Origin of the sequence: Umezakia ovalisporum Ak1311 (assembly GCF_029891685.1) — a bacterium.
Lineage (GTDB): Bacteria > Cyanobacteriota > Cyanobacteriia > Cyanobacteriales > Nostocaceae > Umezakia > Umezakia ovalisporum.
The window spans coordinates 1-53198 of the sequence record NZ_JANQDJ010000074.1 but is presented as its reverse complement, the minus strand read 5'-3'; the positions used below and the strand labels follow the sequence as shown (position 1 = coordinate 53198).

The following is a 53198-nucleotide window of genomic DNA, read 5'->3' as shown; positions in this document are numbered from 1 at the left end:
GCTACCTTCAAGCTTGTATGTGTCAACAAATCAGTTATGTTCATTGGATGGAAGATATTATGAGATGTTGACATTTTCACCTTTGATAGGACTACTATATCTAACTATGTAAAGTTTTGTAACGACATTCAACATTTCTGGATAGAGATGAATATTTACAACGACAATGAAAATACGAACAACCCAAAAAAAATATTTTCATGAGCCTAAAGAAGTAAAATTAATTGATATTTTTCTAACCCAAGAACAATTTAAATAAATCGAAGTTAGTTAATAATAAAAAGCATAGGTGATTGCACACCTAACCAAAGTAATTGAGGTACAAATTTATGTCACTCCAAATCACTAAATCTGAGTTGTTTGAAGAGTTATCTGCAGAACAGCAAGAACTTTTAGCCGGCGGAGAGTTTTCTCAAACAGAGGGGTTTGATGGTCAAGTTGACCAATTTGATCAACAAGACCAATTTGACAGACGTAGGGATAGCCGCGACGGTGAGAAACGTCTTCGCCGTATTCCCATCCGTTTGACTGGTGTTCTTGAAGTCATTAAATAAAGACTCACTATTACCATGATTTCAGCTTTGTAGTTTTGTCGAATTGTCCAACAAATTTTCTCTGGTAAAACATAAAAGCTGAACAGTAATTTTGCACCCAACCAGAAATTTTTCTGGTGTGGGTGTTACCTAACATCTATGTACTAGATTGAGGCAACAAATGATGTCAGAAAAAAACACTCAAAACGATTTATTTGTAGACCTATCCGCCGAGTCACAAGAACTTCTATCTGGAGGTCAACTACTTGTAGGTGGACAAACTAGACCTGATATTACCGTCACTGGTATTCTCACAGATTCTAGCGGTCAACGTATTCCTGTGCGGATTTTAGGGTTCATTGTCAGACCTGGTGGTGGCGGTGGTGGCGGATCTTTTGGTGGACCTGGTGGTGGAATTTTTGGTGGCGGTGGTGGTGGACCTTTTGATGCTTTCTAATAGTATCGGGGAAGAAGACTTTTGGCGGATGTTTGGATGAATGTTACTAAACATCAAAGTCCTCGAAGACTAATACCATTGTGAATTTTAGATTTTGGTTCAGCAGCGCTGTCCTATGGGTTTCCCCATCAGCGACTGCTGAACCTGAAGAAATTGGAAATACCTTTGCATATTTGGCTTTTATAAGTCTATCTTTACCCATCATTTTTTGTATGGAAGAGAGATTTTGAGTCATATTGTGTGCATTCCCCATATTTGCAATCTATGGGAAATAGATATTTGTATCAATTTTAAACTTGAATAAAAATTCAATTTTACATTAACCAAAAGATATATTAGTAGCCTAGTATTTTATGACTTGGGGATAATTTAATTACTAGAAACATTGTTTAAAAATAAAAGCACACGTATTAAACTCCCTGATTGCTGTTTAGATACGTGTGTACTACTTATGCACTAATTTGAGGTGAAAATTATGTCAGTTCAAGACATCCCATCTGATTTGTTGATAGATTTATCCACAGAGGAAGGGCAGCTTGTATCCGGGGGTATGGGTTACTATGGTGGCTTGGGCTATGGTGGCTTGGGCTATGGTGGCTTGGGCTATGGTGGCTTGGGCTATGGTGGCTTGGGCTATGGTGGCTTAGGTTATGGTGGCTTAGGTTATGGTGGCTTTGGCTATGGTGGCTTGGGCTATGGTGGCTTAGGTTATGGTGGTTTGGGCTATGGTGGTTTGGGTTTTTAATAAATTGGCCAAGTCCGCAAACTGCATAATCCCATAGTTTCAACTTTGCAATTAACGAAGGTATGATAAGACTCATACAAGTCTCTTAACACTAATCAAATTTTGGCTGTTATATAAGAATAACTGTTGTAGGGCAGGTATCATACCCATGTGCAAAAGTTAAAGGATAGGCTTTTGTGGCCTATCCCGCAAATATACAAAGCCAAATTTTGAAAAAGTGGGGCAGTTTATCTTAAATATGCGCTCAGAGCATGAAAAAGCCTGCCTCCGGAGGTAGTAGTAAACGAAGGCCGGGGGGTCTTCGTTTTTGTCTACTTTGAGTTTAAACAAGCGATCGCTCTTTGATCCAATCTTGTAAAATAGGATTGACTAACTCCGGTGCTTCATCTTGGGGGCAATGTCCCACGCCTTCTAAAGGGATAAACTTGAGCACTTGTGGATATTTGGCTAATTCTCTACCTAAGTCTATTGGTTCCCAAGGGTCGGCTGTGCCCCATAAGATCATGGCAGGACAAGGTAGCAGAGGTAAAAGGTCTTCTGGTAGAGGACCTGTGGAATAAGCAGTAAAGGCTAAAAACACTGCTACAGCCCCAGGATCTTTTGCTGGTGCAGTGAGAATATCAACTAACTCGTCTGTGACTATCTCTGCATTGGCATAGGCTTGGAGTAAGATTTTGCGTACTGTCTTCGGTTGAGCAACTTGGTTGAAAAAAAATTGACCAACTGGTTTTATAGATAATATTCGTTGCAGAATGGGGGCTCCGAAGCGACGAAACCAGGGTAGTCTTACTCGTTTGCGGTCGTGCAACAATCTTAAGGAACAGTTGATTAAAGCCACTCCTAAAGCTGTATCCGGGTTGCTGACTGCTGCTTGTAATACGACAATACAGCCAATGGAATTTCCCACTAAAAAAGCAGGTTCACCCACCACTTCCCGGCAAAAGTCAGCTAACTGCTGTCCCCATGTTTCTAGTGTGTAGTTAATTTCTTGCCTTGGTTGGGGTTTAGCGGAAGCGCCAAAGCCAATCAAATCGATGGCATAAACACGAAAATTTTCTGCTAGTACCGGGATATTTTTCCGCCAGTGCCACCATGAAGCCCCAAAGCCATGGACAAGCACAATTGCAGGTCCTTTAGTTCCTTGGCTCTGATAGCAGATGGGGAAACCTTGCCAAATCCAAGTTTTTGTTGAGTTAAATGTGTTTGTGGAAGTTGTCATCAGCAATTTATGAATATATGAATATAATTATGGCCTTACTCAAAACTTAGGCACTAGTACTTTTTTTATGTTACATTTTTCGCAACCTAAAGTAATTCAATTAGATCCACCGTTTGAGAGGGGGTGAATGCCAATGTGTATCAAAGATTGTATAAAAACTCGTTTTTACGCACAAAATTAACCCCAAAATTTACATAGTCTTTTTTCTTCGTAATTACTTTTCGCTAGAGAAGATAAGTATGTTAAAAATAATTGATACATTTGTTGGTAGCTAAGCGCCGGATTTTGATCTGCCAGGAATTGACAATCAAGTACAGCATCTCAGCCGTTTATTTCTGGGAGAAGATTATTTCCGCAATGAGATGGCGTCTCTATTCAAAGGCCAAGCAATTAACCTACCACAAACTGAACCAGCAGGGACTTCATTGATTTGGCGGAACTAGACATATATAGTCGTTCTACTGCTATCTTAAATTGGAGGCAATTGCAACTTTTTTGATAAAGCGTAACTTCATGGGAACGAATTACCGACGGGTTTTACTTAAACTAAGCGGTGAAGCCTTAATGGGCAACATGGGCTATGGCATTGATCCCGAAGTGGTCAAAGAAATAGCTCAGGAAGTAGCAGAGGTAGTAGCCACTGGCGTTCAAATCGCCATCGTCGTGGGCGGCGGGAATATTTTTCGTGGCGTTAAGGCTGCGTCGGCGGGGATGGACAGGGCAACTGCTGACTACATAGGGATGATTGCCACGGTAATGAATGCCATGACGCTACAAGATTCGTTAGAGCGAATAGGGGTACAGACGCGTGTACAAACCGCGATCGCTATGCAAGAATTAGCGGAACCGTATATCCGTCGTCGCGCCATCCGTCACTTAGAAAAAGGGCGGGTAGTAATTTTTGGAGCTGGTTCAGGAAATCCCTTCTTCACCACTGACACTACTGCAGCCTTAAGAGCAGCAGAAATTGATGCAGAAGTGATTTTTAAAGCCACCAAGGTAGACGGAATTTATGATGCTGACCCCCAGCTTAATCCTAAGGCCAAGCGTTACATTAGTCTCACCTACGCCCACGTTTTAGCTAAGGATTTGCGAGTAATGGATAGTACAGCCATCGCCTTATGTAAAGACAATAATATCCCAATTCTGGTTTTTAATTTAACGGTGCGAGGTAATATCCGCCGAGCCGTATTGGGAGAATCAATCGGTACCCTTGTGGGAGGTTCTTGTGAAATTATCTGAAGCTGAGAGTACGATGCAAAAGACCGTTGAGGCGACTCAACGCGCTTTTAACACTATTCGCACTGGTCGCGCCAATGCGAGTTTACTAGATAAAGTCTTGGTGGACTACTACGGTTCACCTACACCCTTGAAATCACTGGCAAATATTAGCACCCCCGATGCTACAACCATCTTGATTCAGCCTTACGATAAAAACAGCTTAAACCTAATTGAGAAAGCAATTTCCTTGTCTGATGTTGGTTTAACACCCAGTAACGACGGTTCTGTCATTCGGCTGAACATTCCACCTTTGACAAGCGATCGCCGTAAAGAATTAGTCAAAATTGCTGCTAAGTATGCTGAAGATGGCCGCATCGCCATTCGCAATATCCGTCGTGATATCCAAGAGTCCATTCGCAAGGGGGAAAAAGCTTCAGAGATTTCTGAAGATGAATCAAAAGACCAACAAGATAAACTACAAAAGCTGACAAATAAGTACATTGCCAAAGTAGATGAGTTGTTGGTAGAAAAAGAAAAAGATATTACAACTCTCTAATGAATGTATAGGTGGGTAGCAGTTGCTACCTACCTATACTATTTTCAACTATCAAGGCTGAAGAATGTTGTATAAATTCTTCAGCCTTTTTGTATTACCGCGAAATTCAAAGTTTAAGCTGGTGTCACGATAATTGAAATTATAGATGAGAAAAAATATTCATATATGGTAATGGCAGTTAATTTTGGAAGCATACCATATTGTTGAGGTAGTGGTTGACAAATGCCGAAAAGTGAGCCAGGGAATTTACTCCCTGGACCATAGCTCAAGTCGGTTAAAATTGGTTATTAGACATCTGCGACTAACCCATAAACTAAGCGCCTACCGCTTCTTTGGCTGCATAAAGAACTTCGGCATTAATCTCTTTTAAACCTCGTTCACGAGCAAATTTCTCAGTATTGCGTTTTACTTTACCACGGACAAATCCGGGGATTTTGTTTAATTCTGCTTGACCGTCTTTAGTCCAGTTAAGGTCAGATTCGGCAGAAATTCCTTTAGTAATTACTTCTTTGGTATCGTGACCACCGAATATTTCTAAGAGGTGATCTTCCATTCCTAAGGTGAAGGAATTGTAAATCAAATCTGTGATCTGATTTGTACCTTCGTAACCTAAAAATGGCTTGTAACCAATGGGGAAATTCTGTACGTGAATGGGTGAAGCAATGACACCACAAGGAATATCTAAGCGCTTACCAACGTGGCGTTCCATTTGAGTACCGAAAATCGCTGAGGGTTCGACACGAGCGATCGCATCGCCAATTTCGGCGTGATCGTCGGTAATCAGGACTTCATCGCAATATTCCCCCACTTGTTCGCGGAACCAGTCAGCGTCATATTTACAGTAAGTTCCAGCCCAAACAACGTGAATTCCCATTTCCCTGGACAAAATCTTGGTGATACCCGCAGCGTGGGTATTGTCACCAAAAACTACAGCTTTTTTACCAGTCAAGTTTTGACAGTCAATAGAACGGGAGAACCAAGCCGCCTGGGACACATACAAGGTTTGTTCGTTGATGAAGTCTTCGTAGTTAACCTCAGCGCCTTGTGCATTAATCACTTCCTGAATCTTGCGGATACAGCGAGCTGTTTCTACTACACCCATCGGCGTAATATCCACATAAGGCGTACCAAATTGTTCTGACAAATAATTAGCAGTGGCTAAACCAAGTTCCCGGTAAGGAACCAAGTTAAACCAAGCTTGGGGTAGTTTTTTCAAGTCATGAACTGAAGCGCCTTCAGGAATTATTGTGTTGACTTCAATTCCCAAATCAGCCATTAGCCGCTTGAGTTCGGTACAGTCGTGGTTGTTATGAAAACCAAGAGTAGAATTACCAATAATGTTAACAGATGGTTTTGCGGTTTTGCCTTGTGGCAATTCGTCGCGCTTGCAGGCTTTTTTGATGTAGTATTGAACGATTTGATCCAGGGTGCGATCAGCTGCTTGGAGTTCATTGAAGCGGTAGTGGTTAACATCTGCTAACATTACATCTCCTTTGGCTTCTAGCTGCGCCCGTTCTACAAAGTTGTGTAAATCTTCTTGTAGGATACTAGAAGTGCAGGTGGGAGTTAAGACAATTAAATCTGGGTGTTCTTCAGCATCTTTGCGAATGATATTGTCTACCACTTTTTCTTGGGAACCCCTGGCTAAAACGTTGCGGTCAACGACACTGGTTGTCACCGGAGTGAAGTTTTTTTCTCGGGATAACATGGATCGCATAACGTTAAAGTAGTCATCGCCTAGTGGGGCGTGCATGATCGCATGAACGTTTTTAAATGAACTAGCGACCCGCAAAGTGCCAATGTGGGCTGGGCCTGCATACATCCAGTAAGCCAATTTCATAACTTTGTTCTCCCTTTGCAACTGAAATAACTATAAATGCATGATTATGAAATCGGTTCTGATTGTCTCAAAACTTGGGGTGAGGATGAAAGAGGACTTTTTGGTTATTTAGTGAATAATTATGGCTTAAAGCAAGTCCCTGACGGGGATTTAGCTTCTGGGTCTGACAATATTTCTGTTGGTTAATTAAATAACTCTTAATGATTTGAAAAAAATTTTTATCAAGTTTTGTTGTAGATGTTGATTCTTAAATTATTGCTAAGAATATTATTAACAGCCCACAGGCGGAGGAGGCTGAGAAAAGAATACCAGTATTTGTGGCGAAAGAGTGGAAAGTTTGGATTTTACAGTTACACTGCAGTCGGATTGCACACAACTTCCTGAATTAGTCGCCCGTCTTCCATGTGAATGATGCGGTCTGCTATGTCTAAGATGCGGTTGTCGTGAGTAACCATTAAAATGGCACAATTCTGTTCTCTAGCCAATTTTTGCATCAGGTTGACAACATCTCGTCCAGATTTACTATCTAAAGCTGCGGTAGGTTCATCCGCCAAGACTAATTTGGGATGACCAACTAAAGCACGGGCGATGGCTACTCGTTGCTTTTGTCCTCCTGAAAGATCAGATGGGTAGTAATTGATTCGATGTCCTAAGTTGACAGCACTAAGCATAGCTTCAGATTTGCGCCGAGCTTCCTTTGGGGAAATGTTTTTGTGTAACTCTAGCGTCATTTGTACGTTTTGTGTAGCTGTTAAAAAATCTAATAAGTTGTGAGCTTGAAAGATATAGCCAATCCGACGGCGTACTTTTACTAATTGCTCATTACTAGCTCCATAAAGTTCTTGTCCTAAAAATTGGAGACTTCCTTCTTGAACAGAACGTAAGCCACCAATTAAAGTGAGTAAAGTTGTTTTTCCTGAACCTGAAGGTCCGGTCATAATGACAATTTCGCCTGGGTAAATGACAAAATTAATGTTAAATAAAATTTGGATTTTTAAGTCTTTTTTACCCAAGTATTGGTTGAGATTATTTATTTGAACAATATAATTTTTCGTGGTTGGTTGAAGTAAAAATTTATCTGTGTTTATATTCATATGTTTTCTGAAAAAGCAAAAGTAAGCATAAATATTATTGAGATTATCAGTAAGTTAAAAAATATCTGCTGGATCTACATTTCGTAACTTATTTGTAGATAAAAATCCCGATAACAAGCACATAAAAATGGCAATTACTAACACAAAAATTGCCCTATCTAAATTCATGATCACAGGTAACTTAGTAGCATCTTTGGCTATACCATATAAACCCAGAGATATAGCAAAACCTGGAATATACCCTAAAGATGCTAAGATTAAAGCTTGTTGGAAAACCATACTCAAAAGGTATTTGTTTTTAAACCCCATAGCTTTCAGTGTGGCATATTCTGCTAAGTGATTAGAAATATTACTATAGAGAATTTGATAAACAACAATGACACCCACAATGAATCCCATCATCACCATAAAGTTAAATACAAACCCAATGGGTGTTCTGAGAGCCCAATAATCTTTTTCTAAATTAATAAAATCTTCACGGGTAATCACTCTCACATCTTCAGGTAACTTAGCTGTCAAAGTTCCCAAAACTTTTTCAGGGTTAGTACCAGGCTTGAGCTTAATTAAACCTATATCTATATTTTGTACTGAACGGTCTTGAAATATCCGCAGAAAAGTTGAAATACTAACTATTAAATTTCCATCCACTCCAAAGGATGATCCTAAACTAAATAATCCGGCAATTTTAACTTTGTAACCAACTAAGCCAGTATAACTAAATATTTCAACTTCTACGGTGTTTCCCTGTTGGAACTTTTGAGCAATTGGTCCAAATTCTGGTCGGGAAGCGCTGTCAAACAAAACCTGATCGGGAAGTTTTAGTAAATTGAGATTTTCCTCAAAACTTGGTAAGTTAAAAATTGCTTCTACCGGTTCAGTCCCAAGAACATATATAGGGTATTTTAAACCATTTTTTTGGTTTTTTAGTTTAGCAAATTGCACATATAGAGGGCGAAAAGATTCTACATCTTCAAAACCTAAAAGCTGGTACAAACGCTGACGGGGAAAGCTTTGATTAGATGTCAAAGATTGATATTGAACACTAATTAAAAATAGCTCTCCATCTAGATTCTTATGCAACTGTGTAGCACTGTCATAAAGAGCATCTTGGAAACCAATTTGCAAAAACATTAAAACAGATACAAAAGCAATTCCAGCCAAAGCAACAAGAAAACGAACTCTTTGTTTGGCTAGTTGTAGCCAAGCTAGAGGTATATTGAGAATCATTTATATAACCTCAAATTAGAAATTTATATATTAATAAGTACCTGCACTTGTAAATCTGTCAGAGTAGTAACTTGTTGATTATCGGGTGGATGATCAAGCCTGATTTTTACATCTACTACTTTGTTATCTGTATTCACTTGTGGATTGAGATCAAAAATATTTTGTCTATTAACTCGTAAACCAATATCTGTGACTTTTCCGCGTAATTCTCCTGCCAAAGCATTACTAGTGATTATAGCGGACTGACCTAAACGCACTTTTTGAATATCAGTTTCATAGACCTCTGCGACTACATACATTTGTTGTGTACTTCCTAACTCAACTATTCCAGAGTTATTAATAATTTCTCCTGGACGAGTATTAATTTTTAGCACTTGGCCATCGATAGGCGATCGCACTAAACTTAAATTCCAGTCTGCTTGAGCCTGTTTGACTGAAGCGATCGCACTGTCAACATCAGTTTGTGCAGCTTGGATATCTGTAGGACGTACTTCAGCAATACTCTCCAGTCTGGCTTCAGCTTCCTTTAATTGCTTTTGCAAAGTTTCTACAGTGCGGTTAAAAGCGGCTTTAGCTTCATTGATCTGTTGTCGGACAGTATCGACTCGTAACTGTTTAGTCTCGGAGCTAGAAGCTGAAATTGCACCTTCTTGAAATAACTTTTGATATCGTTGATTTTCACTTTCAGCATTACGCGACTCAGCTTCTAAACGAGCAATCCTCGCTTGTTGTGTCGAAACTTCTCCTTTCAACTCAGCCTCTAAACGAGCAATTGTGGCTTGTTGTGCAGAGATGTCTCCAGCTTTTGCTCCAGCTTTTACCTGATTGAGATTAGCTTGAGCGACTAGAACTTGTTTTTTGGCTTTTTCTAAGGCTGCAAGCCGAGTGTCGTAATTGTCAAGAATTGCTACAACATCCCCTTGAGACACCCAATCTCCTTGAGCTACCAAGAGTTTTGACACCCTAACCCCAGCTTGAGAATTGGCAGCAGATAAACGAATGACTTCGCCTTGAGGCTCTAAACGTCCTAAAGCAGCAACAGTAGTTATATTAGGGGCGCTGGTTGGTTTAATTGGAGGTTCTAATGTAGAAGTTGAAGGATTGGGTGCAAACCTAGAAACAGAAATAGCACCAGTAGTTACAGCTATAGAAATTGCCAAAATTATAGACCACTGACTTACGGGTTTTGTGAATAACTGCCTTTGTTTGGTTACCATAATTACTTTTTTCTCAGTTAGAGATATCTAGATACAAGTCACTCTTGCAGTCTTTAATATTTACTTGGGTTGCCAATTCCTATCAAACCCTTGTAGGGTTATCGTGACATTTTTTCATCAGGAGGATAAAACTAAAAGAAATGTTTATACTTCGACTCAAGGATTCATGAGTAAAATACCAGGGACGGGTGTAGAGTGTCATGTCAACAAACATTCAATTTTTGCTGTGAAATAAAATGTTTTTGCTCTTCATTTTCCACACACCACACCCCAAAATTAATCATATCATGGATTTCAGCTTATCTTAGTGCTATTGAGCACCGGTTCTTTTTGATTTTTGATAATTGCTAAGTATTCACTACGTGTTCCATCTATCCGGTAATGGTCGCAAATTTGGCAAAGTTTCAAAATATCCAATCGGCTGAAGAGTTTTTGATGCTCAATTTTATTATCAGTCCTCCATCGCCAAAAGGTTGTTCTATCAATGCGGCGGTTAGTCTCAGGCCATCTGCGTCGAGATAAGAAATCGATTATTTCTTGTTCATAAAACGAGTAGCCTTTTGGTAACTTTAGAAGTTCTTCTCTTAACTCAATTAGCGGTATGAGTGGATCTAACTCAGATAGTCTCATGCCAGCAATCCCTTATAGTTTCAGGTCAGTGCAATGATGTAGAATGCTTGATGCAGCACGGTTTATATGTAATTAGATTGTCATCCTGCGTGAATTTCCATCAATAGAGGCGTGAGATAATCAAGTAAGTTTATATCTCTCTATTACTCTCCTGGGAAATTTAACAGTATTTAATTACCTTTTCTATGACCTAGAATAAACACCTTGATCCTCAATTGCAACCCATACGCAACATATTTAATCATAAACAATCGGCAAAATGGCATAGAGAAAATCCGGAGATATTTTATGAAAAATAACGAAAGAATAAAAATTAATTTAGCACAGTGATTTGATACATAATTAACTAGCTATATTTTCTATGGGTCACGAATATGTATTAGTAAATTAATTTACATTTGGCAAGAAAAAATAATTTTAAAACAACTAAACTAAATTAAATATACAACATTTACAGTGATTTTGATGTAAATAAATGACCACTTTAGACATACTGCTATGTTCCTTACGACAGATGTAGTACCAATAAATGAAAACTGTTGTATAGGTCATACTATGGCCATGCTAATGTTTTTTAAGTTCAACGTTTGTAGTGATTGACTCACCAAATGCTAATGTGTATATAAGCCTTGTGAGTTTTTTGACAATAGTTTTAGGCTTAGAGATTATGCTTTCACATAGAATCAATCTTTAGACAGATGGAAAAACCTTATTATATAAATCAATTTATTATTACTACATTTTTTTATAAAACCCTGTTTTATAAAACAGTAAAAACTTAGAAATTAACTGAATAATATATAAATAAAAAACCACATAAAATCGAATTTATGCAATTTATATGCAATTTTTTAAATAAAGTTTTACTGTATGCCATAATAAAAAATCAGACTTTGATAATGATTAAATCAATAGTTACTGCCCTTCAAAGAGCATAGACAAAATGAGATTACAGCGATTCATGCTCTCGTTACCAAGTTTTGATAATCAGAGGCTAATTTTTCATGCAGCTCGCCAGACTCTCCGCAAAGCAGAGATGGCACGTTTAGTAGTGCATGAATGGCTCAATCAGCATGACTTTGAGCTAGAAGAGTGGAAAAATAAAACTGCTTCTGAGCTTGGTATTAGTATTAGTGAGCTAGAGCAGAAATTATTAGCTGCTAATCAGACACAAGTAATGAAGAGAAAGAAACACGACCATGCTGATTAAGAAAATAATTCTTGAGCAAGTGACTGATACCAATGTAGAATGATACAAGTAATAACAATTGATATGCCAAAATTATCTTGCTTTCTCATCATTAACTGTAGGTTGTAAATATGGAGTTGCATATAAGTTGTAATCGAGAATCAATCAGTCTAATATAACTACAATTAAGCAAATTAATAGGATGATATACATTAGGCTCAGGTTTCCGTATCAAACTATTCAACTTTAAGTTTTGAAATAATTTGTATGCAAGTTTCCATATATCTACAAATTATTTCCTAAGAGCAATTTTTTACCTAACAAATTGTTGGTAGTCCTCTGATACACAGAGAAAAAATCTCAACAGATATACATCTCACAAGCGCAATAGTGAAGTTGAAGTCATGGCTGCCTCTAAAATTGAAGCTGAATTAGAACAGTTGCAAGATGAGATCAGCAATTGTGAAAATTATTTGCTTAAACGAATAAAAAGGAAGAAAGTTATCGTGAGAAATGTACCGCAAAATCATAGTGAAATAAATAGACAGCTGCAAAAGACTCACATTGCTATTATCGGCATGGCTTCTATATTTCCCCAAGCCAAAAACTTACAGGAATATTGGGAAAACATTATTCACAAAGTTGATTGTATTACTGATGTTCCACCTTCGCGTTGGAATATTGATGATTATTATGATGCTGATCCCAAAGCACCTGACAAAACCTACTGTAAACGGGGTGGATTTATTCCAGATGTCGATTTCAATCCAATGGAATTTGGCTTACCGCCGAATATCTTAGAAGTCACAGATATTTCTCAGTTATTGGGTTTACTGGTTGCTAAATCCGCGATAGAAGATGCTGGATATGGTGAATCTCGGCAATTTAATCACGAGCGCACCGGTGTAGTTTTGGGTGTGGCTATTGGTAGGCAATTGGCCATGCCACTCAGTTCAAGATTGCAATATCCCGTTTGGGAAAAAGTTCTCAAAAGCAGTGGTTTATCTGATCAAGATACACAAAACATAGTTGAGAAAATTAAAAGTGCATATGTGCAGTGGAATGAGAACGCCTTCCCAGGCATGCTAGCTAATGTAATTGCCGGCAGAATTGCCAACCGCCTCAATTTGGGGGGAATGAATTGTGTAATTGATGCCGCCTGTGCCAGTTCCTTGGGAGCGGTGCAAATAGCCATTAGTGAGCTAGTTGAAAGACGTTCTGACATGATGCTAACTGGTGGAGTTGACACAGATAACTCTATTATGGCTTATATGTGTTTCAGCAAAACCCCGGCTGTTTCTCCCAGCGAGAATGTTAAACCATTCGATGCAGCTTCCGACGGTATGATGCTGGGTGAAGGTGTGGGGATGTTGGTATTAAAGCGCCTGGAAGATGCCGAGCGAGACAATGATCGCATCTATGCAGTGATTAGAGGCATTGGCAGTTCCAGCGATGGTCGTTATAAAAGCATCTATGCACCTCGTCCTGAAGGTCAAATTGCAGCCTTACATCGTGCTTATGAAGATGCAGAATGCTCCCCTGGGAGTATAGGTTTAATTGAAGCACACGGCACTGGCACTTTAGCTGGAGATCCCACGGAATTCACATCTATTAAGGCTGTTTTTGGCGAAAATAACCCCAAAAAACAATATATTGCCTTGGGAAGTGTCAAATCACAGATTGGACATACAAAAGCAGCAGCAGGTGCGGCTAGTCTAATTAAAACTGCCTTGGCTTTGCATCATAAAGTATTACCACCGACAATTAACATTACTCAACCTCACCCTAAACTGAATATTGAAAATTCTCCATTTTATTTAAATACGGAAACCAGACCCTGGATTACCACTAATGACGAAGCCAGACGTGCTGGAGTGAGTGCTTTTGGCTTTGGCGGCACTAACTATCATTTGGTTGTGGAAGAATACAAACACGAACACAATCAACCTTACCGCATACATAAAAGTCCGGAATCAGTCCTGATATCAGCTAAAACACCAGAAGAGTTATTATTGCGCTGCCAACAAATCCGAGATCAATTACAGTCCAATGCAGGACAACAGTATTATGGTGAATTAATTTCAGGAAGTAAAAATTTACAAATACCGATTACGGATGCCAGAGTCGGGTTTGTGGTTGATTCTTTGACTCAAGGTAGTGACTTGTTGCAAAAAACTATTGACTCGCTGCAAAACAAATCACAAGCAGAATTCTGGGAGCATCCCCAAGGAATTTATTACCGCAAAAGTGGCATCAGCAGAGAAAAGAAAGTTGTGGCTCTATTTTCTGGTCAAGGCTCACAATATTTAGAAATGGGTCGGGAACTGGTCATTAACTTTCCTTGCTTACGAGAGGCTTATGCTGAGATGGACAGGCTTTTATGCGAAGACGGTTTACAGCCTGTCTCACAAGTTGTCTTCCCTACTCCTGTATTCAATCCAGAGCAAAAGGCAGCGCAAATGTCAACTTTGCAACTGACAGAATACGCACAGCCAGCTATTGGTGCTTTTAGTACTGGTTTATATAAGATTTTACAAAAAACTGGATTTAAACCAGATATTGTTGCCGGACATAGCTTCGGAGAACTGACTGCTTTATGGGTTGCAGGGGTTTTGAACGAGTCAGATTATTACTACTTGGTCAAAGCCAGAGGTCAGGCTATGGCTACACCCAAAGATTCTCAGGGAGATACGGGAACCATGCTGGCAGTGAAGGGAGATGTTCGTCAGGTGAAACAACTGATTCAAAATTTCCCGTTAGTGAATATTGCTAACTTAAATTCCTATCAACAGATGGTGCTAGCAGGGACAAAAGCTGAAATTGCCAAAGTCCAAGAAATTCTGACCATTAAAGGTTTCCATACTGTACTGTTGAAAGTCTCAGCAGCTTTTCATACATCTCTAGTGGCTTATGCACTTAAACCCTTTGCTAACGCCATTGAAAGAGTTACTTTGCATCCGCCAAAAATCCCAGTTTACACGAATTTTACAGGGATGCCCTACCCCAATCAGGCAAAAGTGATTCAAAACATCCTCAAAGAACATCTAGGAAGTCAGGTGTTGTTTCAAGATGAGATTGAAAACATTTATGCTGAAGGTGGTTATTGTTTTGTGGAGTTTGGTCCACGAAATACTCTCACCAATTTAGTCAAAGAAGTTCTTGGCGATCGCCCTCATATAGCTGTAGCTTTAAATACCCATCCCCAAAAGGATAGTGATCGCTGCCTGCGAGAAGCTGTAATACAGCTGCGTGTCGCTGGTTTGCCTCTCCTTAACTTAGATCCCTACCAACAGCCACCACCAATTCCAGCATCTCCTCAAAATAAAGTCTTGAATGTCCGCTTAAACAGTACAAACTACATATCGGAAAATACAAAGAAATCCTTTGAAAAAGCTCTACAAAATGGCCATCAAGCAAAATTACCCGTTAGCAACAGTAGTAAATCACCCGCAGTTGTCAGTCATCATTCACCAAGATCAAGCATTCCTACAGAGAAAGTGGCAATTAATAATCAGACGAAATCTATGAAAAACGGGCAATCAGACAAGCTAGATATCCAGTCTACACCAAGCAATTTAGAAGCATCTGCGAATTACCAAAGAGCTATAGATAACTTAGAATATACCCTCATCGAGTTCAATCGCCATCAACATCATATTTTGCAGGTTCATGAACAGTCTGTGAGAAATCAAAGAGAATATACCAAAACCTTCTTTGGGTTGATGCAACAACAGCATACCTTGTGGGGAAATAGTAAATTCACTGAGCAACAATTGCAAACCCAGCAACTAGCTATCTCTGGTTCAGAGCGAAGTATGATGCGGTTTCATGATCATCAAGCTGACAGCCTCCGCATTCATGAGCAATATTTGAAATATCAGCAAGAATATACTAATAACTTTTTCCAGTTAGTCCAACAACATCAACTGTCAACTTCGGATCATACCTCTCAAAAAAGTCTCATACGGTCTTTCAGTTATTTAGATAGTCCCACCACTCCTGCATACGGGTCTGTTCCAGTCACAACCGCATCACCTGTGGTCAGTGAATCTGAGCCAATTTCAACTAACGGCAACGGCAACGGTAATGATAATGGTCACAGTAACGGCAATGGTAAGACTAACAACGCACATCATCAAGCAGTAGCAGTCCTAGATACAGCTGCACCTCCAGTAGATATTGATTCAGCTACTATCAGCGATACGCTACTCAGTATCGTTAGTGATAAAACAGGCTACCCCAGCGAAATGTTAGAAATGTCCATGGATATTGAAGCAGATTTGGGGATTGATTCCATTAAACGCGTGGAGATTTTGGGCACATTACTAGAGCTATACCCAGATTTACCCCAGCCTAATCCAGAGGAACTGGCTCCATTACGTACCCTGCAAGAAATAGTTGAATATATCAACACTTTAGTACCAACAAACTCAGTAGCGCCTGCAACCATCAATGAGGTATTAGAAGAGCCAAAAGCAGAGACAGTAACATTACCCTCCCCAATTCCAGAGAATCTTAGGAATACGCTACTCAATATCGTTAGTGATAAAACAGGCTACCCTAGCGAAATGTTAGAAATGTCCATGGATATTGAAGCAGATTTGGGGATTGATTCCATTAAACGTGTGGAGATTTTGGGCGCATTGCTAGAGCTATACCCAGATTTACCCCAGCCTAATCCAGAGGAACTGGCTCCATTACGTACCTTGCAAGAAATAGTGGACTACATAGAACAGAAGGTGAAAGGAGTAGAAAAAAAATCTATAGAGGCACAACAAAATCAGCAATCAGACATTGAGAGCAATCACCCCCAATCATTAATTCGCCGCAGTCCTGCTAAACTGAAATTTCTTCCTGAACCAGACATTTTAGAGTTTACATTACCTGCACAGCATATTGCTTTGGTCACTGATGATGGTTCTCTGACTACGACAAAATTAGTTGAAGCTTTAAGTAAGCGTGGTTGGAAAATTGTTGTTTTAAGTTTCCCTCAAAGTTTAATTGGTAAACAATCACCTTTACCTCAACAAATTAATCGCGTAGTCTTGGAAGATTGGAGCGAGGAGCATTTGCAACAACAATTAGCAGGAATCGCTGCTAAATATGGTAAAGTTGCCGCGTTTATTCATCTCAATCCCTCCAGTGTTCAAGATGCAAGTGCTCAGATCTGCTATTTGGAGACAGAAAAATATCTGGTGCGTCATGTGTTTCTCATTGCTAAACACCTGAAGGAGTCATTGAATCAAGCAGCTAATGAGGGGCGCAGTTGTTTCTTGACTGTTGCGCGTTTGGATGGCAATTTTGGACTAGGACAAACAACTCACTTTGGCGCAATTAGTGGTGGATTGTTTGGACTCACCAAAAGTGTCAATCAAGAATGGGAACCTGTATTTTGCCGAGCCTTAGATATCAGTCCTGATTTAGATGCTGATACATCAGTAGAGCATATTTTGGCTGAACTTTACGACTTTAATAGATTGGTTGTGGAGGTGGGATATAGTTCACAAGGACGGACAACCTTAGTTTGTCAACCAGAATTAGATTCTGGTTTTGAGCTTTCAATTCCTAATCCTCAATCTCAAGTATTTCTGGTTAGTGGTGGAGCAAAGGGGATAACGGCTCAATGTGTTATTGAACTTGCACGGCGTTATCAATGCAAATTTATTCTTCTGGGTCGTTCTGCTGCTGAACCAGAACCTGTATGGTCAGAAGGTTACCTTGGCGAAGGAGAATTGAAAAAGCAGATTATGGAGGATTTTCTAGCCCAAGGCGATAAACCTACACCTGCAATGGTGCATAAAAAGTTTCAAACTATTGTTTCTAGGCGAGAAATAGCCGCCACCTTAAAAGCCATTGAGGAAGTTGGTGGACAAGCTGAATATTTGAGTGTTGATGTCACTGATGCCATGGCCCTTTGTGAACGAGTTGCTGGTGCAATTGACCGTTTAGGTGCAGTGACAGGAATTATTCATGGAGCGGGTAATTTAGCTGATAAGGCCATTGAGAGAAAATCACTACAAGATTTTGAAACCGTTTATGCTGCTAAAGTTCAAGGTTTGGAACATTTGCTGCGGTGTGTCCCTCCTAGTCAACTACAATATTTAGTTTTATTTTCCTCAGTGGTTGGCTTTTATGGCAATGTGGGACAGTCAGATTATGCGATCGCTAATGAAATTCTCAATAAATCAGCCCATCTTTTCAAACTTAACCATCCCCATTGTCACGTGGTAGCAATTAACTGGGGACCTTGGGATAGTGGGATGGTATCTCCAGCATTAAAAAAAGCTTTTGCTGAACGCAATATTGAGACAATCTCCCTGGAAATTGGGACGCAGATGTTAGTAAGGGAATTGCAACCAAAAAATCAGGACAGTACACAAGTGGTGATTGGTAGTCCTCTTGTCTACATTCCAGAAGTATTAAACCCACAATTAAAAAGCTTTCGTATGCAGAGGCGATTAACATTAGCTGCAAACCCATTTTTATATGACCATGTGATTGCCGGTAAACCAGTTTTACCTGCTACTTGTGCCTTTTCATGGATTGCTCATACCTGTGAACAACTTTATCCAGGTTACAAATTCTTTAGTTGCCAAAATTTCAAAGTTTTGAAGGGAATTGTCTTTGATGACAATCGACCTCATGAGTACAGTTTAGATTTAGTAGAAGTTGCTAAATCTGATAACAATGAAATCGAATTTAAGGCTAAAGTCTGGAGTAACAATTCTGGTAAAATTCGTTATCATTTTAGTGCCAATATTAAATTGAAACGGCAAATTCCAGTAGCTCCTGCCTATGAGTTATTTAACCAAGAGCTAACGAAACCTGATATCACCACGTCATTTTATCAAAATGGAGCATCAAGTTTATTTCATGGTTCTACTTTCCAGGGTGTAAAAAGTGTTTTAAATATTAGCCCGGAACAGATAACTATAGATTGTATGTTGCCTCACTTAGACGAAATCAAACAAGGACAGTTTCCAGTCCACACATTCAACCCTTATGTTGTTGATGTTCAAATTCATGCACTGTGGATTTGGTCTCAACATTTTCATCAAGTAGGTTGTTTACCTTCAGAAATCAATAATTTTGAGCAGTTTGCTGAGATGCCATTTTGTCAAGACTTTTATATCTCTTGTGAAGTTAAATCAAAAACAGAATCGTCAGTGGTTGCTGATGTCACAGCACACGATGACCAAGGAAAAATATATTCCCGGATGATGGGTGCTAAAGGTATTGTTTTACCCCGGGAATTAGCAAAGGTTTAATAGCAATTTTATGGGAGTATGCGCCGAAATATATGAGAAAAATCAAAAAAAACACAGTAAGTAGAAATTTCGGCGCAGTTCTTTTTCTGGAAATAGAATCAATAAATTGAATACAGCAGTTTTACACAACGTTTTAGGAGTTCTGTGATGGAAGAATTAACACAAAATAAAATACCTAAAATAGCAATTGTAGGCATGGATTGTTATTTGGGTGGTAACTGCCAAGGGTTAGATATTTTTGAACAAAGTGTTTATGAGGGAATTCAACATTTTGTTCCCCTACCTGAACAGCGTTGGCAAGGATTAGAAAAGCAAGAACAACTACTTAAACAATATGGTTTTACCAGTGGTAAACCACCATTAGGAGCATATATTAAAGATTTTGAAATTGATGCGCTAAGATGGCAAACTGTACCGGAAAAAGTGGATAAATTTAATGCTCAAGAACTTTTGATGCTTCAGGTCGCGGATCATGCTTTACAAGATGCTGGTCTTCATCCAGGGTCAAGAATTGGCGTAGTTATTGTTAGTAGCACAGAACTGACTCTGAGTGAAAATACATCATTAGAATACCCACAGATAGAAAAAGAACTAGCTAATTACGTTTCTCAAATGTGGAATTTTGCTGGACCTGCATTAACATTAACTGCTGAACAAAATTCGGTTTTCAAAGCCTTGGAATTGGCACAAAAGCTACTGGCTATGAAAGAAGTGGATGCTGTTTTAGTCGGTGCGGTGGATCTGGCTGGAGATAGTGCAAGTGTTTTACTCCGCAATCAAATAGCCGCAATTAATACAGGGGTGAATACTCTCAGTTATGACGAACAAGCTAATGGCTGGATGGTAGGTGAAGGTGCAGCAGCCATCGTCTTGAAGCTCCACGAAACGGCAATACAACATAATATCCGCATATATGCAGTAATTGACGCTCTCAGTCTTGTAGAAAATGTCATATCTCAAATTCACTCAATTCCCACTGCTATAGATGCAAAAGCCATAACGCAAGTTTGTGAACGGGCTTTTCAGTTAGCAAACATCAAACCCACAGATGTTAATTATTTAGAAGTAATTGGCAGTGGTATTCCATCACAAGATGAGTCAGAAATTCAAGGTTTGCTCCAAGCTTATGGAACTTATAAAGCAAATCTAAATTGTGCGTTGGGTAGTGCTAAAGCTAATTTTGGTCATACCTATGCAGTTTCTGGGCTGGTGAGTTTAATTAAAACAGCACTGTGTCTATATCGCCGCTATATTCCTGTAGTTCCCCAATGGTCTAGTCCGAAAATGCCAGAGATTTGGCAAGATAGTCCTTTTTATGTGGCGGCGCAATCTAAACCCTGGATTTTAGAACAAGGAGTTACTAAACGAATAGCTGCTGTTAACGGTATGGAGGTAGATGGAAGTTATGCACATCTAATTTTGTCAGAGGAACTAGGCCAGGAAAAGCATAGTCACAGGTATTTAGAGGAAATTCCTTATTATTTGTTTGCGATCGCAGGTGATGATTATTCCAGTTTATTAGAGCAGATTGATATTTTACAAGAAACTATCGTTAATTGCTCTTCTCTTGCTGCTGCTGCTAGTCAAACTTTTAAAACTTTTCAAAAATATCAACAGGCAACTTACACATTGTCCATTCTCGCACGTAATCAAGATGAATTGATGCGGGAAATTCACCGCTCTATGGAGGGTGTTAAGATTGCCTTTGAAACAGGCAAAGATTGGCAAACTCCCCTAGGCAGCTATTTTACAGCTAAACCATTAGGTAAACAACATCAAGTCGCTTTCGTTTACCCCGGTTCTTTCAATTCTCATATTGGCATAGCGCGAAATCTTTTCCGCGTGTTTCCTCAAATTTACGATGACTTGGCAATTAGGAGTGTTTACAACCGTGTTGCCAAGATCGAGAAAATTCTCTATCCCAGAAGTTTAAAAAAATTATCCACAAAACAACTTGAAGCTTTAGAATACAAATTGATTAATGATCCATTAACAATGCTCGAAGCTGAAGTAGGCATTGCCGGATTCATGACTGCAATTCTGAGAGATTACTTTCAAGTAAAACCGAAGTGTGCTTTTGGGTATAGTCTGGGCGAAATTAGTATGATGTTTGCTCAGGGTGTTTGGACTGCTTTTAAACAAAGCAGTGAAGGCTTAAATTCATCGCCTCTATTTAAAACAAGATTGTCTGGCCCTAAAAACGCCGTGCGTGAGTATTGGGGATTGCCAACACAAGACCATGATGACAAAAACTTTTGGGGCAACTATGTTGTTATTTGTCCACTATCGCAAGTCAGAGAAGCTCTCAAACAAGAAAAGCGCGTTTACATAACTCTGATCAATACGCCAGAAGAAATTGTGATTGTTGGTGATACACAAGCTTGTCAGCGAGTGATTGAATCTCTCAATTGTCATGCTTACCATACCCCCATCAACCATGTAATTCATTGTGATCCAATGCGCTCTGAGTATGAAGAACTGGTGAAAATCAATACTTTACCTGTTCAAGACATCCGAGAAACTGTTTTTTATTCGGCAGCAGAATATAAACCTATTACCCTGGATAGTAGTTCTATTGGTCACAACATTGCTCAAGCTTTGTCTCAAGAACTGGATTTTCCTAAGCTGGTTAAGAATGTTTACAATGATGGCTTTAGAATATTTATTGAAGTAGGGGTTGGTGGTAACTGTTCGCGATGGATTGGTAAAATCCTTGAAGATAAAGAACACATTGCCATATCTCTTAATAGGAGAGGGGTAGATGACCATACTTCCATTATTAAAGCCTTAGCAAAGCTGTTAAGTCATCGAGTGGAAATTGATTTGTCGTTACTGTATTCTCCCTGTCCGCCAAATTTCATTCCAAATCAATTAGCAATAGAAACAATCACATTAGGTAGTCGTAAACCTAATCACATATCTCTGACAGAGAATCAACAGGAAATATTCACAAACAAATTTTCCACACAGCACCAATCTGAATTACTGGAAGCCAATGAATATGCCAAACCGATATATGCGGTTAACTTAAATTTAACTACAACTGGAAACAAAGGTATGATGAATAACTTAATTTCCAAAACAACTAATAAAACTTCTACATTTTTAGTAAGCGATCGCCCTACCTATATTACTGAAGGGCAATCACCAGACCAAGAAGATTGCCAAAGCATCTTAGATTCTGACTGCATAACTGACAGACATATTGGCAAAAACCAACTACCTAACCTACGTCATCCTCAATATCAAAAACTCAGTCATAACCTTGTAAGGATGACCGAAACTCACGCTAGTTTATTAGAATTGAGACAACAATCCCTACATCAAATCAGCGCCATAATACAGCAACAACTAGAATTGTACCAAAACTTACTTAAGGAAGTAAACCCTTAAAAACTCAGAGACCATTTGCATTTAAAACATTGAATTCAACCCTAAAAATAATGTTCAAAAATAATCTACTCAACCATAAGCCCAGCAATTCACTATTACAAGTATGCAAGTTCTTTGTTAACCAGAATCAAGATTGGCAAGGTCCTTTAAATAGCATATCTTTTGATGGAAATGGCATAAAAACTAGACTAATGAAATTAAATAAACCTTGTTACATTATTAGAATAGGAGATAAAATTGGTCTAACTAATGAAGGTACTATTCTTAATTCTCATAATAGCGGAATAGAAGAATCAGAACTGTTAATGTCTGTTCCATCTATACAACCGCAACAATTAGGCGATCCGAACTTTTTAGATTTCCACAATGTCAAATATGCCTATACAACCGGTGCAATGGCTCACGGTATTGCTTCTGAAGAATTGGTAATTGCTCTGGGTAAAGAGAAAATTCTAAGTTCATTTGGTGCTGGAGGTTTATCTCCTGCTCGTGTTGAAGCAGCTATCAAACTTATTCAGCAAGCCCTACCCCAAGGACCTTACGCTTTTAACTTACTCCACAGCCCCAGTGAACCTGCTGTAGAACGCAGTGTGATTGATTTGTATTTGAAATATCAAGTCAGAACCATAGAAGCATCAGCCTTTTTAGACTTGACTGAAAATATCGTCTACTATCGGGTTGCGGGGTTAGGTTTGAATGCAGCCAATCAAATCGAAATCAAAAATAAAGTCATTGCCAAAATTTCTCGCCGAGAAGTCGCCACCAAATTTTTACAACCTGCTCCTTTCAAAATTCTCAAGAAATTAGTAGAACAAGGTCTTATCAGTGAATTACAGGCAAATCTAGCGGCAAAAATTCCTATGGCTGATGATATCACTGTGGAAGCAGATTCTGGTGGACACACAGATAATCGTCCTTTAGTTTGTCTGTTACCATCTATTTTAGAATTAAGAGATCAAATTCAAGGGCAATATGGTTATGACAGACCTGTTAGAATTGGCGTAGCTGGAGGAATTGCTACTCCCCAATCAGCCTTAGCTGCTTTTATGATGGGGGCTGCTTATGTTGTTACTGGTTCTATTAACCAATCGTGTATTGAAGCTGGAACTTCTCAATATACTAAACAATTATTAGCTCAGGCAGAAATGTCTGATGTCATGATGGCTCCAGCAGCAGATATGTTTGAAATGGGGGTAAAACTGCAAGTACTCAAAAGAGGAACTCTCTTTCCTTTACGAGCGCAAAAATTGTTTGAGTTATACAAAAATTATGATTCAATTGAACATATTCCCCTGGAGGAAAGAGAAAAAATAGAAAAGCAAATTTTCAGAAATAGTTTAGATGCAATTTGGCAAGAAACAGTTAAATATTTATCTCAACGTAATCCCGAAAAATTGCAAAAAGCAATGAATAATCCTAAGCTGAAAATGGCTGTGATTTTTCGTTGGTATTTGGGATTATCTTCTCGTTGGTCTAACTCTGGTGAAAAAGGGCGAGAAATTGATTATCAAATCTGGTGCGGCCCAGCCATGGGCAGCTTTAATAATTGGATTCAAGGTTCTTACTTGGCAGACTTAAATAATCGCAAAGTTGCTGATGTTGCTGATCATATAATGACAGGAGCAGCATTTTTCTATCGATTACAAAGTTTAAAGATTCAAGGATTGCAAATTCCTGATGCTTATAGTCAATATCATCCAGTTGTTGTTGGCAATCTTTAAACATTTTGGCTATTGGTGATATGTAGATCAGGAATTGATAGCAAACATGATTGATAATAGAAAACTAGGATGCCTTGAGCAGACTATGGAAAAGTTAAATAGCTGTGCTAAAACCTGGAACATAGTGACTATCAGCCGCATCAAAGGGCCTCTCAGCCCAGAAGTTATCAGACAGGCTCTGGATATAATTCAATTCCGACACCCCCGACTAAATTCCCGAATTATTCGGTTGAGAAATAGTTTACGCTTTCAAACCGAAGGAACAATAAAGATTCCTTTGCGGGTTGTAAAAAAATTTGACCATGAGGAGTGGCAAGAAGTTGTTGACGAAGAGATGAACCAAGCAATAGATAGCAGCAAATGTCTGATGCGAGCTGTACTGGTTCATATTGAAAGTTACAACCATGAACATTATCTCATTACAACAGGACACCATGCCATTGCAGATGGGTTATCATCTATTCAACTGCATTCAGAAATCTTGACTTATTGTCAGCAAATTATCTCTGGAAACCTAATTAACCCAGTTGCTAGCTTACTACCGCTACCACCTGTAGAGGAATTACTACCGACATGGACAAAGAAGTTTATAGGTAAAATCAGCAGCACAATCTTTTTGTTAAAACTTGGGGGACAAAAAATTTGGTATCGACCCAAAACATTAGGTTTTGAAAAGTATGTACCTATTTCCCATCGTAAATGTCATATTATACAGAAGCAACTTGACAAAGAGGTAACCCAGCAGTTAGTGAATTGTTGTCGGCAAGCAGATATAACTGTCAATAGTGCTTTATGTGCGGCAATTATGCTGGTTATTGCCAGCAACATCACTAAAAACAATAGGAAAAGAATTAATGTAAATTGCTTATCTTATCTTGATTTGCGGCAACGTCTAGCATCAACAATTAGTCATGAGCATATGGCTGTATTAGCTTCATCTATTATGGGATTTTATACCATACATCACAATAAATCTTTCTGGGAATTAGCGCGGGAAGTCAGACAAAAGTTTGAAGCTAGCACAAAATGTAATGATGCCTTGAAGATGATTTTAGTTGCGAAGCATTTGATCAATTTTTCCTTAACCTTCCCTCAACAAGTGGCGGCGACGGTATCTGTATCTAATGCTGGTAGAATTAACGTCCCTAAAATTTATGGTGATTTTGAACTAGAAGAAATCAGTTTTGTTGGTTCTCATGGTTTATATGCAGGGATGTTTATTACTCATGCTGCAACTTTTAGAGGAAAAATGTTGTTGAATTTTGTCTTTTCTGAACCTTCAATTAGTCGTGGAAAAATGGAAGATATTGTCAATCAATTTATTTGCTACATTTATGATATTTGTAACATAAATTTTGAACAAAGTTTCACTAATGTTAAACCTATAATTAATTGATTAATGACGAGGGAGTAAACAGCTATTAAAAACAGATTAAATATACAGCTTATAGATAAAAAACATGATTGAAAATAGAAAGTTGGGACATCTTGAGCAGGCAATGGAAAAAGTAAATAGCTGTGCTAATACCTGGAACATAGTGACTATTAGCCGCATCAAAGGTCCCCTGACTGCATCTATTCTCAGACAGGCTCTAGATATGGTTCAGCGCCGCCATCCTCGACTTAATTCTCGGATTGTTTACTATAAAAACCGTCTGCACTTTCAAACAGAAGGAACAACAAAAATTCCTTTGAGTGTTGTGAATAAATTTGATTCTCAACAGTGGCAAGAAGTTGTTCGCGAAGAGATGAATCAGGCAATTGATAGCAGTAAATGTTTGCTAAGAGCGGTACTGATTCATCTCCAGAGCGACAGCTCTATAAATTACTTGATTATCACAGGACATCATGCAGTTGGCGATGGGCTATCATCTATAAAACTTCAGTCAGAAATCTTGACTTATTGTCAAAAAATTGTATCAGCTGAGTTCAATAATCCAATTGCTAACTTGTTTCCACTTCCACCTATAAAAGAAATACTACCCCCACAGACAAGAGGGTTAAAAGGTAAAATACTCAGTACACTGTTTGTTTTACGAGTACTGTTGCAAATAATTTGGCATCGTCCGAAAACATTAGCATTTGAAAAGTATGTACCGATTAGTAAGCGTCGTTCTTATCTTGTTCATAGACAGCTTGATCCAGAAATAACCCAAAATTTAGTTCATCGTTGTCGCCAGGAAAAAACAACAGTAAATAGTGCTTTATGCGTTGCAATGATGTTTGCAGTAGCTACCAAGATCAAGAAGGGTAATAGAAAACGCATCTGTATGACTTCTCTATCAGCTATTGATTTGAGAAAATATTTAGAACCTAAAATCAATGATCATCACATGAGTGTGTTAGTCTCATCTATCATTGGATTTCATACCATCGATACAAACAAATGTTTCTGGGAGTTAGCGCGGGAAGTAAAACAAACTCTTAATAGAAGTATTCAGCGCGGGGATATATTTAAAATGATATTGGTAGCCCAACACATGATCAATTTTTGTTTGGCTTACCCTTGGCAATTAGCTGGTACGGTGTTGCTATCTAATATTGGTAAAGTCAATATACGTGAAGATTACGGAAAATTTGAATTAGAAGAAATTAGTTTTGCTAGTTCACAGTCTTTGTTTGCAGGTGTGTTAACGAGTCATATTGCGACTTTTAGAGGGAAAATGCAGTTGAATTTTGTGTTTTCTGAACCTAGTATTAGCCGCCAAACCATGGAGGAACTCGTAAATAATTGTATGCTGCATATTTTTCGTATTTGTCAGTTAAAAATTGAGGAAGAATTAACGAATGTTTAAGTTATAATATTTATATTGCAGAGATAAATAATGGGTTGAGTTTAGCAAATAGTCTTGACATCTATTTTTTCTCATAAATGTGAGCAAATAAATACTAATTTATTACTCATATTAGTATTAAATTACTACTAATTTGGCGTTTAAAAAATGAATCAGTCTTTTCCTAATTCCAGTGGTAAAAAATCTTATTCCCCAGAAGAGATTGAAGCTTGGCTAGTCGCTGAAATTGCTCAACTATTGAATATTCAAGCGGATGAAATAGATGTGAAAGAACCTTTAGATAGCTACGGGTTACATTCAGTTCAGGCGATTATGCTGGCAAATAAAGCCGAGAAAATCCTGGGATTTAAGCTGTCTCCTATGCTGCTGTGGCATTACCCTACTATTTCATTACTCGCTAAACGTTTAGCGGAAGACTTAGAAAGTTCTGAATCAGAGATATTTCAGATTTAACTGATACAGCGCATTTTACCTCAGTGGCGGGCAATACTTATACTGAGGGTAGTTAAAGTATGCCGACACTACACAACTTTAATTATTTATATTTGTACTTCATTTGCCTACAATCTGCCGTATTTTGCAACCATTGGGGAATTGTGAAACTATGAAAGCATCAGAAATTGTAACCAACCTGATTCAAAAAGGTGTTTATCTTTGGATTGATAATGAACAACTTAAGATTCGCTCTCCCAAGGGTGTAATCACTCCAGAAATTCAGGAAAATCTCATGGCTTACAAAACAGAGATTTTGGATTTTATCCGTGAGAGAGATATCACTGTAAATATTGAACCGACGATGCAGGGGTTAAACTTGCAAACTATTGGACGTTTAATTGGGGGATTTGTTGGTAAAACTACTGTGGAATATAAGCCTCCCATTATCCAACCTAAAAAAATGGCTCAACAGTTAATGGTTACCTTTAAACCTTTGCCTAAGAACTATAAAAATACAGAAATTTTGCAATTCCGTCAAGAATTAGAAAATCAACTCAGAAAATATGGGGTCAAAGTTATTCCTTGGGAAGAAGCAATCACAGAGTTTAGTTATGATATAATGTTGCCTTTAATTCAACATAAAAGAAGATTTAAATTTAAGGGTGTCAAAGCCGAAATTAATGCAGTTATTGATGTAGACAATCCTCCTTCTGTGTTTAGGAAATTGGGAATTTTTGCTGCTGAAATTTGGTACAAATTCTATTGTAGCTTGATGTTGAAACAGCGAGAATTTTCCGTTGTGAATATTGCTAAGTTGAGTACTTGGGCAGAGGATCATGCTGCTAAATATGTGGAAGATCCTACTAATACTCAAATAATAATTTTAACAGAAATAGACCATGATTTTATTAACCCCGCCATACCATATCAACAAAAGATTAATATTGGTTTAAATACTCTGATTAGAACTTTTTCCGAAATTGTGATTGGAGTTGCTATTGATAAGATTTCTATTTTAAATATGAATCTTTGCGATTCATTTTTTGCTAAGGAAGAAATAGAAGAATTTGTTTTGAAATCACTGATTCCCAAAGTTTTTGTCCCTATTGCTCCACTTTTATTGAATCGATTTCAGTTGGGGCATTATCAACCAGAAAAATCTAGCTATGCTCAAAAATTGGTTAAATTGGGTCAAGAATTGGCATTAACAAGTTTATTTCCGCCTGGTTTTAAACTCAATCAAGTGATTAAAAGAAAGTCTCACAGAGATATTGTCAATGTGATTGTTAATGGGAGAACAGGTGTTTCTTATGGTTTTGTAGCTTACGCTGAACCTCCCCAATATTTTGGTGCTAAGGAAATCAATAACAATGAATGGGAAAGTTTATTTCCTGTAGAGGGATTTAGTAGTAATGAACTTCGTCAAAATCCAGAAGGTAGACGTTATCTCAAAACTAAAATACAAGGAAAAGATGTTTTTCAGCAAATACCGGATATTTGGTTAGTTAGCGCTCGTTCAGGGTCAAATAAAACTAACTTAAATATTGCTAGTGATGTGGTCAGAATTGGTTTGAAGCAAAAATTATATTTGCAATTACCTGAAGGTATTGATACCGAGCAAATAGATATCAAACCTTCTTATGATATTTATGTAATGTTTGCCATTAGTTTGGCTGCGGCTTTATATGTGCCAGATTTAATTAAAGATGGTGCGCCAATTGTCCATTTTCATGGCTATCCCGCATTTGATTGGTTTAAGCCGAATGAATATTGTGTGGGAGTAGACAATCCTTCTGTACCTTGTGGTACTTATGAATCGGGGGTGTTTAATTTTTTGGGGATTTCTAATTTGGCGAATCAACCCACAGCAAATATATCTTTAATTAGCTTAGTAGAGCCAGATCATGGGACAAATTTTATTGCCCATGATTGGGAGTATCTTGTGGAAAGATTAAAAACTGGATGTGCCGAAGAACAAATTGAGTTGGGTGGTAAGCATTTTGCTTCTCTGAAGGCTAAGGCCCTTAAAATGGGGTAGAGAGCCAGGGAATAAATTCCTTGTCTTATAGCTGAAGTCGGTTAAAAAACTGACTATGCGGTTTTTTGGTAAGGCTGTTGATACTCCCCATACCCAGAAGGTAGGGAATTCTTAAAGAGTCCACAAACGAACTTTCAATGGTGCTATTAAGGACACCCTACTGGCTGCACTAGGGTCTAAACCTAGTTTTATCCCTACTGTCATAATTGAGAATTATATCCCTAGCCGTAAATATCTTGTTGCTAGGATAAATAGGCGATTGAAGGATTTTGTCTAATAAGCGGAGTTGTAATCAATGAAAGCGTCAGTAGAACCAGGTTCCTCCATGGTGGGTAAAACTTCTTGAGGAGAAGGGGGCGCATCAGTTTGATACATTAGAAAACAGTTCTGTAGAAGTCCTGCCTCTATTATGAAACCTCTGTGTTCTCTGCGCCTCTGCGGGGCAATAAATTTTTTTGATACACTTGTTCTTCATTAGCCATCAGATCAGTTAAGCAGCGCCTATGGTACACGTCAAGCGCGTGGAACTTACTAACTTCAAATCTTTCGGTGGTACTACCTCAGTCCCTCTCCTACCCGGTTTTACCGTCATTTCTGGACCGAATGGTTCGGGTAAATCTAATATTCTTGACGCATTGCTGTTTTGCTTGGGACTTTCTAGTTCTAAGGGAATGCGGGCGGATAGGTTACCGGATTTGGTGAATAATAATCAAACTTGCAAGGGACGGGGTTCTATTGAAGCTAGTGTGACGGTAACTTTTGATTTGTCCGGGGAGGTTTCACCCAGAAGCCCAGAGGCCCAGAGTGAAGAAAATGAGGAAATTTCTCAATCCCTAACAGAGTGGAGTGTGACTCGGCGGTTGCGGGTGAATTATCAAGGCGGTTATACATCAAATTACTATGTCAATGGTGTGCCTTGTACTTTGGCAGAGTTACATGAGGAGTTGAATAATCTCCGCATTTATCCTGAAGGTTACAATGTCGTACTACAAGGAGATGTTACTAGTATTATCTCGATGAATGCTAGGGAACGTCGGGAAATTATTGATGAATTGGCTGGGGTGTCGGCCTATGATCGCAAGATTACCCAAGCTAAAAAAACTTTGGATGAAGTGAAGGATAAGGAGGATAGTTGTCGGATTATTGAAACTGAGTTAACTAGTCAGCGCGATCGCTTGTCTCAAGATCGGGGGAAGGCGGAAAAGTATCAACGACTACGCACTGAGTTTCTACATAAGCAATCTTGGGAGGCGGTTTTATTTTGGCGATCGCTTCAAGCACAGCAAGAAAAGTTAATTGGGGAAATTCAAAGGGGCGATGGTACTGCGGCTGAATTGACTATTCAACTTACGACTCTAAATTCGGCGATTTCTCAGCAAAGCGCTGAACTGAAGGAACTGAATGCTCGTGTGAAAGCCTTGGGTGAACAAGAACTTTTGGCTGTACAATCTGCTTTGGCGACTCAAGAGGCGGAACGGAAACAACTCCAACGACAACAAGCTGAGTTAACCTCGGCTAGGGAGGAAACTGTTAAACAACTAACTCAAACTGAGCAAGAAATTCAACGACATGAACATTTTTTAACGGAAATTGCCGCTAGTTTAGTTGTAGAACAGCAATCTATTGTTTGCTGTCAGCAACAACGAGATCAAGCCCAACAAGTTTTAGATGCTTCGCGCACAGCAGCAGCAGAAATTGCTTCAGCTTCGGAGGCTTGGGTACAGCAACAAACAGCTTTTAACCGTCAAATTGAATCTTTACTGCAAACTCTAGAGCCCCAGCGTACAGAACAAGCACAACTCAGGGAACGAAATCATCAATTACAGCAGCTAATTACAGAACAAACTCAGCTAGTTGCTTCTTGGGAACCGGAATTAGCGGCGAAAGAAACTGAATTTAATCGCCTAGAATGTCAGTTTAACGCCTCTAGTCAGCCTATCCAAGCTTTAGCCGAAAATCTCTCAGCTGCAGAACAAGAATTACAAATCCAACAGGAAACTCAAAAGCGACTTTTACAAGAACAACGGGAAAAACAACGTCAGTTGGATAAAATTGAGGCGCAAGCCCAAGCCCAACAGGAAGTACAGGGAACCCAGGCTAGTAAAGTTATTTTACAATCGGAATTGCCTGGGCTGTGCGGTTTAGTTGTGCAGTTGGGCAAGGTGGAACCCCGCTATCAGTTGGCCTTGGAAATTGCCGCTGGTGGACGATTGGGGCATATTGTTGTAGAAGATGACAGTGTAGCCGCCGCCGGGATTGAATTACTGAAACAAAAACGGGCTGGGAGGGCGACTTTTTTACCTTTAACAAAAATTCGTGCTAGTAAATTAATTCAAGATGTCACGTTACGTTATGTTAACGGCTTTGTGGATTATGCCGTTAATTTAATTGAGTGCGATGGCCGTTATCAAGATGTTTTTAATTATGTACTTGGCAACACAGTAGTATTTACCAATATCCAAGCAGCGCGGCAAAATATCGGATTGTACCGGATTGTCACCTTAGAAGGGGAATTGTTGGAAACGAGCGGGGCCATGACTGGCGGTAGTAGCAGTCAGCGTTCAGCCTTACGATTTGGTACAGGAGAATCGGCAGAATCTGAAGAAGTGATTGCTTTGAAAGGCCGCCTGGCCGATGTTGAGCGGATTATAGAACGCTGTACCGAAGCCATCGCTTCCTTATCGGCCAAAACCAAACAATACAGTCAAGCACTCACAGAAGCGAGACAAGCGCGCCGGGAACAGCAATTGCAATGGGAACAGGTGCAAAAAGATATTAAGGCTTTGACAGGGCAATTGCAAAACACGCGATCGCAACTAGCCCAAAACCAAGAAAAAATCACTACCTCCCAATCTCGCTTATCAATCTTAGCTCTAGAACTACCAGGACTAGAAAGGGAACTTCAACAATTACGACAAGGTTTAGCAGAGTTAGAAGACTCTCAAACCCCTAGTGAATGGCAACAAATTCAAGTAACCATCAAAGAGCAAGAGCAAGAATTACAACAACGAGAAACAGAATTAAGAAACGCCGAGGAAAGATTAAGAAATTTGGAAATTCAGCAACAGCGATCACAAGAGAAAATCCAAGAAGCTGAAGCCAAAATTCAGCAATATCATCATCAGCAAGAAAGCCAACAAAATCAACTAAATGCCCTCGGACACCAGCTATCAGCCCTCAAGAAGCAAATCAGCGCTACCCAGGGTAATTTGAGCCAAATAGAGCAGAATTTAGGGGCAGAAAAACAAAAACGCGACGCCATGGAACAGGAAGTGCGATCGCAACTCTTAGGTCAACAACAACTGCAATGGGAAATTCAAAAACTGCAAGAAACTCAACAAAAGCAACGAGAGGAATTGACAACATTGCAAAACCAACTGCAAGCAGCCAGCGCAGAATTGCCCAATCCTCTGCCAGAAGTGCCGAATCAAGTAGATTTAGACGAATTGCAAAAAGAACTGCGAAGCCTAGCCAAACGCTTACAGTCCATGGAACCAGTGAATATGTTAGCGTTGGAAGAGTATGAACGGACGCAAAACCGCCTCCAAGAACTAACGCAAAAATTGCAAACCCTAGAAGCAGAACGCACAGAATTACTTTTACGCATCGAAAATTTTACCACATTGCGGCAAATGGCTTTTACAGAAGCTTTTGATGCTGTCAACGAAAACTTTCAATCTATTTTTGCCATCCTTTCTGAAGGTGACGGCTATTTGCAACTGGAAGATCCCGAAGATTTCTTTAACAGTGGACTCAATTTAATTGCCCACCCCAAAGGTAAACCAGTACAGCGTCTTGCTTCCATGTCTGGGGGAGAAAAATCCCTCACAGCCTTGAGTTTTATTTTTGCCCTCCAACGTTATCGTCCCTCGCCATTTTATGCCTTTGACGAAGTAGATATGTTTTTAGATGGGGCAAATGTCGAGCGATTAGCTAAAATGATTAAACAACAAGCCCAACAAGCACAATTTATAGTTGTGAGTTTGCGTCGTCCGATGATAGAATCAGCCGAACGCACAATTGGCGTTACTCAAGCACGAGGAGCTTACACTCAAGTTTTGGGTATTAAATTACAATCATCCAATACATCTGCTTGAGTTTTTGTTAATAATAGTGTATAGATAAACCGGATTCGAGATCAGGACTCGGTATAGAATGACCTCTGAACAGATAATTAGGCGTTCCGACATATTAAACACCCAGGTGATTACTCGTGACAACGGCAAACGGCTCGGTGTCGTCAGTCAACTTTGGGTTGATATTGATCAAAGAGAGGTTGTGGCTCTTGGTTTGCGAGACAGCCTGATCTCTATTTCTGGTCTGCCACGCTATATGTACCTCAACACCATCAACCAAATTGGTGATGTAATTCTAGTTGACAACGAAGATGCCATTGAAGACATTGAAGTTGAAAGTTTAAGCAACCTGATTAACTGGGAAGTAATCACAGAAACAGGTGAAGTATTGGGCAGGGTAAGGGGTTTTAAGTTCAATGGCCAAACTGGAAAGATTCTGTCCATAGTGATTGCTTCTTTAGGACTACCTCAAATTCCTGACCAATTTCTTAGCACCTACGAACTATCAATAGATGAAATCGTCAGCACAGGCCCCAGCAGGTTGATTGTCTTTGAAGGAGCCGAAGAACGAGTTAATCAGTTGACAGTTGGTGTGCTAGAACGGTTAGGTATCGGTAAAGCACCATGGGAGCGAGAAGCGGAAGAAGAATATGGCTATACTCCGCGGACAGTTGCACCAGGAAATCAGCTACCAAGTGGCGTACCATTACAACCACCCAAAACCAGAGTTCGCCCTCCTGAACCCGTAGCAGAAGAACAATGGACTGAAGACTATGTAGAAGAAGAAATACCACAGCGTCAAGTGATGCGGGCACGACAGTACGAAACCATTCAATACGAAGAAGACGAGGAAGATAACTGGAGTGAAGCCACAGGCCGGGATATATATCAAGAACCACCCAAATATGAACCCCAGCCAGACAGCAAGCCTTACGCCGACGAATATGAAGATTATGACGACATAGAAAGCGACGCTTGGGAAGACGCACCAAAGCCGGTGAATATTCCCAAAAAAATCAAAGAACGACAGCCAGAATACGAAGAAGAAGGCGGATATTAGCGTAATTCGTAATTCGTAATTCGTAAACCCTCTTCCTCTCAAACACCGGGAAGGGGGTTTTTAAATGTTGGGCATTGCTGAATAAGAAAATTAAATGACACAATTAATTGCGGATATCAAAATTTCCATTATCATTCCTACCTTTAACGAATCCGAAAATATTCAAGCTGCCATCGCTTCTACTGAACCTAGTATAAATGTAGAATTAATTGTGGTAGATGGTGGATCAAAAGATAACACCGTCAGTATAGCTCAGTCATTAGGTGTAAAAGTAATTTCATCTCCCCCTGGTCGTGCTACTCAAATGAATGCAGGTGCTATAGCTGCAACTGGGGATATCCTCTTGTTTCTTCATGCAGATACACGCTTACCTTCTGGGTTTGATGACATGATTCGCACCGCTCTACAACAACCGAAGGGCATCGCTGGTGCCTTTTGTTTGCGGATTGATGCCCCTTGTTGGAGCTTACGATGGGTAGAAAAGGGAGTAACCTGGCGATCGCGTTTTTGTCAAATGCCCTATGGCGACCAAGCCATATTTTTAACAAAAGAAGTATTCTATAAAATTGGCATGTTTCCTAATTTGCCTATTATGGAAGACTTTCAACTCATCCGCCGTTTAAAACATACTGGCAAAATTATCATTATTCCTGTCCCAGTTGTAACTTCAGCCCGGAGATGGTTGAAAAAAGGAGTATTATATACTACCATGCTTAACCAAATAGTAATTATTGCTTTTTTTCTCGGTGTGTCACCCCGGCGAATCAGTTGCTGGTATCGTCAATAAAAATTGAGCAAGCTTTAACAATATTTGTCCATGGCGCAAAGGTAGAAGATTTTATTTTCAGTTTCATTTGTTGATGGTAGGTAGTAATGAAAAAATCAGGTAAATTTTATGGTCAAAAAATCGCGATTAAATGGCAAAATAAAATTATTAATATTGATTTTTTTGCTTGCTGCCGTAATTATTTCTGTCCAATACTTCAAGGTTCAAGAAGTTTTACATAATGGGATTATTTGGGTGCAAACTCTAGGTATTTTTGGACCAATTGCATATATTATCATTTATAACTTAGCAACAATATTATTTATCCCTGGTTCTATTTTAACCTTAAAAGGTGGTTGGTTGTTTGGACTGGTTTGGGGATCAATATATGTCTTAATTAGTGCAATTATTGGAGCAATTTTAGCTTTCATTGTTGGTCGCTATTTATCTCGTGATTGGGTTAATCGCAAGATTGATAAATATCCTAAATTTAAAGCAATTAATTTAGCAGTTGCCAGAGATGGATGGAAAATTGTCTTACTGACTCGTTTAAGTCCTATTTTTCCCTTCAACTTATTAAATTATGCTTTTGGAGTCACACAAGTTTCTCTGAAAGACTATATATTAGGTTCCTTTGGCATTATTCCGGGTACAATTATGTATGTTTATATCGGCTCTGTGGCTGGTGATTTGGCAACGCTGAATACACATGATAAACCAACTAATTTAGAAGCCCAAATCTGGCAATGGGTAATACAATTAATTGGGTTAATTGCCACAATTATTGTGACTGTATATATTACAAAAGTTGCTCAAAAATACCTCATGGCAAGTATGATAACAACAAAAATCAATCGTGACGAAACTAATAGTTAATCATCAATTACAGCCAATTGGCAAGTTGATTAACTTTTACTTTTGACTTCATTTACTTATCAAACTTATTGTAGTATTTGTTACTTGTAAATCTAATTAATACGATTATTAAGGTGTAATTCATAAACTACCTATCAACAAAAATCAAGTTTGCATTCAGATGTGGCTGTTTTCAGTTGGATGAGAACATACATTTATGATAAAACTCAGAAACAAAATGACTTTGGACTCTGTACCCTGCTCCCTTTTGCCTGTTATATTGCCTGAGTCGTAAAAGTATTAATGTTGGACGATAACAACAATTATCAGTTTAACTTTCTCAATCCCCTAAACTCAAACCAGCAAACTTATTGAAACTAGCTGAGGAAAATAGATTTTGACAGAGATGAATAATTTAAATTTTAGCACCCAAAATATTACACGCAGCGAATTGCAAGATTCAGTGCGAAATGAGTTACTAGTACTGCTAGAAGCAGGGAGCTTCCAGCAAGCAAAATCTATTCTCGCACCTGTGCAACCCGCGGATATTGCTGAGGCCATTGAAGGTCTACCAGAAGCAATGCACGCTTTGGTTTTTCGCTTACTACCCAAAGCTGAGGCCATCCAGGTTTATGAATATCTCGACTACAGTGTTCAAGAACATTTAATTGAAGAACTCAAAAGTCAAGATGTCCGTGACATTGTAGATAAAATGTCCCCAGATGATCGAGCCAGGTTATTTGACGAATTACCAGCAAAAGTTGTTAATCGGTTGCTAGAACAACTGAGTCCGCAGGAACGTCAAGCTACAGCTCAACTCCTGGGTTATCAGCCGGATACAGCTGGGCGCATCATGACACCAAAATTAATTTATCTTAAAGAAAATTTCACCATATCTCACGCCATAGAGGGAATTCGCAGCCTCGCTAATATAAGTGAAATGATTTACTACCTTTATGTTACCGATAGCGCTAGACGCTTGACCGGAATTGTTTCTTTACGAGAGTTGGTGGTATCTCAGCTAGCACAAACCATTGGCGAAATCATGACCCGTGAAGTGGTGTTTGTCTACACCGATACAGACCAAGAAGAAGTAGCTAAATTAATTCAAAGATATGATTTTCTAGCTGTACCCGTGGTGGACAGAGAACAGCGTTTAGTAGGTATCGTCACTGTTGATGATGTTATGGACATTTTGCAACAAGAGATCACTGAGGATATCTACACCTTAGGCGGTGGTGTGCAGTCCCACGGTGACAACTATTTTCAAATGAATTTACTGCAAGTTGCCCGCAAGCGGGTGGTGTGGTTGTTTGTCTTACTGATCACTAACACAGTGACAGGCACAATTATTAAGTCCCAAGAAAATATCCTACAACAAGTGGTGATACTCAGCGCATTTATTCCTTTATTGGCAGATACTGGTGGTAATGTGGGCGCTCAGTCTTCTACAGTGGTCATTCGCGGTATGAGTACTGATGAAATTAAAGGAATTAAGGGATGGCAAGTAATTGCCAGAGAAGCTATCACTGGCGCATTTTTGGGACTAATGTTAGGTAGCCTGGCCACAGTGTGGGCTTACTTTCTCCAAGGACGCACCGACGTAGCTATGACCGTAGGCAGCAGTTTACTGGTTATTTCTGTGATTGCTTCTGTCTCAGGTTCAGCTCTGCCATTTTTATTTCGCTCTTTCGGTTTAGACCCAGCGTTGATGTCACCACCGTTTATTACTACAGCCGTTGATGTCCTGGGTGTTTTGATTTACTTTTACTTGGCGCGATTAATTTTAGGGTTATGAGTGATGACACCTGGGAAGTCTTCTCATCTTTATTTTTATAATTCTGTAGAACTCTCTGGTGCAAAAATTTCTCCGTATCCTAACTCCAATATTATATCCTGATCAGTAATTAATTCATTGAGTTCTTTAACTTGTAAATTCATTTTTTCACAAGATTCTCTGAGTTGGCGGGCAAAACTATTGATATCATCGCCATAGCCACATTGGTAAGCAGCACTTTCTATTCCTTCCCTGGCATTTGCTCTAGCACAGTCTACTAATTCTGTGCCGACCAATGGTTTTGAGGGTGTCATAATTCGTAATTAGTAATTCGTAATGCTTCTTTCAGAGGAGTTTAGCTAATGTAATTGTTAAACAATTTACTAAATAACATCTTGCACCTTTGCCTCAATTGAAAATCTAGAATATTAACTTCAGCTTCATGCGGAAATGGTATTAGTAAATCGAAAATTATTTAGACCCGGATTAATCCGGGGTGCGGTGTTTGAGTTAGCCGTTGACTATTGTCCCACCATTGGGATGTAATACTTGACCAGACATATAAGAAGCATCATCAGAAGCTAAAAATACATAACTGGGTGCAATTTCTTCAGGTTGTCCTGCTCGTCCCATTGGTGCTTGTTTACCGAAATTTGCCACTTGATCTGGGGGAAAAGTTGAAGGAATTAAAGGTGTCCAAATCGGACCAGGTGCTACTGCATTTACCCGAATGCCTTTGGATACTAAATTTTGTGATAAAGAACGAGTAAAGGCAACAATTGCACCTTTTGTAGAGGAATAATCTAGTAATTGAGGATTACCTTTATAAGCTGTGACTGATGTACTATTAATGATGGAACTACCTTCTCTCAGGTGTTTTATAGCAGCTTTAGTCAGGTAAAACATAGAGAAAATATTAGTTTGGAAGGTACGCTCTAATTGCTCTTTACTAATGTCCTCAATACTGGCTTGAGGATGTTGTTCAGCAGCGTTGTTAATGAGAATATCTAATTTGCCAAATTGATTAACAGTTTCTTCCACAACTTGCTGACAAAACTTTTCATCGGTAATATCCCCGGCTATACCTATCAAACTTCGCCCAAGACTTTCTACCAAATGTTTTGTTTCTTGAGCATCATCATGTTCCTTCAAGTATACAATCGCCACATCTGCACCTTCTTTAGCAAAAGCGATTGCTACAGCACGACCAATACCACTATCTCCACCTGTGATTAATGCTACTTTATCATGTAATTTACCACTACCTCGATACTGCGGGTCATCAGCTTTGGGCTTAGGCTTCATTTCTGATTCTTTACCGGGCGGTTCTTGTTGCTGTGGTGGTTGTAAAATTTCTTCTGACATAGGATAATTTTCCTGTTAATTATTAATGCAGACAAAAACAATTGAACAATTCCCAAAAATAAACCTTGGATCAATAATTAAATCCAAGGTTTAATATATGCTTTAACTCCCAACTTACAATTTGCAAGTTCAGGCATTTTACCCCGGATGTAAGCCGAACGTACTAATTGAAGGCAATTATACGCGACCGACATTGTTATCCTCACACCTGACACACGCTCTTAATCTGACCACTGAAAACAAGTACACAACTCTCTTGGAATGTCAGGATTGCTCCTGTTCATCTGCTTTCAAGTTAACTATGAAATTGAGTAAATTTATCGTTCTTTAGATGGAAAGACAAATTAGCTTTTCTCACTCTTAAGGCGTAAAATAAATGAATTATAAGAAATAATTTGAACGTTAATTTCACTGAAATATGGCAAATCAAACACTGGGAATGGAACCTCAACTATATAACTACTTACTTTCCGTATCTTTACGTGAACCAGAAATCCTGTACCAACTCAGGCAAGAAACAGCCCAGCATCCCATGGCTAGAATGCAGATTGCTCCAGAACAAGGACAATTTATGGCATTGCTAGTGCAATTGATGGGAGCAAAAAAAACTTTAGAAGTGGGGGTATTTACAGGTTATAGTGCCTTAGTGGTGTCATTAGCACTACCACCACATGGTCGGGTAGTAGCTTGTGATCTGAATGCAGAGTTTACAGCGATCGCTCGTCGTTATTGGCAACAAGCCGGGGTAGCAGATAAAATAGATTTGCATATTGGCCTAGCAATGGAGACATTAGATCAGTTACTAGCTACAGGTGAGGCAGAGACATTTGATTTCGCCTTCATTGATGCAGACAAAAGCAATTATGATGGTTACTATGAGCGATCGCTGCAATTAGTCAGACCAGGGGGATTAATTGTGATTGATAATGTACTTTGGTCGGGTAGAGTTGCAGATTCCCAAGTTCAAGACAATCGCACTACCACAATTCGCGCCCTCAACGAAAAACTGCATCAAGACCAGCGAATTAATCTCAGTTTAGTTCCCATAGGCGATGGCTTAACTTTAGCCCAGAAAAAATAATTCTGGTTTCCTTTGATGTCAATTCTCTAAAAAACTCCTTAATCAGTAATTACAAATGAAGAGTTAATTGATATTGTTTCCACTTCTCTTGCTGACGTACCCTTTTTTCCTCAGTCACACTATCAAAACAATGAGGACAAGAAATACCTTCTTCATACTGAGGACAAGCCTTATCTTCCTCAGAAATGGGATGTCCACAACAAAAGCACAACTCATGACTACCTAACTCCAAGCCATGACGGACAGCTACCCGTTCATCAAACACAAAACATTCCCCTTCCCACAAACTTCTTTCGGCTGGTACTGATTCTAAATATTGAAGAATACCGCCTTTGAGGTGATAGACCTCTGCAAATCCTTGACCAAGCATAAAAGATGAAGCCTTTTCACAACGAATTCCGCCAGTGCAAAACAAAGCTACTTTTTTGTGTTGATTGGGGTCAAGGTTTTTATTCACATATTCCGGGAACTCCCGGAATGACTTGGTTTGGGGATTTTGTGCGTTTTTAAAAGTACCGATACTTACCTCATAATCGTTACGGGTGTCAATGACAATGACTTCGGGATCACAAATCAAATCATTCCATTCTTCGGGACTGACATAAGTACCCACCCGTTGATTCGGGTCAACTTCCGGTAAACCCATAGTAACGATTTCTGATTTTAGCCGTACTTTCATCCGTTCAAACGGCTGTGTTTCACTGTATGACTCTTTATATTCTAAGTCTGCCAAACGTGGGTCACAACGCAGAAACTCTAAAACAGAATCCACCCCTTGACGTGAACCCGCAATTGTGCCGTTAATACCTTCTGCTGCTAATAAAATTGTTCCCTTGATACCTTGTGATTGACAGTAAGACAGCAGAGGTTCTTGTTTTTCCTTAACATCCGGCAGGCTGACAAATTTATACAGGGCTGCCACTACTTGAATATTTTCTTGCATCTTTTTTAAAGCAATGATATAGTCTTTAACTAAAGGAGCAAATGCTTACTCTATTTTATGGGGGTTTAGCTCAGTTGGTAGAGCGCCTGCTTTGCAAGCAGGATGTCAGCAGTTCGAGTCTGCTAATCTCCACTATTGACAACGTTGAAACACTACAGAAAGATTATTAGCCGGCATCTGATAAATTTCCTTCAGGCTCAAATCCTGGGCGCTAGCAGCCTCTATGACATCCTGTAGATTACGCACACCCCAGGTCGAATTTTGCGCCCTCAAAGATTGATCAAAAGCTGCATTACTAGGTGCGGTATGCTCGCCGTTTTGTTTGAAAGGCCCGTACAAATAAAGTATTCCACCAGGAGGTAAAATTCGACTAGCACCAGCCATCAGTCCCAAACAAGTTGACCAAGGTGAAATATGAATCATATTAATATTAACTATGGCTACAATAGGTAAATCAGGTGCAGCATCTTTCTCTACTGTCCAAATCGGCATACTAGCATCAAGTTCTAAAGCCGGATCAAGATGACCTGATGGACATTTTTCAGCCCAGGCGTTAATACTAGCCAGTAATAACGGATTTTGTTCAGTAGGTAGCCATCGGCGAGGACTAAGACGAGGCGCAAAATATACAGCGTGTTCACCAGTACCACTAGCCACTTCCAACACAGTACCAGTTGCAGGTAACACTTGTAAAAGCACCCCTAAAATAGGTTCACGATTGCGCTGTGTCGCTGGCGCCTGTTTTCGCGCATCTTCCGGTGTGTTCATCTCCTATCCTTTGCGCTTTTGCGTGATACTAATTCTCTTCACCCCAACCAATCTTAAAACATAATCTGGAGAGTCACTTGCCTAAATCAATTCACTCCACCCAACCACCACTCAAATTTATTCCCCAACGCTTTAACCCACTCATACTACATATTTTTCGCTGGTTATTGCCTATTGTGCTACGTTTTCGCACCAGACCGTGGTTACCTGCTGGCATTGTGCAAGTTGAAGCTCAGAATGTAGAGATATTAGCCAAACTTTATCAACAATTCCAATCTGGTAATATTCGCTTTTTGATTGCATTTCGTCATCCAGAGGTAGAAGACCCCCTTTGCATGCTTTATTTACTTTCCCACATTTTGCCCAAAGTGGCACGTCAGCACAAGATTAAATTGCAACAACCCCTCCACAGTTACTTTCTTTATGACCGAGGTATGACTGTGTGGGCTGGAGATTGGCTGGGATGGTTATTCTCCAGAGTTGGCGGTGTCCCCATTCGTCGTGGTCGGCGATTAGATAGACAAGCCATTCAAAGAGCAAGAGAGTTGTTTAGTAATGGTGAAATGCCCATTGCTATAGCACCAGAAGGAGGTAACAATGGTCATAGTGAAATTGTTAGCCCCCTAGAACCTGGTGTAGCTCAATTGGGTTTTTGGTGTGTAGAAGATTTGCAAAAAGCCCACCGTTCTGAAGCTGTTGTCATTGTCCCGGTGGGTATTCAGTATAGTTACATTGAGCAGCCTTGGTCAAAGCTAAATTGGCTGTTAACTAAATTAGAAGCCGATAGCGGCTTGGAACCAGTTGATCAATCTGGGAGTAATAAACAGCGAGATTTATACTATCAACGTATTTGTCGCCTGGCTGAACATTTCATGACGGAAATGGAAGAGTTTTATCGCCGTTTCTATCATCAAGACATACCAAAAACTATATCTATTCATGCATCTGCTAGACCTAATGAGATCCTAATTGCTAGATTGCATCGTTTAATGGATAAAGCTTTACACGTCGCTGAACAATATTTTGCAGTGCAAGCCCAAGGAAATTTTATTGATCGTTGTCGTCGTTTAGAAGAAGCGGGTTGGAATTATATTTATCGAGATGACATAACAAATATTAACACTTTATCACCTTTCAACCGTGGGTTGGCAGACTGGGTTGCATCAGAAGCGGATTTGAATATGCAACATATGAGATTAGTGGAAAGTTTTGTCGCTGTGACTGCTAATTACATCCAGGAGAAACCCACTGCGGAAAGGTTTGCAGAAACAACGTTATTAATGTTTGATATGCTTTCTCGTATTCAGGAATCTACTCTTCCCGGTAGACCTCGTTTAGGTTTGAGGAAGGCAATGATTACTATCGGTGAACCAATTTCTGTAACCGAACGCTGGAAACAATCTCAGGGCGATCGCTCTGCAACTCGCCAAGCTATGAGTCAGTTAACAAAAGACACATACACCGCTTTGCAGTCGATGATTGATAATAATTAGTAAAGACAAAACTTTTATATGAATTGCCAGAATTTTTAAGTTATTCTGGGCAAGTTGAGCAGGAAGGTTTGAATAAACAAGGATAGTGAAGATGTTTGAACGTAAGGCAAATTTATTGGTTCCTGCTGTTAGTGCTACTGTTCTCGTCGCCGGAACTGTAGCCATGTATATGTACTTAAAATGGCCATCTGGAGATAGTTCCGGTGTAGTGGGGAGTGCTACATTAGTCCCTTCTACAGCACTTATGGCAACTTACATCACCACAGATCCACAAGCCTGGGCAAAGTTGCAAGAATTTGGCAATCCAGAAGCACAAAACCTCATAGCCAAAGGCTTAAAAGATTTTCAACAAGACTTTCCTAATCAAGGTAATTTTTCCTACGAAAAAGATTTAAAGCCTTGGCTTGATGGTGTGATGGTGGCTGTGCTACCACCCAGTGGTACTCGAGTAACACAATCAAATCAGCCCAACTCTAGCACACAGCCAGAGCCACAACCTCATATCTTGATTGTAGTAGGCATTAAAGATCAACTGAACGCCCTCAATTTCACTAATAAATTAAAATCACAACCAGGTGTCAAAGTTCAGGAATTTAATTACAAAGGTGAAAAAATCACAGAATTTAAAGAAAATGGCAGACTGACATATACTGCAATTTTAAATAACAATCATTTAGTATTAGCTCCAGAAAAACAACCTGTGGAAAAGGCTATTGAAACTTTTAAAGGCCAGCCTTCTTTCGCCAGCCAAAAAGTCGCCAATAACCTGCTAACAGCTAAGGCAAATGTGAAAAATATTCTCGCCCAAGTCTACATACCAGACTATGGGAAAATGATACAAAAATTCCTACCTACAAATCCCCAAACTGGGCAATTACCACCACAAACTCTCAAACAATTACAACAAATAAAATCTATGGTAGCGCTTGTTGGGGTTGATGATCAGGGCGTGCGAATGAAGGCCATCGCTAATTTAAATCCACAATCAAATACATTCCAGTATCAAACAACTCCAGCAAAAATAGTCAGTAAATTACCTTCAGATACCTTTGCTTTGATTACTGGTAATGCCATCAGTCGTAGTTGGTCAGCCATAGTAGCAGAGTCTCAGGATTACCCAGAACTTAATCAAATATTACAACAGCTGCAAACACAAGTAAACCTTGTCAATATTGACCTAGATAAAGACATTTTTGGCTGGATGGATAAAGAATTTGCCTTTGGTGCTATTCTGTCCTATCAAACTAGTTCAACAAATATAGGATTTGCAGCAGCACTACTATTAGAAACAAGTGATCGTCAAACTGCAACAGCCACATTTAGCAAACTGGATAACCTCGCCAAAATTCAAAAAATCAACGTCACCACCAGAAATATTGACGGTAAAAATATCACAGAATGGCAAATCCCCGGACAAGAAGCTTTATTAGCTCATGGTTGGCTAGATAAAAATACCGCATTTTTGGCAATTGGTGATTCTGTGGCTGAAGCGATCGCCACGAACAAAACCCCTAAACTAGATAGTAGCCACAGCTTCAAAGCTGTAACTGATTCACTACCAAAACCCAATGCAGGTTACTTCTATATAGATGCAAAACAAACTGCATCCTTAGTCAATCGCTTTGTGCAAGAACAAGCTCTCACATCCGAGGCTAACACGGTCCTAAGTGCTATTCATGGTTTTGGTGTCACCGCCTCCAGTCCCGACAAATCTACCGCTGAATTGGAGATGTTGTTGGCTTTGAAAGCCAAAACTGCCCAATAGGCAAAACTTTTTAACCACCTGACCTACTTTGGCTACAACGTAGAATTTAAATGCCCAATCAGAGACAAATCAAGAGCTAGACTAGTCTGAGATAATTATGTCATAAGTAAAAAGGCTGTTAAACGCAAACAAAATTTATGACTGGTGCTGCAACAACTACTCCTGGTCTAGCTTCCCGCTTGGTGAATGGTATTCTGGCTATCAAACCTTTAGCCAATCTGGCCAAGCATCAAGCTAGACAAATGATGATTAAACGCGCTGAAAAAATAGGTGTTCCTTGGACAGAAGAAGTAAAAATATTACAAGCCCGTGATTGGACACAAGAATTAGCTAAAGTTCACAATCCTCAGATTTCTTATCCAGACTATTACCTCAATTCATTCCATGCTTACGAAAATGGTAACCTGAGCTGGCAAGCCGCTTTTGAATTAAAACCTGCGGCTCATGCAGTTCACGCTAAAATTTGGCAAGATACTGATGCCCAAGGTGATACTAAACTACGTCAAAGTTACCACAATATTCTCAAAATCTCCCTCCCCCATATACCCCAAGATATCCTAGATGTGGGATGTGGTGTAGGATTGAGCACCTTTGCCCTTCAAGAAACTTATCCCCATTCTCAGATTACAGGTTTGGACTTATCTCCCTATTTTTTAGCTGTTGCCTATCACCGCGCCCAAGAGCGTCAAGGGAAAATCAATTGGCTTCATACTGCAGCAGAATCTAATGGATTACCAGATGCTAGCTTTGATCTAGTCTCGATTTTCTTAATGTGTCACGAATTGCCACAGTCAGCAACTAGAAATATTTTTGCCCAAATGCGACGGGTCCTGCGTTCAGATGGTCACTTAGCAATTATGGACATGAATCCCCAGTCCGAAATATATCACAAAATGCCCACCTACATTTTGACACTACTCAAAAGTACTGAACCTTATTTAGATCAATATTTCAGTTTGGATATTCACCAAGCCTTGCTTGAAGCTGGTTTTCAAGTTCCCACCATCACGAGCAACACCCCTCGTCACCGCACCATAATTGCTCAAGTAAGACCCTGACCCACCCGCCTTTAAACTTTCCTCAAAATTTTCCCTCTCCTACTCAAGAAGAGGGATGAGCGGAGAGGCTGATGGTTTTTTACACTAAAACTGCCTCACATTGTACTGTACTGACAGTATCAGCATCTGCTTCTGTGCAATAAATTTCACAAGAGTTATTGGGACTTTCGATTAATTTGATTTTGCAAAGCGTAGCACCCAATTCCTGAACAGGCGATCGCAGCAAATTACTAATGTAAAGTGCGATATTCTCAGCAGTGGGGACAACTTCAGCAAAGAAAGGAATGTCTTTGTTTAAAAAGCTGTGATCAAATGCTTCCACCACATCATCTTGAATGACCTGATTTAAAGCACCTAAATCTACAATCATCCCTGTGCGGGGATCAATTTCTCCTTTGACAGTCACTTCCAGATGGTAATTATGTCCGTGACCATGAGGACGGGCGCACTTACCATAAATTTGGGAATTTTCTTCGTTACTGAGTTGAGGATGAGCTAACCGATGGGCGGCGCTAAAGTGAGTACTGATGCTGAGGTAGGCTTCCATTTCCTTTCCTATATAATCTGCCCAAAGTTCAGGATGTTCAAATAACTGTACACGCACCAAAGGTAAATGCGGTGCTAAACGCTGCCAAATCACCCTTGCTATATTCTCCGTAGTAGGTAGAGTTGCTTGAAATTCTGCCCACACATCATTGAGGTAAGAAAAGTCTAGTTGGCTGGTAACTTCGCGCTTAATTACGTGTTTCACATCAGACAAGTTGAGTACCATGCCATATTTATCCAATTCTCCAGCCATGGAGATAAATAAAACATAGTTATGTCCATGTCCGGGAAATCTGGAACAAGCACCAAATTTTTCAATATTCTCGGCTTCACTCAGTTCTGGTAACCAATAGCGATGACCAGCCGAAAACTGAGCGCGGCGATTAACAATACATTGCATGAGTACACTGGGGACAAAATTTAAAATTTCTTAAACTTTCACTATTTCCAGCATAAACCAATTTTAGCCCAGGTCAATGACTGTTCAGTGCAGAGCAAGCTATCCATCACCCAAGTATTCGCTGATATTTTTGCTCACTGTTCCCTAATCTGTCACTTGTAAAATAATCAACTGTTTTAGTATCGCCGCACCACTCTCCCTAGAGAGGTCAACGCAAGTTTTGCACCTCATGGTGTAATCTGGCGGCTATGCGGAATAATTCTTGTCCTGTATGCAAATAACGCTCATCGTAGCTTAAAGGAAAATAACCTAACTCCTCCACTCCATCTGCTACTTGACTGAGACTGTGGTAGAGATAAGCAGCTGTTTTCGCTAAACTGGGGGGATTTGGCAGAGATTGAAAAGTCAGCTGGGCTTTTTTCAAGTCTTCTCCACAGGCGTTTAAATATTTTTCAAATTGTTCTATTAACTGATCATCAAAGGGGTCGGCGGCTAGTTGCTCTATTTGCTCTTCTAGAGAACTGAGAATATTATCAAGCAGCTCAATAACTGGTTGATAAACCAAGCGTAACCATTCCTCAAGGTATTCATCAGCCTCTCGTCCGGTTTGCCTGGTGGCCTGGTAATGTTTTTGAGCCGATGCAGCACGCTGTTGATAGCTGCTATTTAATTTTTGAGATTCTTCTTGCAGTTGTTGGTCATAATCAAGACGATTTTGAGTATCACCTAAAACCTCATAAGCTGCATTGATGCGAATAATCTCCTCTTTATCTGCTGTTTGCTGATTGCTGTCCGGGTGGAACAACTTGACCAAGCGGCGATAAGATTGCTTAATCTCGGCTTGAGTAGCATTAGCATTCACTTTGAGAGTTTCATAGTGATTAGAAACGTGTTTAGAATCGACCATTGATCTAATGTAACGTTTAGCTCATGCTAGCAGCTACTTTAGCTTCCAAGTCTTGGAACAAAGGTGTACTTAAATATCTTTCTCCAAAACTCGGCTGAATCATAACTACTAACCGTCCCTCATTTTCTGGGCGTCGAGCCACACGAATAGCCCCACATAAAGCCGCACCAGTGGAAATACCAGACAGTAGCCCTTCTTCTCTAGCTAAACGCCTACTGTAAGCAATCGCTTCGTCATCAGTGACGGTAATTACTTCATCAATCAGTTTTACTTTTAAGACTTGAGGCACAAACCCAGCACCAATACCTTGGATTTTGTGGGGGCCTGGTTGTCCTCCCGATAACACCGGGCTATTACTCGGTTCTACAGCGACAGCTTTAAAGCTTGGTTTCCGAGCTTTAATAACTTCCGCTACACCTGTAATTGTACCACCTGTACCTACACCTGCGACAATCATATCTACCTGTCCATCAGTATCTGACCAAATTTCTTCAGCTGTTGTTTCCCGATGTACTTGAGCATTAGCCGGATTACGAAACTGCTGCAACATATAACTATGTGGGGTAGTTTCCACTATTTCTTGGGCGCGGCGAATAGCCCCACTCATGCCTTCGATTCCCGGTGTGAGTTCCAATTCTGCCCCATAAGCCCGCAACATTGCCCGGCGTTCTCCACTCATGGTTTCCGGCATTGTCAAAATTAACCGATAACCTTTAGCAGCAGCGGTCATAGCTAGAGCAATACCTGTATTTCCCGATGTGGGTTCCACCAACACAGTTTTTCCGGGAGTAATCAATTTTTCTGCTTCTGCAGCATTGATCATACTCACTCCAATTCTGTCTTTCACTGATGCCGATGGATTCATACTTTCCAGTTTCAGGACTATTTGCGCCACACATCCTTCGGCTCGAGGGATGCGGTTCAACTGTACCAGGGGTGTACGACCAACAAGTTCTGTAATGTTACTGGCAATCTTCATAACTATTCCTGACTTAATTAACTAAAAATACTTGAGACTAAATGTAGTACATAATATCCAATTGCCGACGGGAATCTCTTTTGTCACAAAGATCCTGAAGTGTGTAATTTTGTAAAACTAAGTTTGCCGCCTGACATGCTTCTTGCCAAATTTCTTTAATCACACCAACGTCTATACTGTTCGGGTTGCTATCTTCTTCACATCTCCCCACATCTAAACCTTCCAGACATTCTAAAACATCGAATACTGTGATTTTCCAAGGTTCGCTGGTCAAAAAATAGCCACCTTTGGAACCGCGTTGACTCTTGACTATACCCCCGCGTCTCAATGTAGCCAGTAACTGTTCTAGATAGCGGTCGGGTATGTTTTGCTGTGCCGCCATTTGGCGAATTTGCATCGGTTCCCCGGTTTGATAATGACTTGCCATCTCAATTAGGGCGAGAATAGCGTATTCAGATTTACACGATAGTTCCACAAGCAGCAATATTAAGTAAGGGATTAACAAAAAGTCTTCACTCTTTCTAGTATACTCCGGTTCTCCACTGGGGTTTGTTCTTTACTCTGATTGACAATAAAAAGCCCCGCTAATGCAGGGCAAAATCAAGTTTAATTAGCAAATGTTTAGCAGATTTTCAACACTCTAGAAGGTGAAGGTTGTTCTGAGAGTACCGATAAACGCATCGTCGTTCTGGCTCGTCTGACCAGGGTTGGTTACCCAAATCACCCCAGGAGTAACTGAGACGTTATCAGAAAGGCGATATTTATAGAAACCTTCAACTTGGTATGGAACTTTGTTAAAGCCAGTTTGGACACTGCGTGCATAGGGTTGAGCACCTGCAAAAATACCCAATACGTTACCTCTCTTACCAAAGTCAGGTAAAGCTACCCCTACTCCATAACTCCAAACATTCTTGTCATCACCTATGCCAAAACCTGTGACATCAGTGTAAGACACAAAGCCGCTCACTGACAACTTGTTACTGGGTCTGAAGGCTGCTGAGAGACCATATGAGTTGGTTGCAGATGGGTTTTGCAGATTATTGGCTATGCCAGTACCCACTACGGGACTAGTGATGGAACCTGCATCAAATAATTGACTACCTGTTCCATGATAACCATGAACGTAAGTAGCAGCTAAGGCCAAGCGATCGCCCAGACTAAAGTTTAACTGCCCTAAAGCAGCATAGTTACCGTTGAATACACCTGATCCAGCACTTGGACTATTCGGTTCTGATCCCAAGTAACCTACAGTTAGCGAACTAGGTCTCAGGATACCCCCACCCTGACCAAAGGGTAAGGTAAAGGCAATACCTGCACCACCACCAATTCTATAGATGGGATTTTCGGAAGCGAAGGGAGACAAAGCACCATTACCACCATCGTAATCCTCAAAGTAAGGATTATTAGTGGCAGCGTAATCGCTATGAATACCTCCGGTAGCTGCAATGTAAACTTGTGCCGGTCCAACAGGAACGTAGTAAGATAGCCAGTCTATGATAACGTTGTTATTTCCGGTATTACCGAGGTTAAAAGTTTGGTTACCTTCACCAACTGCCTGAGAACCCAAATTCAGTCTTTCAGCGTTACCAGAAGCAAGACGCGTGTGTAAAACGTCTCTACCAGTGAAACTCGTTTGCAAGTCCAAACGGACTCTGTTTTGTAAGACGGTGTTATTATTGTCACCTGCTGTGTCGCCAAAGGCATCGGTAACAGCAAAAATTGCTTCACCAACCAACTTGGTGGTAGTGGAGAATTGATTGGCTTCCAATTCAGCCGCCCGGGCTTCTAGAGAATCTACACGACCGCGTAGAGTTGCCAATTCAGCCGAAAATTCCTCTTGTAAACGCTGTAAGGTAGCTAAATCTTGTCTAGTCACCATGTCAGCTGTTGCTGTGGCGATCAATTCATTAACTCTATCCAAACAAGCATTCAAACCAGCAGCAAATTCGTAACGGGTTAAAGCCCTGTTACCGCGATAAGTCCCATTTGGGTAGCCAGCAATACAACCATAGCGCTCAACTAAAGACTGCAAAGCTTGGAATGCCCAATCTGTCGGTTGTACGTCAGAAAACTGGGAAACCGATGTTACTTGAGACAAAGTATTATTTTGTCTACCTTCGTTACTGTAACTCTTAACTTCGTTAATAACACTGGTGTCGTTAGTTGCTTGAGCAAAAATTTCTGGTTGTTGAGCAACTTCAGTAGCGGTTTGTTGTTCAATTGCCGACACTTCAGTGGTGGTACCTGGAGCTGCAATTGCTGCCACAGAAACTAACAATGTTGCCCCCAAAACTGCTGGGCTTACCACCAAAGATTTCCACAAGATATTAGACATTTTCACTTTTTCCTCACACCTTGTATAGATAATTGTTGTTGTTGCACTTACTCTCAATAATGAATCCAAACTATTGTTGAAATTTTTGATGAGTTATAATTGCTACTACCACAATTTTAGTTTTTGCAAGGCTAATAACTAATTAACTTAAGACTTAAAAATTAAATTAATCTGATTAACTAATGCAAAAACACAACCTTATAAAACAATATTATAAGGTATCTCAAGTATATGGCAAGATATTAGCCATCGCTTCATTGCCTTACACATACAATCATCTAAAATGATTAGACGATCCGACGGTTCATATGTTCCCCGCTCTTCTCAATTCTTTTTCTGAGCAAAAAAATTTCAGCTGATTTGAGAAATTATTTCAGCTAGCTCAAAGTCATTTTGAGTTAACCCACCTGCATCATGTGTTGTCAAGGTGATAGTGACTTTGTTGTAAGAAATTTCTATGTCTGGATGATGCCCTAATGATTCAGCAGGTTCTACTAGCTTATTTACAAATTCAACTGCACCAATAAAATCTTTTAATTTACGGGTAGTTTGCAACTTAGAAGCCTCAACAGTCCAACCTGACAAACGGCTTACCTGTGCTTGAATTTCTGTATCAGTCAGTAGTTGCGCCATATCAAAAAATTCCTGTTTACGTTTACAATCAGTAGTGTCCCAAGGCCCTATTTTCCCAACAGAAGATATGAGCAAATAGCTGGGTTTATTTATGTTAAGTATAATATCCGGGACGAAATCTACAGAAAGCTAAATTTGTCTTTTTACAAAACAGTGTATCGGGTGTTTTGACCATCTATGTGACCGAAAATTTAGGTTTAAAACCTCGTCTTTTAAAGCAGCAAATCCTTGAGCAATGCAAAGATTCCCATAAAAAACTATCCGCTCTGATTTAGACCAAGGGGCTTAAATCAGAGCGGTCTAGCGGGTCTTCAGGTTGCAACCAGACTGCCGGAAGGAACTCCGAGCTTTAGCCTAGCTACTTGAGCTAACTTAGTCTCTCAAAGTGACTAAGGCTAACTTCTAGAGAACAGCCCCGGCACACAGCCGGCTAACTGCAACCTGATGACCCATGGGTTTACTACTATCTATCATGGGCATCACCTCCTTGTTGCCTAAGTGGTCTTAGTCTCAAAAGGACAGAGCATTTAGCTCCGGGTTGTTAACCTAAAACCAATAATAACACATAAATCTCACTTGGAAAAATAAATAAACCCCACCTTTTGGCGGGGTCTAAATGAAAAATGGGGAATGAGGTTTAAATCTTACAGAGCGTTACCGCGGGGTAGAACTTCCTCTGGGAATACGAATTGTTTGTGAGGCTGATCCTGAGGAGCCATCCAAGCCCGGATACCCTCGTTCAGCAAAATGTTTTTGGTATAGAAAGTTTCAAACTCTGGGTCTTCTGCTGCCCGTAATTCTTGGGAAACAAAG

Annotated in this window: 40 protein-coding genes, 1 tRNA gene and 1 pseudogene; 24 read left to right on the top strand and 18 right to left on the bottom strand. The window is 39.8% G+C overall.

Translation table 11 applies throughout. The annotated features are described in order from the left end of the window. Nucleotides 1–329 precede the first annotated feature (329 nt). Together NWP25_RS14500 and NWP25_RS14495 are read left to right on the top strand one after the other, a co-directional pair. Nucleotides 330–554: a hypothetical protein gene (locus NWP25_RS14500; RefSeq protein WP_280651915.1), complete on the top strand. Its 225-nt coding sequence runs from the start codon at nt 330–332 to the stop codon at nt 552–554. A 160-nt stretch (nt 555–714) separates the two neighbouring features. Further along, nucleotides 715–990, top strand: coding sequence for a hypothetical protein (locus NWP25_RS14495; protein ID WP_280651916.1), 276 nt, complete (start codon nt 715–717; stop codon nt 988–990). A 46-nt stretch (nt 991–1036) separates the two neighbouring features. Here the strand turns inward: NWP25_RS14495 and NWP25_RS14490 are convergent, their stop codons facing one another. Next, nucleotides 1037–1225, bottom strand: a complete 189-nt coding sequence (locus tag NWP25_RS14490) for a hypothetical protein (RefSeq protein ID WP_280657412.1) — start codon at nt 1223–1225, stop codon at nt 1037–1039. 240 nt (nt 1226–1465) lie between these two features. Here NWP25_RS14490 and NWP25_RS14485 point away from each other — a divergent pair, with 240 nt between their 5' ends. Next, complete coding sequence (locus NWP25_RS14485) at nt 1466–1735, top strand: hypothetical protein (protein WP_280699665.1); 270 nt, start codon at nt 1466–1468, stop codon at nt 1733–1735. A 322-nt stretch (nt 1736–2057) separates the two neighbouring features. Here the strand turns inward: NWP25_RS14485 and NWP25_RS14480 are convergent, their stop codons facing one another. Continuing rightward, complete coding sequence (locus tag NWP25_RS14480) at nt 2058–2954, bottom strand: alpha/beta fold hydrolase (protein WP_280699663.1); 897 nt, start codon at nt 2952–2954, stop codon at nt 2058–2060. Between the two features lie 513 nt (nt 2955–3467). Here NWP25_RS14480 and pyrH point away from each other — a divergent pair. Both pyrH and frr read left to right on the top strand, forming a co-directional pair. Then, entirely contained in the window at nt 3468–4196 is a 729-nt protein-coding gene (pyrH, locus tag NWP25_RS14475; protein WP_280651919.1) for a UMP kinase, read from the top strand. Further along, nucleotides 4183–4731, top strand: a complete 549-nt coding sequence (gene frr, locus NWP25_RS14470; protein WP_280651920.1) for a ribosome recycling factor — start codon at nt 4183–4185, stop codon at nt 4729–4731. The genes pyrH and frr overlap by 14 nt, the downstream gene beginning before the upstream one ends. A gap of 313 nt (nt 4732–5044) precedes the next feature. Here frr and bchB read toward each other — a convergent pair whose 3' ends face one another. Continuing rightward, nucleotides 5045–6571, bottom strand: a complete 1527-nt coding sequence (gene bchB, locus NWP25_RS14465; RefSeq protein WP_280651921.1) for a ferredoxin:protochlorophyllide reductase (ATP-dependent) subunit B — start codon at nt 6569–6571, stop codon at nt 5045–5047. A gap of 36 nt (nt 6572–6607) precedes the next feature. On the opposite strand from bchB, the gene NWP25_RS14460 reads away from it, so the two are divergent. Continuing rightward, the gene (locus tag NWP25_RS14460; RefSeq protein WP_280651922.1) at nt 6608–6757 is read left to right on the top strand and encodes a hypothetical protein; all 150 of its coding nucleotides are present in this window, start codon (nt 6608–6610) and stop codon (nt 6755–6757) included. Between the two features lie 164 nt (nt 6758–6921). Here NWP25_RS14460 and NWP25_RS14455 read toward each other — a convergent pair whose 3' ends face one another. The 4 genes from NWP25_RS14455 to NWP25_RS14440 form a co-directional block, all read right to left on the bottom strand. Continuing rightward, complete coding sequence (locus tag NWP25_RS14455; RefSeq protein WP_280651923.1) at nt 6922–7665, bottom strand: DevA family ABC transporter ATP-binding protein; 744 nt, start codon at nt 7663–7665, stop codon at nt 6922–6924. Between the two features lie 54 nt (nt 7666–7719). Continuing rightward, entirely contained in the window at nt 7720–8892 is a 1173-nt protein-coding gene (gene devC / locus NWP25_RS14450; protein ID WP_280651924.1) for an ABC transporter permease DevC, read from the bottom strand. Nucleotides 8893–8915: 23 nt separating this feature from the next. Then, nucleotides 8916–10109, bottom strand: a complete 1194-nt coding sequence (locus tag NWP25_RS14445; RefSeq protein WP_280699661.1) for an ABC exporter membrane fusion protein — start codon at nt 10107–10109, stop codon at nt 8916–8918. A 294-nt stretch (nt 10110–10403) separates the two neighbouring features. Continuing rightward, nucleotides 10404–10739: a hypothetical protein gene (locus NWP25_RS14440; protein ID WP_280651926.1), complete on the bottom strand. Its 336-nt coding sequence runs from the start codon at nt 10737–10739 to the stop codon at nt 10404–10406. A 961-nt stretch (nt 10740–11700) separates the two neighbouring features. On the opposite strand from NWP25_RS14440, the gene NWP25_RS14435 reads away from it, so the two are divergent. The 13 genes from NWP25_RS14435 (at nt 11701) to mgtE (ending at nt 38133) form a co-directional block, all read left to right on the top strand. Further along, nucleotides 11701–11949: a hypothetical protein gene (locus NWP25_RS14435; protein WP_280651932.1), complete on the top strand. Its 249-nt coding sequence runs from the start codon at nt 11701–11703 to the stop codon at nt 11947–11949. A 383-nt stretch (nt 11950–12332) separates the two neighbouring features. Continuing rightward, the gene (locus tag NWP25_RS14430; protein WP_280651927.1) at nt 12333–19196 is read left to right on the top strand and encodes a type I polyketide synthase; all 6864 of its coding nucleotides are present in this window, start codon (nt 12333–12335) and stop codon (nt 19194–19196) included. A gap of 147 nt (nt 19197–19343) precedes the next feature. Then, entirely contained in the window at nt 19344–22589 is a 3246-nt protein-coding gene (locus tag NWP25_RS14425; protein ID WP_280651928.1) for a type I polyketide synthase, read from the top strand. 50 nt (nt 22590–22639) lie between these two features. Beyond that, nucleotides 22640–24310 carry a PfaD family polyunsaturated fatty acid/polyketide biosynthesis protein gene (locus tag NWP25_RS14420; protein WP_280651929.1) on the top strand — a complete coding sequence of 557 codons (1671 nt, stop codon included), beginning with the start codon at nt 22640–22642 and terminating at the stop codon, nt 24308–24310. 46 nt (nt 24311–24356) lie between these two features. Then, nucleotides 24357–25706 (top strand): phthiocerol/phthiodiolone dimycocerosyl transferase family protein, encoded by a 1350-nt coding sequence (locus tag NWP25_RS14415; protein WP_280699659.1) that lies wholly within the window; start codon nt 24357–24359, stop codon nt 25704–25706. Between the two features lie 64 nt (nt 25707–25770). Continuing rightward, nucleotides 25771–27105, top strand: coding sequence for a phthiocerol/phthiodiolone dimycocerosyl transferase family protein (locus NWP25_RS14410; RefSeq protein WP_280699657.1), 1335 nt, complete (start codon nt 25771–25773; stop codon nt 27103–27105). Nucleotides 27106–27252: 147 nt separating this feature from the next. Then, entirely contained in the window at nt 27253–27558 is a 306-nt protein-coding gene (locus tag NWP25_RS14405) for an acyl carrier protein (RefSeq protein WP_280651477.1), read from the top strand. 151 nt (nt 27559–27709) lie between these two features. Beyond that, on the top strand, nt 27710–29578 hold the full coding sequence (locus tag NWP25_RS14400) for a TubC N-terminal docking domain-related protein (RefSeq protein ID WP_280699655.1): 1869 nt from the start codon (nt 27710–27712) through the stop codon (nt 29576–29578). Between the two features lie 503 nt (nt 29579–30081). After that, nucleotides 30082–33675, top strand: coding sequence for a chromosome segregation protein SMC (gene smc, locus NWP25_RS14395; RefSeq protein WP_280699653.1), 3594 nt, complete (start codon nt 30082–30084; stop codon nt 33673–33675). Between the two features lie 58 nt (nt 33676–33733). Next, nucleotides 33734–34714, top strand: coding sequence for a PRC-barrel domain-containing protein (locus NWP25_RS14390; protein WP_280651474.1), 981 nt, complete (start codon nt 33734–33736; stop codon nt 34712–34714). A gap of 94 nt (nt 34715–34808) precedes the next feature. Further along, nucleotides 34809–35501 carry a TIGR04283 family arsenosugar biosynthesis glycosyltransferase gene (locus NWP25_RS14385; RefSeq protein WP_280699651.1) on the top strand — a complete coding sequence of 231 codons (693 nt, stop codon included), beginning with the start codon at nt 34809–34811 and terminating at the stop codon, nt 35499–35501. 108 nt (nt 35502–35609) lie between these two features. Further along, nucleotides 35610–36356: a TVP38/TMEM64 family protein gene (locus tag NWP25_RS14380; RefSeq protein ID WP_280699649.1), complete on the top strand. Its 747-nt coding sequence runs from the start codon at nt 35610–35612 to the stop codon at nt 36354–36356. 385 nt (nt 36357–36741) lie between these two features. Continuing rightward, nucleotides 36742–38133 (top strand): magnesium transporter, encoded by a 1392-nt coding sequence (gene mgtE, locus NWP25_RS14375; RefSeq protein ID WP_280699647.1) that lies wholly within the window; start codon nt 36742–36744, stop codon nt 38131–38133. 35 nt (nt 38134–38168) lie between these two features. Here the strand turns inward: mgtE and NWP25_RS14370 are convergent, their stop codons facing one another. Further along, complete coding sequence (locus NWP25_RS14370; protein WP_280651471.1) at nt 38169–38426, bottom strand: hypothetical protein; 258 nt, start codon at nt 38424–38426, stop codon at nt 38169–38171. Between the two features lie 196 nt (nt 38427–38622). Beyond that, nucleotides 38623–39477, bottom strand: coding sequence for an SDR family oxidoreductase (locus tag NWP25_RS14365; RefSeq protein WP_280651470.1), 855 nt, complete (start codon nt 39475–39477; stop codon nt 38623–38625). A 418-nt stretch (nt 39478–39895) separates the two neighbouring features. Between NWP25_RS14365 and NWP25_RS14360 the strand changes: the two genes are divergently transcribed. Continuing rightward, a complete protein-coding gene (locus NWP25_RS14360; RefSeq protein ID WP_280651469.1) occupies nt 39896–40558 on the top strand; it encodes a class I SAM-dependent methyltransferase in 663 nt (220 codons plus the stop codon). 49 nt (nt 40559–40607) lie between these two features. On the opposite strand, the gene trhO is transcribed toward NWP25_RS14360, so the two are convergent. After that, entirely contained in the window at nt 40608–41501 is an 894-nt protein-coding gene (gene trhO / locus NWP25_RS14355) for an oxygen-dependent tRNA uridine(34) hydroxylase TrhO (RefSeq protein WP_280651468.1), read from the bottom strand. A 59-nt stretch (nt 41502–41560) separates the two neighbouring features. Here trhO and NWP25_RS14350 point away from each other — a divergent pair. Continuing rightward, a tRNA-Ala gene (locus NWP25_RS14350) sits at nt 41561–41633 on the top strand. On the opposite strand, the gene NWP25_RS14345 is transcribed toward NWP25_RS14350, so the two are convergent. After that, nucleotides 41634–42269 (bottom strand): DUF938 domain-containing protein, encoded by a 636-nt coding sequence (locus NWP25_RS14345; RefSeq protein ID WP_280651467.1) that lies wholly within the window; start codon nt 42267–42269, stop codon nt 41634–41636. 77 nt (nt 42270–42346) lie between these two features. On the opposite strand from NWP25_RS14345, the gene NWP25_RS14340 reads away from it, so the two are divergent. The 3 genes from NWP25_RS14340 (at nt 42347) to NWP25_RS14330 (ending at nt 46585) form a co-directional block, all read left to right on the top strand. Further along, nucleotides 42347–43762: a 1-acyl-sn-glycerol-3-phosphate acyltransferase gene (locus tag NWP25_RS14340; RefSeq protein ID WP_280699645.1), complete on the top strand. Its 1416-nt coding sequence runs from the start codon at nt 42347–42349 to the stop codon at nt 43760–43762. Nucleotides 43763–43853: 91 nt separating this feature from the next. After that, nucleotides 43854–45527, top strand: coding sequence for a DUF3352 domain-containing protein (locus tag NWP25_RS14335; protein WP_280651465.1), 1674 nt, complete (start codon nt 43854–43856; stop codon nt 45525–45527). Nucleotides 45528–45664: 137 nt separating this feature from the next. After that, nucleotides 45665–46585, top strand: coding sequence for a class I SAM-dependent methyltransferase (locus NWP25_RS14330; protein WP_280651464.1), 921 nt, complete (start codon nt 45665–45667; stop codon nt 46583–46585). 79 nt (nt 46586–46664) lie between these two features. Here NWP25_RS14330 and NWP25_RS14325 read toward each other — a convergent pair whose 3' ends face one another. The 7 genes and pseudogenes from NWP25_RS14325 to NWP25_RS14295 all read right to left on the bottom strand — a co-directional run. After that, nucleotides 46665–47531, bottom strand: coding sequence for a 6-carboxytetrahydropterin synthase (locus NWP25_RS14325; protein ID WP_280651463.1), 867 nt, complete (start codon nt 47529–47531; stop codon nt 46665–46667). Nucleotides 47532–47739: 208 nt separating this feature from the next. Then, complete coding sequence (locus tag NWP25_RS14320; RefSeq protein WP_280651462.1) at nt 47740–48438, bottom strand: J domain-containing protein; 699 nt, start codon at nt 48436–48438, stop codon at nt 47740–47742. A 16-nt stretch (nt 48439–48454) separates the two neighbouring features. Next, a complete protein-coding gene (gene cysK, locus NWP25_RS14315; protein WP_280651461.1) occupies nt 48455–49417 on the bottom strand; it encodes a cysteine synthase A in 963 nt (320 codons plus the stop codon). A gap of 37 nt (nt 49418–49454) precedes the next feature. Beyond that, the gene (locus NWP25_RS14310) at nt 49455–49892 is read right to left on the bottom strand and encodes an RrF2 family transcriptional regulator (RefSeq protein WP_280651460.1); all 438 of its coding nucleotides are present in this window, start codon (nt 49890–49892) and stop codon (nt 49455–49457) included. Nucleotides 49893–50057: 165 nt separating this feature from the next. After that, nucleotides 50058–51752, bottom strand: coding sequence for an iron uptake porin (locus NWP25_RS14305; protein ID WP_280699643.1), 1695 nt, complete (start codon nt 51750–51752; stop codon nt 50058–50060). 351 nt (nt 51753–52103) lie between these two features. Beyond that, nucleotides 52104–52385: a 4a-hydroxytetrahydrobiopterin dehydratase gene (locus tag NWP25_RS14300; RefSeq protein WP_280651458.1), complete on the bottom strand. Its 282-nt coding sequence runs from the start codon at nt 52383–52385 to the stop codon at nt 52104–52106. Nucleotides 52386–53029: 644 nt separating this feature from the next. Beyond that, a pseudogene (locus tag NWP25_RS14295) lies at nt 53030–53198 on the bottom strand (photosystem II D2 protein (photosystem q(a) protein)); the annotation flags it as partial.

Excerpts from the sequence above, each read along its gene's own strand:
- smc (WP_280699653.1), top strand. The coding sequence starts at position 30,082 with ATGGTACACGTCAAGCGCGTGGAACTTACTAACTTCAAATCTTTCGGT.
- NWP25_RS14380 (WP_280699649.1), top strand. The coding sequence starts at position 35,610 with ATGGTCAAAAAATCGCGATTAAATGGCAAAATAAAATTATTAATATTG.
- NWP25_RS14425 (WP_280651928.1), top strand. The coding sequence starts at position 19,344 with ATGGAAGAATTAACACAAAATAAAATACCTAAAATAGCAATTGTAGGC.
- NWP25_RS14335 (WP_280651465.1), top strand. The coding sequence starts at position 43,854 with ATGTTTGAACGTAAGGCAAATTTATTGGTTCCTGCTGTTAGTGCTACT.
- NWP25_RS14415 (WP_280699659.1), top strand. The coding sequence starts at position 24,357 with ATGATTGATAATAGAAAACTAGGATGCCTTGAGCAGACTATGGAAAAG.
- NWP25_RS14445 (WP_280699661.1), bottom strand. The coding sequence starts at position 10,109 with ATGGTAACCAAACAAAGGCAGTTATTCACAAAACCCGTAAGTCAGTGG.
- NWP25_RS14305 (WP_280699643.1), bottom strand. The coding sequence starts at position 51,752 with ATGTCTAATATCTTGTGGAAATCTTTGGTGGTAAGCCCAGCAGTTTTG.
- NWP25_RS14325 (WP_280651463.1), bottom strand. The coding sequence starts at position 47,531 with ATGCAATGTATTGTTAATCGCCGCGCTCAGTTTTCGGCTGGTCATCGC.
- NWP25_RS14400 (WP_280699655.1), top strand. The coding sequence starts at position 27,710 with ATGAAAGCATCAGAAATTGTAACCAACCTGATTCAAAAAGGTGTTTAT.
- NWP25_RS14345 (WP_280651467.1), bottom strand. The coding sequence starts at position 42,269 with ATGAACACACCGGAAGATGCGCGAAAACAGGCGCCAGCGACACAGCGC.
- bchB (WP_280651921.1), bottom strand. The coding sequence starts at position 6,571 with ATGAAATTGGCTTACTGGATGTATGCAGGCCCAGCCCACATTGGCACT.
- NWP25_RS14460 (WP_280651922.1), top strand. The coding sequence starts at position 6,608 with ATGCATGATTATGAAATCGGTTCTGATTGTCTCAAAACTTGGGGTGAG.
- NWP25_RS14300 (WP_280651458.1), bottom strand. The coding sequence starts at position 52,385 with ATGGCGCAACTACTGACTGATACAGAAATTCAAGCACAGGTAAGCCGT.
- NWP25_RS14495 (WP_280651916.1), top strand. The coding sequence starts at position 715 with ATGATGTCAGAAAAAAACACTCAAAACGATTTATTTGTAGACCTATCC.
- NWP25_RS14370 (WP_280651471.1), bottom strand. The coding sequence starts at position 38,426 with ATGACACCCTCAAAACCATTGGTCGGCACAGAATTAGTAGACTGTGCT.
- cysK (WP_280651461.1), bottom strand. The coding sequence starts at position 49,417 with ATGAAGATTGCCAGTAACATTACAGAACTTGTTGGTCGTACACCCCTG.
- NWP25_RS14330 (WP_280651464.1), top strand. The coding sequence starts at position 45,665 with ATGACTGGTGCTGCAACAACTACTCCTGGTCTAGCTTCCCGCTTGGTG.
- mgtE (WP_280699647.1), top strand. The coding sequence starts at position 36,742 with ATGAATAATTTAAATTTTAGCACCCAAAATATTACACGCAGCGAATTG.
- NWP25_RS14390 (WP_280651474.1), top strand. The coding sequence starts at position 33,734 with ATGACCTCTGAACAGATAATTAGGCGTTCCGACATATTAAACACCCAG.
- NWP25_RS14385 (WP_280699651.1), top strand. The coding sequence starts at position 34,809 with ATGACACAATTAATTGCGGATATCAAAATTTCCATTATCATTCCTACC.
- NWP25_RS14420 (WP_280651929.1), top strand. The coding sequence starts at position 22,640 with ATGTTCAAAAATAATCTACTCAACCATAAGCCCAGCAATTCACTATTA.
- NWP25_RS14480 (WP_280699663.1), bottom strand. The coding sequence starts at position 2,954 with ATGACAACTTCCACAAACACATTTAACTCAACAAAAACTTGGATTTGG.
- NWP25_RS14440 (WP_280651926.1), bottom strand. The coding sequence starts at position 10,739 with ATGAGACTATCTGAGTTAGATCCACTCATACCGCTAATTGAGTTAAGA.
- NWP25_RS14500 (WP_280651915.1), top strand. The coding sequence starts at position 330 with ATGTCACTCCAAATCACTAAATCTGAGTTGTTTGAAGAGTTATCTGCA.
- NWP25_RS14360 (WP_280651469.1), top strand. The coding sequence starts at position 39,896 with ATGGCAAATCAAACACTGGGAATGGAACCTCAACTATATAACTACTTA.
- NWP25_RS14455 (WP_280651923.1), bottom strand. The coding sequence starts at position 7,665 with ATGAATATAAACACAGATAAATTTTTACTTCAACCAACCACGAAAAAT.
- NWP25_RS14365 (WP_280651470.1), bottom strand. The coding sequence starts at position 39,477 with ATGTCAGAAGAAATTTTACAACCACCACAGCAACAAGAACCGCCCGGT.
- NWP25_RS14490 (WP_280657412.1), bottom strand. The coding sequence starts at position 1,225 with ATGACTCAAAATCTCTCTTCCATACAAAAAATGATGGGTAAAGATAGA.
- devC (WP_280651924.1), bottom strand. The coding sequence starts at position 8,892 with ATGATTCTCAATATACCTCTAGCTTGGCTACAACTAGCCAAACAAAGA.
- NWP25_RS14320 (WP_280651462.1), bottom strand. The coding sequence starts at position 48,438 with ATGGTCGATTCTAAACACGTTTCTAATCACTATGAAACTCTCAAAGTG.
- pyrH (WP_280651919.1), top strand. The coding sequence starts at position 3,468 with ATGGGAACGAATTACCGACGGGTTTTACTTAAACTAAGCGGTGAAGCC.
- NWP25_RS14410 (WP_280699657.1), top strand. The coding sequence starts at position 25,771 with ATGATTGAAAATAGAAAGTTGGGACATCTTGAGCAGGCAATGGAAAAA.
- NWP25_RS14405 (WP_280651477.1), top strand. The coding sequence starts at position 27,253 with ATGAATCAGTCTTTTCCTAATTCCAGTGGTAAAAAATCTTATTCCCCA.
- NWP25_RS14485 (WP_280699665.1), top strand. The coding sequence starts at position 1,466 with ATGTCAGTTCAAGACATCCCATCTGATTTGTTGATAGATTTATCCACA.
- trhO (WP_280651468.1), bottom strand. The coding sequence starts at position 41,501 with ATGCAAGAAAATATTCAAGTAGTGGCAGCCCTGTATAAATTTGTCAGC.
- NWP25_RS14435 (WP_280651932.1), top strand. The coding sequence starts at position 11,701 with ATGCTCTCGTTACCAAGTTTTGATAATCAGAGGCTAATTTTTCATGCA.
- NWP25_RS14430 (WP_280651927.1), top strand. The coding sequence starts at position 12,333 with ATGGCTGCCTCTAAAATTGAAGCTGAATTAGAACAGTTGCAAGATGAG.